At 73.4% G+C, this 56650-nt stretch carries 52 protein-coding genes and 1 riboswitch (2 of these 53 running past the window's edge); of the genes, 26 read left to right on the plus strand and 26 right to left on the minus strand.

Annotation, left to right across the window (positions count from 1 at the left end; all coding sequences use genetic code 11):
• The 5 genes from ACBJ59_RS30735 to ACBJ59_RS30755 form a co-directional block, all read left to right on the plus strand.
• A protein-coding gene (locus ACBJ59_RS30735) for an ABC transporter substrate-binding protein (RefSeq protein WP_375113693.1) crosses the window boundary here: on the plus strand, positions 1 to 194 show its 3' end. 1120 nt of this gene lie to the left of the window's left edge; the window shows 194 of its 1314 coding nt (coding positions 1121–1314); its start codon lies off the left edge, out of view; it ends in the stop codon at positions 192 to 194.
• Positions 191 to 1126: a carbohydrate ABC transporter permease gene (locus ACBJ59_RS30740; protein WP_375113694.1), complete on the plus strand. Its 936-nt coding sequence runs from the start codon at positions 191 to 193 to the stop codon at positions 1124 to 1126. Before ACBJ59_RS30735 ends, ACBJ59_RS30740 begins: the two co-directional genes overlap by 4 nt.
• Positions 1123 to 1950, plus strand: a complete 828-nt coding sequence (locus tag ACBJ59_RS30745; RefSeq protein WP_375113695.1) for a carbohydrate ABC transporter permease — start codon at positions 1123 to 1125, stop codon at positions 1948 to 1950. The genes ACBJ59_RS30740 and ACBJ59_RS30745 overlap by 4 nt, the downstream gene beginning before the upstream one ends.
• 8 nt (positions 1951 to 1958) lie before the next feature.
• Positions 1959 to 4523: a family 78 glycoside hydrolase catalytic domain gene (locus tag ACBJ59_RS30750; protein ID WP_375113696.1), complete on the plus strand. Its 2565-nt coding sequence runs from the start codon at positions 1959 to 1961 to the stop codon at positions 4521 to 4523.
• A gap of 202 nt (positions 4524 to 4725) precedes the next feature.
• The gene (locus ACBJ59_RS30755; protein ID WP_375113697.1) at positions 4726 to 8061 is read left to right on the plus strand and encodes a glycoside hydrolase N-terminal domain-containing protein; all 3336 of its coding nucleotides are present in this window, start codon (positions 4726 to 4728) and stop codon (positions 8059 to 8061) included.
• An 88-nt stretch (positions 8062 to 8149) separates the two neighbouring features.
• Here the strand turns inward: ACBJ59_RS30755 and ACBJ59_RS30760 are convergent, their stop codons facing one another.
• A complete protein-coding gene (locus ACBJ59_RS30760; RefSeq protein WP_375113698.1) occupies positions 8150 to 11854 on the minus strand; it encodes a hypothetical protein in 3705 nt (1234 codons plus the stop codon).
• 278 nt (positions 11855 to 12132) lie between these two features.
• Here ACBJ59_RS30760 and ACBJ59_RS30765 point away from each other — a divergent pair, with 278 nt between their 5' ends.
• A complete protein-coding gene (locus ACBJ59_RS30765; protein ID WP_375113699.1) occupies positions 12133 to 13101 on the plus strand; it encodes a helix-turn-helix domain-containing protein in 969 nt (322 codons plus the stop codon).
• Between the two features lie 141 nt (positions 13102 to 13242).
• The gene (locus ACBJ59_RS30770) at positions 13243 to 14241 is read left to right on the plus strand and encodes an SDR family NAD(P)-dependent oxidoreductase (RefSeq protein WP_375113700.1); all 999 of its coding nucleotides are present in this window, start codon (positions 13243 to 13245) and stop codon (positions 14239 to 14241) included.
• Between the two features lie 46 nt (positions 14242 to 14287).
• Here ACBJ59_RS30770 and ACBJ59_RS30775 read toward each other — a convergent pair whose 3' ends face one another.
• The 12 genes from ACBJ59_RS30775 to ACBJ59_RS30830 form a co-directional block, all read right to left on the minus strand.
• The gene (locus ACBJ59_RS30775; protein WP_375113701.1) at positions 14288 to 14911 is read right to left on the minus strand and encodes a VOC family protein; all 624 of its coding nucleotides are present in this window, start codon (positions 14909 to 14911) and stop codon (positions 14288 to 14290) included.
• Complete coding sequence (locus ACBJ59_RS30780) at positions 14908 to 15477, minus strand: alkylhydroperoxidase domain protein (RefSeq protein WP_375113702.1); 570 nt, start codon at positions 15475 to 15477, stop codon at positions 14908 to 14910. Before ACBJ59_RS30780 ends, ACBJ59_RS30775 begins: the two co-directional genes overlap by 4 nt.
• Positions 15474 to 16064 (minus strand): CMD domain protein, encoded by a 591-nt coding sequence (locus ACBJ59_RS30785; protein ID WP_375113703.1) that lies wholly within the window; start codon positions 16062 to 16064, stop codon positions 15474 to 15476. Before ACBJ59_RS30785 ends, ACBJ59_RS30780 begins: the two co-directional genes overlap by 4 nt.
• Complete coding sequence (locus ACBJ59_RS30790) at positions 16061 to 17065, minus strand: putative FMN-dependent luciferase-like monooxygenase (RefSeq protein WP_375113704.1); 1005 nt, start codon at positions 17063 to 17065, stop codon at positions 16061 to 16063. The genes ACBJ59_RS30785 and ACBJ59_RS30790 overlap by 4 nt, the downstream gene beginning before the upstream one ends.
• On the minus strand, positions 16983 to 18608 hold the full coding sequence (locus tag ACBJ59_RS30795; RefSeq protein WP_375113705.1) for a dipeptide ABC transporter ATP-binding protein: 1626 nt from the start codon (positions 18606 to 18608) through the stop codon (positions 16983 to 16985). The genes ACBJ59_RS30790 and ACBJ59_RS30795 overlap by 83 nt, the downstream gene beginning before the upstream one ends.
• Positions 18605 to 19393, minus strand: a complete 789-nt coding sequence (locus tag ACBJ59_RS30800; RefSeq protein ID WP_375113706.1) for an ABC transporter permease — start codon at positions 19391 to 19393, stop codon at positions 18605 to 18607. Before ACBJ59_RS30800 ends, ACBJ59_RS30795 begins: the two co-directional genes overlap by 4 nt.
• On the minus strand, positions 19390 to 20319 hold the full coding sequence (locus ACBJ59_RS30805) for an ABC transporter permease (RefSeq protein ID WP_375113707.1): 930 nt from the start codon (positions 20317 to 20319) through the stop codon (positions 19390 to 19392). Before ACBJ59_RS30805 ends, ACBJ59_RS30800 begins: the two co-directional genes overlap by 4 nt.
• Positions 20316 to 21950 carry a TIGR04028 family ABC transporter substrate-binding protein gene (locus ACBJ59_RS30810; protein ID WP_375113708.1) on the minus strand — a complete coding sequence of 545 codons (1635 nt, stop codon included), beginning with the start codon at positions 21948 to 21950 and terminating at the stop codon, positions 20316 to 20318. The genes ACBJ59_RS30805 and ACBJ59_RS30810 overlap by 4 nt, the downstream gene beginning before the upstream one ends.
• Positions 21951 to 22054: 104 nt before the next feature.
• Positions 22055 to 22993, minus strand: a complete 939-nt coding sequence (locus tag ACBJ59_RS30815; protein WP_375113709.1) for a GDSL-type esterase/lipase family protein — start codon at positions 22991 to 22993, stop codon at positions 22055 to 22057.
• A 105-nt stretch (positions 22994 to 23098) separates the two neighbouring features.
• The gene (locus ACBJ59_RS30820) at positions 23099 to 23362 is read right to left on the minus strand and encodes a helix-turn-helix domain-containing protein (protein WP_375113710.1); all 264 of its coding nucleotides are present in this window, start codon (positions 23360 to 23362) and stop codon (positions 23099 to 23101) included.
• Complete coding sequence (locus ACBJ59_RS30825) at positions 23359 to 26208, minus strand: AAA family ATPase (protein WP_375113711.1); 2850 nt, start codon at positions 26206 to 26208, stop codon at positions 23359 to 23361. Before ACBJ59_RS30825 ends, ACBJ59_RS30820 begins: the two co-directional genes overlap by 4 nt.
• Before the next feature lie 318 nt (positions 26209 to 26526).
• Positions 26527 to 29217, minus strand: a complete 2691-nt coding sequence (locus tag ACBJ59_RS30830) for an AAA family ATPase (protein WP_375113712.1) — start codon at positions 29215 to 29217, stop codon at positions 26527 to 26529.
• A 273-nt stretch (positions 29218 to 29490) separates the two neighbouring features.
• On the opposite strand from ACBJ59_RS30830, the gene ACBJ59_RS30835 reads away from it, so the two are divergent.
• On the plus strand, positions 29491 to 31161 hold the full coding sequence (locus tag ACBJ59_RS30835; protein WP_375113713.1) for a sodium:solute symporter family protein: 1671 nt from the start codon (positions 29491 to 29493) through the stop codon (positions 31159 to 31161).
• A 37-nt stretch (positions 31162 to 31198) separates the two neighbouring features.
• Complete coding sequence (locus ACBJ59_RS30840) at positions 31199 to 31498, plus strand: hypothetical protein (RefSeq protein ID WP_375113714.1); 300 nt, start codon at positions 31199 to 31201, stop codon at positions 31496 to 31498.
• Between the two features lie 42 nt (positions 31499 to 31540).
• Here ACBJ59_RS30840 and ACBJ59_RS30845 read toward each other — a convergent pair whose 3' ends face one another.
• Positions 31541 to 32674, minus strand: a complete 1134-nt coding sequence (locus ACBJ59_RS30845) for a TIGR03364 family FAD-dependent oxidoreductase (protein ID WP_375113715.1) — start codon at positions 32672 to 32674, stop codon at positions 31541 to 31543.
• A gap of 156 nt (positions 32675 to 32830) precedes the next feature.
• On the opposite strand from ACBJ59_RS30845, the gene ACBJ59_RS30850 reads away from it, so the two are divergent.
• On the plus strand, positions 32831 to 33598 hold the full coding sequence (locus ACBJ59_RS30850; protein ID WP_375113716.1) for a GntR family transcriptional regulator: 768 nt from the start codon (positions 32831 to 32833) through the stop codon (positions 33596 to 33598).
• Complete coding sequence (locus ACBJ59_RS30855; RefSeq protein WP_375113717.1) at positions 33595 to 34290, plus strand: phosphonatase-like hydrolase; 696 nt, start codon at positions 33595 to 33597, stop codon at positions 34288 to 34290. The genes ACBJ59_RS30850 and ACBJ59_RS30855 overlap by 4 nt, the downstream gene beginning before the upstream one ends.
• 6 nt (positions 34291 to 34296) lie before the next feature.
• Here ACBJ59_RS30855 and ACBJ59_RS30860 read toward each other — a convergent pair whose 3' ends face one another.
• The 4 genes from ACBJ59_RS30860 to ACBJ59_RS30875 form a co-directional block, all read right to left on the minus strand.
• Entirely contained in the window at positions 34297 to 34833 is a 537-nt protein-coding gene (locus tag ACBJ59_RS30860; protein WP_375113718.1) for a hypothetical protein, read from the minus strand.
• A 70-nt stretch (positions 34834 to 34903) separates the two neighbouring features.
• On the minus strand, positions 34904 to 35635 hold the full coding sequence (locus ACBJ59_RS30865) for a LuxR C-terminal-related transcriptional regulator (protein WP_375113719.1): 732 nt from the start codon (positions 35633 to 35635) through the stop codon (positions 34904 to 34906).
• A complete protein-coding gene (locus tag ACBJ59_RS30870; protein WP_375113720.1) occupies positions 35632 to 36063 on the minus strand; it encodes a DUF5360 family protein in 432 nt (143 codons plus the stop codon). The genes ACBJ59_RS30865 and ACBJ59_RS30870 overlap by 4 nt, the downstream gene beginning before the upstream one ends.
• Positions 36047 to 36595, minus strand: coding sequence for a TetR/AcrR family transcriptional regulator (locus ACBJ59_RS30875; RefSeq protein ID WP_375113721.1), 549 nt, complete (start codon positions 36593 to 36595; stop codon positions 36047 to 36049). The genes ACBJ59_RS30870 and ACBJ59_RS30875 overlap by 17 nt, the downstream gene beginning before the upstream one ends.
• Positions 36596 to 36704: 109 nt before the next feature.
• Here ACBJ59_RS30875 and ACBJ59_RS30880 point away from each other — a divergent pair, with 109 nt between their 5' ends.
• The gene (locus tag ACBJ59_RS30880) at positions 36705 to 37688 is read left to right on the plus strand and encodes a BtrH N-terminal domain-containing protein (protein ID WP_375113722.1); all 984 of its coding nucleotides are present in this window, start codon (positions 36705 to 36707) and stop codon (positions 37686 to 37688) included.
• A gap of 16 nt (positions 37689 to 37704) precedes the next feature.
• Here the strand turns inward: ACBJ59_RS30880 and ACBJ59_RS30885 are convergent, their stop codons facing one another.
• Together ACBJ59_RS30885 and ACBJ59_RS30890 are read right to left on the minus strand one after the other, a co-directional pair.
• Positions 37705 to 38484, minus strand: coding sequence for a neutral zinc metallopeptidase (locus ACBJ59_RS30885; protein ID WP_375113723.1), 780 nt, complete (start codon positions 38482 to 38484; stop codon positions 37705 to 37707).
• A gap of 79 nt (positions 38485 to 38563) precedes the next feature.
• Complete coding sequence (locus tag ACBJ59_RS30890; RefSeq protein WP_364130701.1) at positions 38564 to 39646, minus strand: Gfo/Idh/MocA family oxidoreductase; 1083 nt, start codon at positions 39644 to 39646, stop codon at positions 38564 to 38566.
• Between the two features lie 216 nt (positions 39647 to 39862).
• Here ACBJ59_RS30890 and ACBJ59_RS30895 point away from each other — a divergent pair, with 216 nt between their 5' ends.
• The gene (locus ACBJ59_RS30895) at positions 39863 to 40321 is read left to right on the plus strand and encodes a hypothetical protein (protein ID WP_375113724.1); all 459 of its coding nucleotides are present in this window, start codon (positions 39863 to 39865) and stop codon (positions 40319 to 40321) included.
• A 9-nt stretch (positions 40322 to 40330) separates the two neighbouring features.
• Here the strand turns inward: ACBJ59_RS30895 and ACBJ59_RS30900 are convergent, their stop codons facing one another.
• Positions 40331 to 41365 (minus strand): PucR family transcriptional regulator, encoded by a 1035-nt coding sequence (locus ACBJ59_RS30900; protein ID WP_375113725.1) that lies wholly within the window; start codon positions 41363 to 41365, stop codon positions 40331 to 40333.
• A 116-nt stretch (positions 41366 to 41481) separates the two neighbouring features.
• Between ACBJ59_RS30900 and ACBJ59_RS30905 the strand changes: the two genes are divergently transcribed.
• Together ACBJ59_RS30905 and ACBJ59_RS30910 are read left to right on the plus strand one after the other, a co-directional pair.
• Positions 41482 to 42378, plus strand: a complete 897-nt coding sequence (locus ACBJ59_RS30905; protein ID WP_375113726.1) for an alpha/beta hydrolase — start codon at positions 41482 to 41484, stop codon at positions 42376 to 42378.
• A 12-nt stretch (positions 42379 to 42390) separates the two neighbouring features.
• Entirely contained in the window at positions 42391 to 42795 is a 405-nt protein-coding gene (locus ACBJ59_RS30910; RefSeq protein WP_375113727.1) for a cupin, read from the plus strand.
• 25 nt (positions 42796 to 42820) lie between these two features.
• Here ACBJ59_RS30910 and ACBJ59_RS30915 read toward each other — a convergent pair whose 3' ends face one another.
• Positions 42821 to 43327 carry a carboxymuconolactone decarboxylase family protein gene (locus ACBJ59_RS30915; RefSeq protein ID WP_375113728.1) on the minus strand — a complete coding sequence of 169 codons (507 nt, stop codon included), beginning with the start codon at positions 43325 to 43327 and terminating at the stop codon, positions 42821 to 42823.
• 149 nt (positions 43328 to 43476) lie between these two features.
• Here ACBJ59_RS30915 and sigJ point away from each other — a divergent pair, with 149 nt between their 5' ends.
• Both sigJ and ACBJ59_RS30925 read left to right on the plus strand, forming a co-directional pair.
• On the plus strand, positions 43477 to 44373 hold the full coding sequence (gene sigJ, locus ACBJ59_RS30920; RefSeq protein WP_375113729.1) for an RNA polymerase sigma factor SigJ: 897 nt from the start codon (positions 43477 to 43479) through the stop codon (positions 44371 to 44373).
• Between the two features lie 119 nt (positions 44374 to 44492).
• Positions 44493 to 44846, plus strand: a complete 354-nt coding sequence (locus tag ACBJ59_RS30925; RefSeq protein WP_375113730.1) for a hypothetical protein — start codon at positions 44493 to 44495, stop codon at positions 44844 to 44846.
• 51 nt (positions 44847 to 44897) lie between these two features.
• Here the strand turns inward: ACBJ59_RS30925 and ACBJ59_RS30930 are convergent, their stop codons facing one another.
• Positions 44898 to 45452: a TetR/AcrR family transcriptional regulator gene (locus ACBJ59_RS30930; protein ID WP_375113731.1), complete on the minus strand. Its 555-nt coding sequence runs from the start codon at positions 45450 to 45452 to the stop codon at positions 44898 to 44900.
• A gap of 95 nt (positions 45453 to 45547) precedes the next feature.
• Here ACBJ59_RS30930 and ACBJ59_RS30935 point away from each other — a divergent pair, with 95 nt between their 5' ends.
• Complete coding sequence (locus ACBJ59_RS30935; RefSeq protein WP_375113732.1) at positions 45548 to 46051, plus strand: hypothetical protein; 504 nt, start codon at positions 45548 to 45550, stop codon at positions 46049 to 46051.
• On the opposite strand, the gene ACBJ59_RS30940 is transcribed toward ACBJ59_RS30935, so the two are convergent.
• A complete protein-coding gene (locus ACBJ59_RS30940) occupies positions 45991 to 46647 on the minus strand; it encodes a TetR/AcrR family transcriptional regulator (RefSeq protein ID WP_375113733.1) in 657 nt (218 codons plus the stop codon). The genes ACBJ59_RS30935 and ACBJ59_RS30940 overlap by 61 nt on opposite strands.
• A gap of 95 nt (positions 46648 to 46742) precedes the next feature.
• Here ACBJ59_RS30940 and ACBJ59_RS30945 point away from each other — a divergent pair, with 95 nt between their 5' ends.
• Together ACBJ59_RS30945 and ACBJ59_RS30950 are read left to right on the plus strand one after the other, a co-directional pair.
• Entirely contained in the window at positions 46743 to 47234 is a 492-nt protein-coding gene (locus tag ACBJ59_RS30945; RefSeq protein WP_375113734.1) for a nitroreductase/quinone reductase family protein, read from the plus strand.
• A gap of 180 nt (positions 47235 to 47414) precedes the next feature.
• The gene (locus ACBJ59_RS30950) at positions 47415 to 48140 is read left to right on the plus strand and encodes a hypothetical protein (RefSeq protein ID WP_375113735.1); all 726 of its coding nucleotides are present in this window, start codon (positions 47415 to 47417) and stop codon (positions 48138 to 48140) included.
• Between the two features lie 18 nt (positions 48141 to 48158).
• On the opposite strand, the gene ACBJ59_RS30955 is transcribed toward ACBJ59_RS30950, so the two are convergent.
• Positions 48159 to 48512 (minus strand): STAS domain-containing protein, encoded by a 354-nt coding sequence (locus tag ACBJ59_RS30955; RefSeq protein WP_375113736.1) that lies wholly within the window; start codon positions 48510 to 48512, stop codon positions 48159 to 48161.
• Between the two features lie 188 nt (positions 48513 to 48700).
• Positions 48701 to 48830, plus strand: a riboswitch (cobalamin riboswitch).
• 34 nt (positions 48831 to 48864) lie between these two features.
• Between ACBJ59_RS30955 and ACBJ59_RS30960 the strand changes: the two genes are divergently transcribed.
• From ACBJ59_RS30960 to ACBJ59_RS30985, 6 genes are read left to right on the plus strand one after another with little or no spacing between them, the layout of a single operon-like run.
• Positions 48865 to 49056 carry a CbtB-domain containing protein gene (locus ACBJ59_RS30960; RefSeq protein ID WP_364130656.1) on the plus strand — a complete coding sequence of 64 codons (192 nt, stop codon included), beginning with the start codon at positions 48865 to 48867 and terminating at the stop codon, positions 49054 to 49056.
• Between the two features lie 21 nt (positions 49057 to 49077).
• Positions 49078 to 49872: a CbtA family protein gene (locus ACBJ59_RS30965; RefSeq protein ID WP_375113737.1), complete on the plus strand. Its 795-nt coding sequence runs from the start codon at positions 49078 to 49080 to the stop codon at positions 49870 to 49872.
• Between the two features lie 9 nt (positions 49873 to 49881).
• Entirely contained in the window at positions 49882 to 50571 is a 690-nt protein-coding gene (locus tag ACBJ59_RS30970) for a histidine phosphatase family protein (RefSeq protein WP_375113738.1), read from the plus strand.
• Complete coding sequence (locus tag ACBJ59_RS30975; protein WP_375113739.1) at positions 50523 to 52688, plus strand: VWA domain-containing protein; 2166 nt, start codon at positions 50523 to 50525, stop codon at positions 52686 to 52688. The genes ACBJ59_RS30970 and ACBJ59_RS30975 overlap by 49 nt, the downstream gene beginning before the upstream one ends.
• 3 nt (positions 52689 to 52691) lie before the next feature.
• Positions 52692 to 53294, plus strand: a complete 603-nt coding sequence (gene cobO / locus ACBJ59_RS30980) for a cob(I)yrinic acid a,c-diamide adenosyltransferase (protein ID WP_364130644.1) — start codon at positions 52692 to 52694, stop codon at positions 53292 to 53294.
• An 8-nt stretch (positions 53295 to 53302) separates the two neighbouring features.
• Positions 53303 to 54616, plus strand: coding sequence for a cobyrinate a,c-diamide synthase (locus tag ACBJ59_RS30985; RefSeq protein WP_375113866.1), 1314 nt, complete (start codon positions 53303 to 53305; stop codon positions 54614 to 54616).
• On the opposite strand, the gene cobN is transcribed toward ACBJ59_RS30985, so the two are convergent.
• Positions 54571 to 56650: the 3' portion of a cobaltochelatase subunit CobN gene (gene cobN / locus ACBJ59_RS30990; protein ID WP_375113740.1), read on the minus strand. Its footprint extends 1601 nt past the window's final position; only the last 2080 of its 3681 coding nucleotides appear in the window; the start codon falls outside the window, past its right edge — the gene reads right to left on this strand; its stop codon occupies positions 54571 to 54573. The two genes, ACBJ59_RS30985 and cobN, sit on opposite strands and share 46 nt — an antisense overlap.

Below are 56650 nucleotides of genomic sequence, written 5' to 3' on the forward strand. Positions count from 1 at the left end.
AGGACCTGCAGGCCTACGTGGACAGCGGCACCACCGCCCCCGCGCTGGAGTTCGTCTCCCCGGTCAAGGGCCCGTCCCTTGAGCAGATCACCGTCGCCGTCGGCTCGGGACTGACGCCGCCCGCAGAGGGGGCCGCCCAGTACGACAAGGACGTGGAGAAGCAGGCCAAGCAGCTGGGGCTCGCAGGGTGGTGACGAAGCAGGACACCGGGCCCCGCACGGGGCCCGGCCCGGCTGCCGCGCCGGGTCACGCCCGCGCCTCCCGCCGCCGGCGCAACGCGGCCTACCCCTACTGGCTGTACCTGCCGGCCGCCGTCGTCTACCTGGTCATCTTCCTGGTGCCGACGGCCATGGCCTTCTACTTCGCGCTCACCCGCTGGACGTTGTTCGACAGCACCTTCGTCGGTCTGGAGAACTTCCGCGACTTCCTGGCCGAGCAGAACCTGCGCATCGGCTTCGTCAACACGCTCGTCTACGCGGTCGTCACCAGCGGCCTGAAGGTCGTGCTCGGCCTGCTGCTCGGCGTGCTGCTCACCTCCCGGCTGCGGCTGCGCGGCTTCCTGCGCTCGGTGGTGTTCTTCCCCGTGCTGGTCTCGACGGTGGCGGTCGGCATCACCTTCAGCATGCTGCTCAAGCCGGACACCGGCCTGGTCAACCAGGCCCTCGGGCTGGTCGGCATCGACGGGCGCGACTGGCTGGGCGACGCTTCGACCGCGCTGCTGTCGGTGGCGCTGGTGGACGTGTGGAAGGGCGTGGGCCTGGCCACCGTCATCTACATCGCCGGCATCATGTCGATCCCGTCGGAGTATTACCAGGCCGTCGCCGTGGACGGGGGCAGCGCCTGGCACCGGTTCCGGCACGTGACGCTGCCGCTGTCGTGGCCGGCCACGTACTCGGTGATCATCCTGTCGTTCATCGGCGGGCTGCGCTCGTTCGACCTGATCTGGACGATGACCCGCGGCGGGCCCGGCTTCACCAGCGACACCATCGCCTCGATCATCTACAAGCAGTACCAGGCGGGCTTCTTCGGCCTGTCCACCGCCGGGAACGTGCTGCTGTTCCTCATCGTCACGGCCATCGCCGTGCCGCTCAACTACTTCCTCGGCAGGAGGCAGGTCACCGCATGAGAGCACTCCGCAGGCTCAGCGCGGAAGCGGTCGCCCTGGTCCTGGCCACCGTGATCTTCCTGGTCCCGTTCGCGCTCATGCTGCTGACCGCCGTCAAGGACCAGACCCAGGCCACCGACCTCGACTTCGCCTGGCCCACGAACTGGCCGATCGTCGAGAACTTCATGGCCGTGATCGAGGCCCGCGACTACGTGCTGCTGCGCGCCTATGTCAACAGCACCATCATCACCGTCGCCTCCGTGGCGCTGATCGTCGTCTTCGCCGCGATGGCCGCGTTCGTGCTGCAGCGCCGTCCCGGCAAGGTCGCCAAGCTGGCCGACTTCCTCGTGCTGTCCGGGCTGATCATCCCGCCCGCGGTGGTGCCGACCATCTGGCTGCTGCAGGCGCTCGGGCTGTTCAAGACGCTGCCGGGGCTGATCCTGGCCGAGGTGGCCTTCAACCTGTCGTTCGCGATGCTGCTGTTCCGGGCGTTCATCGCCGCCATCCCCCGCGAATTGGACGAGGCCGCCCAGATCGACGGCTGTGGCGGGCTGCGGCTGTTCTTCCGGGTGATCTTCCCGCTGCTGCGGCCGGTGACCATCACGGTCATCCTCACCAGCTCGGTGCAGATCTTCAACGACTTCGTCAACCCGCTCTACCTGCTGCCCGGTGACGAGAACGCCACCGTGCAGGTCACCCTCTACAACTTCCAGAGCCAGTACAACACCCAGTGGAACCTGCTGTTCATGGACATCGTCCTGATCACGATCCCGCCCCTGGTGCTGTTCATCTTCTTCAACCGCAAGATCGTCGCCGGGATGACCGCCGGCGCCATCAAGGGCTAAGGAGCGCCTTGCTTAACGTCAGCACGCCCACCTTCGAACACCATCGCGAGCCCCTCGGCATCGGCGAACCCGCACCCCGCCTGTCCTGGACCGTCACCGCCGACACCCCCGGCTGGCGGCAGCAGGCGTACGAGATCGAGCTCGGCGACGGCACCACGACCGGCCGCGTCGACTCGGCGGAGTCGGTGCTCGTGCCCTGGCCGGGCGCGCCGCTCGGGTCGCGCGAGCGGCGCGGCGCGCGGGTGCGCGTGCACGGCGCCGACGGCTCGGTCAGCGACTGGAGCCCCTGGTCCTACGTGGAGGCCGGCCTGCTGGACCCGGCCGACTGGCAGGCGGCCGCCGCCGCGCCGCCGCTGGAGCTGCTCGGCGTGCCCGACGGCCCGGCGCTGCTGCTGCGCCGCGACTTCAGCGCCCGCGCCGCCGTCGAGCGGGCCCGCCTGTACGTCACCGCGCACGGCCTGTACGAGATCGAGCTCAACGGCCGGGTGGTCGGCGACGACGTGCTCGCCCCCGGCTGGAGCAGCTACGCCCACCGACTGCGCTACCGCACCCACGACGTCACCGAGCTGCTGCGCGAGGGCGGCAACACCCTCGGCGCCACCCTGGCCGACGGCTGGTACCGCGGCCGCATCGGCTTCCTCGGCGGCAAGACCGACCTCTACGGCGACCGCACCGCGCTCATCGCCCAGCTGGAGATCACCTACGCCGACGGCAGCACCGACGTCGTGACCACCGACGGCGACGGGTGGCGCTGCGCGCCCGGCCCGGTCACCGCCACCAGCCTGTACGACGGCGAGAGGCACGACGCCCGGCTGCTCCCGTCCGGCTGGTCCGAGCCCGGCTTCGACGACTCCTCCTGGCTGCCCGCCGACGCGCTCCCCCACGACGCCGCCCGGCTCGTCGCGCCCACCGGCCCGCCGGTGCGCCGCACCAGGACGCTGAGCCCGGTCGAGGTCCTGACCGGCCCGGACGGGGAGACGATCCTCGACTTCGGCCAGAACATCGCCGGCCGCCTGCGCATCCGCGTGCAGGGCCCCGCCGGGCACACCATCACGCTGCGGCACGCCGAGGTCCTGGAGAACGGCGCGCTCGCCATCCGGCCCCTGCGTCAGGCGGCCGCGCTCGACACCTACACGCTGCGCGGCGACGCCGAGCCCGAGGAGTGGGAGCCGCGCTTCACCACCCACGGCTTCCGCTACGCCCAGATCGACGGCTGGCCCGGCGAGCTGGACCCGGCCTCCGACGTCGTGGCCGTGGTCTGCCACACCGACATGCGGCCCATCGGCGACTTCGAGTGCTCCGACCCGCTGCTCAACCGGCTGCACGACAACGTCCGCTGGAGCATGCGCGGCAACTACGTCGACCTGCCCACCGACTGCCCCCAGCGCGACGAACGCCTCGGCTGGACCGGCGACATCCAGGTCTTCGCCCCGGCCGCCGCCTTCCTCTACGACTGCGCGGGACCGCTGACGTCCTGGCTCGCCGACCTGGCCGCCGAACAGGCCGAGGTGGGCACCGTGCCGCACTACGTACCGTGGGTGCCGCTGGCCTTCGACGTCTCGCCCACCGCCGCCTGGGGCGACGCCGCCGTACTCGTCCCCTGGGTGCTCTACCAGCGCACCGGCGACCTCGGCCTGCTCCGCACCCAGTACGCCAGCATGACCGCCTGGGTGGACCAGGTCACCTCCCTCACCGGCGCCGACCACCTGTGGGACGAGGGCTTCCAGTTCGGCGACTGGCTGGACCCCGCCGCGCCCCCGGACAACCCCGGCAAGGCGCGTACCGACCACGCCCTCGTCGCCACCGCCTACCACGCCTGGACCGCCCGCGTCGTGGCCGACACGGCGGCGCTGCTCGGCCACTCCGGCGACGCCACCCGCTACGCCGAACTGGCCTCCGAGGTGCGGGCGGCCTTCCGCCGCGAGTTCGTCACCCCGTCCGGACGGCTGGCCTGCGACACCCAGACCGCCTACGCCCTCGCCCTCTGCCTGGACCTGCTCGACGGCCCCGGCCAGCGCGAGCGAGCCGGCCGCCGCCTGGTCGAGCTGGTCGCCGCCGACGACCACCGCATCGGCACCGGCTTCGTCGGCACCCCGCTCATCTGCGACGCCCTCTGCTCCGTCGGCGCCTACGACACCGCCTACCAGCTCCTGACCCAGCGCAACTGCCCGTCCTGGCTGTACCCGGTGACCATGGGCGCCACCACCATCTGGGAACGCTGGGACAGCATGCTCCCCGACGGCACGGTCAACCCCGGCGAGATGACCTCCTTCAACCACTACGCCCTCGGCGCCGTAGCCGACTTCCTGCACCGCACCGTCGCCGGCCTCGCCCCGGACGAGCCCGGCTACCGCCGGCTGCGCATCGCCCCCCGCCCCGGCGGCGGCCTCACCCACGCCTCGGCCCGCCTCGACACCCCCTACGGGCCGGCGGCGGTCTCCTGGAACACGGACGGCACGACACTCACCGTCACCGCCACCGTGCCGCCGGGCACCTCGGCGCTGGTGGACCTGCCGCAGGCCGAGCCGCGGGAGGTGGGCGCGGGAACCCACGAGTTCACCACCCGCCTGTAAGAAGAAGCGATCCCGTCCGGCCGCCCCCGGGCCGGACGGGGATCTCATGGACAAGGACATCCGATCAATTCCCCTTCTGACGCCCTCGCGAAGGGGATCATGACGGGCACCCAGGTCTCCGAAGACATCGGATGCCCCCTCTTGTTACGTCCGGGTTTCGGTGCTATCTCCTTGGATCAACACTCCTGTGATCGGAGGAATCGTGCCTCACCCCCCACGGCGGCGCTTCGGCCCCGGCCTGATCGCCGCGCTCATGCTCGCCACCGGGCTGTCCGCCCCCGCGTCCGCGGCTCCCGCCGCCGCCGAGACACCCGATGACTTGACGCTCTGGTACGACAAGCCCGCCACCGACTGGGAGACCCAGGCGCTGCCCATCGGCAACGGCCCCCTGGGCGCGATGGTGTTCGGTGGCGTGGCGTCGGAGCGGCTCCAGTTCAACGAGAAGACCTTGTGGACCGGTGGCCCGGGGTCGCCGGGCTACGACTTCGGCAACTGGAGGACGCCGCGCCCGGGGGCCATCGAGGAGGTGCGGCAGCGGATCGACCGCGACGGCAGGATGACGCCGGAGGCGGTGGCGGCCAAGCTGGGGCAGCCCAAGACCGGTTTCGGCGCGTACCAGACGTTCGGCGACCTGTTCCTGGACTTCCCGGACGCGCCCCAGAGCCCCACCGGCTACCGGCGCGAGCTGAGCCTGCGCGAGGCCGTCGCCCGGGTCGGCTACACCGCCGGCGACGTCCGCCACACGCGCGAGTTCTTCGCGAGCAACCCCGGCAACGTGATCGTCGGCCGGCTCTCCGCCGACCAGGGCGGGAAGGTGTCGTTCACGCTGCGGCACACCTCGCCGCGCGACGACAAGACGGTCACCGCCTCCGGCGGGCGGCTCACCATCCGCGGGCAGCTCGGCGACAACAGGATGCGCTTCGAGGCGCAGGTGCAGGTGGTCGCCCAGGGCGGCACCAGGACCGACGACGGAGACAGGATCACCGTCACCGGCGCCGACAGCGCCGTGCTCGTGCTGTCGGCCGGCACCGACTACGCCGGCACCTACCCCGCCTACCGGGGCGAGGACCCGCACGCCAAGGTCACCGCCGCCGTCGACACGGCCGCCGCGAAGGGCTACGACGAGCTGCGGCGGGCGCACGTCGCCGACTACCGCGAGCTGTTCGACCGGGTCGAGCTGGACCTCGGCCAGCGGGCGCCGCAGGTCCCCACCGACCAGCTGCGCAGGAACTACGCCGGCGGCGCCGCGGCCGACGACCGGGCGCTCGAGGCCCTGTTCTTCGCCTACGGCCGCTACCTGCTCATCTCCTCCTCCCGCGAGAACGACGTGCTCCCGGCCAACCTGCAGGGCGTGTGGAACCACTCCACCAGCCCGCCCTGGTCGGCCGACTACCACGTCAACATCAACCTGCAGATGAACTACTGGCTCGCCGAGCAGACCAACCTGCACGAGACGACCACCCCGTACGACCGCTACATCTCCGCGCTGGTGGCGCCCGGCCGCAAGACCGCCCAGGACATGTACGGCGCCCGCGGCTGGGTGGTCAACAACGAGACCAACCCGTTCGGCTTCACCGGCGTGCACGACTGGGCCAGCTCCTTCTGGTTCCCCGAGGCCGCCGCCTGGACCACCCAGCACCTGTACGACACCTACCGCTTCACCGGCGACACCGCCTACCTGCGCGACACCGCGTACCCGGTGATCAAGGGCGCGGCCGAGTTCTGGCTGGACTTCCTGCACACCGATCCCCGCGACGGCCGGCTCGTCGTCTCCCCCAGCTACTCCCCCGAGCACGGCGACTTCTCCGCCGGCGCGTCGATGTCCCAGCAGATCGTCCGCGAGGTGCTCGGCAACGCCCTGGCCGCGGCCGGGAAGCTGAACGTGGACGCCGGTTTCCAGGCCGAGGTGCGCGCGGCCCTGGCCAGGCTCGACCCCGGCCTGCGGATCGGCTCCTGGGGCCAGCTCCAGGAGTGGAAGGGCGACTGGGACTCCCCGACCGACACCCACCGGCACGTCTCCCACCTGTACGCCCTGCACCCCGGCAACCAGATCGCCCCGGGCAGCCCGGAGGCGGAGGCGGCGAAGATCTCGCTCACCGCGCGCGGCGACGGCGGCACCGGCTGGTCCAAGGCCTGGAAGATCAACTTCTGGGCGCGGCTGCTGGACGGCGACCACGCCCACAAGATGCTCGCCGAACAGCTCAAGTCCTCCACCCTGGACAACCTGTGGGACACCCACCCGCCGTTCCAGATCGACGGCAACTTCGGCGCCACCTCCGGCATCGCCGAGATGCTCGTGCAGAGCCAGCACGACGTGGTGCACGTGCTGCCCGCCCTGCCGTCCGCGTGGCGCGACGGATCGGTGACCGGGCTGCGCGCCCGAGGCGACGTCACCGTGGACGCCACCTGGAAGAACGGCGCCCCCGACACCGTCACCGTGCGCCCCGGCAGGACCGGCCCGATCAAGGTCAGGTCGACGTTCCTCGCCGGCCGCTACCGGGTCCACGACGAGCAGGGGCACGAGGTCGGGCCGCATCGCGACGGCGACACGCTGAGCTGGAACGCCCGGGCCGGCAAGACGTACACCATCCAGAACGAGGCCGCCGTCGCCCTGAACGTGCCCGCCGGGGCCGTGCCGGGGACGCCGTTCCAGGCGGAGGTCGCGGTCACCGCCACCCGGCGCCGCTCGGTGCCCGCCTCCGACGTGACGCTCACCGTGCCCCGGGGCTGGACCGTCGAGCCGGCCACCCGCCACCTCGCGGCCGTCGCGCCCGGCCTGACCCGCACCGCCTCCTTCACCGTCACCCCGGGACCGTCCGACGGCACCCGCCGGGCCGCGCTCGCCGCCGCGGTGACCGGCGACTCGTGGAAGGGCGCGGCCGGCGCCGTGCTCACCCTGGACCCGTGCGCCCCGCCGGCCCCGGGCTCGGTCCTGGTCGCCTGGGACCCGAAGGAGGGCGGCACGGTCACCGACGCCTCCGGCAACGGCCGCGACGCCACCGTCACGGGCGGCGCCCCCGCCTACGACACCACCGCCCCGACCGGCAGCGGCCTCGTCCTGGACGGCAACACCTACCTCGACACCGCCCCCACCACGCTCGGGTTCGTCCAGGAGGCCACCTTCGCCGCCGAGGTCAAGATCGGCGGTAGCGGCTACCGCCGGCTGTTCGACTCCCAGCCGTCCGGCGACCCCGGCACCGACGGCGTCCTCATCGACCTCACCCCCGGCAACACGCTGCGCCTCATCGGCGCCGGCACGAACGTGACCGTCAACACCACCCTGCCCACCGGCCGCTGGATCGACCTGGTCGTCACCCTCGACCGCACCGGCGCCATCACCGTCTACGTGGACGGCGAACGCAAGGCGACCGGCCAGGCCACCTCCGACGGCATCACCGGCTGCACCTCCCGCCCGCTGCGCTTCGGCGCCGACCAGGGCGGCGGCCAGCGGCTGACCGGCGCCGTGGACCGCGCCGCCATCCTCGCCCGCGCCCTCACCGCCGAGGAGGTGAAGAACTGGCGCGAGCTGTCCTTCTGATCACGACCGAGGAGGGGCGGGACCCGCGGTCCCGCCCGTCAGGCGCTGTGCGTGCGCCGCAGGCGGTCGCTCAACGGTGGCGGGAGGGTCAGCCGGCGGGGGCGGTCGGGGCGGCCAGGCGGGTGTCGGACTCGGTGAGGATGCGTTCGATCGGGGCGCAGGCGTCGCAGGTCCACAGCCGTACGGTGCCGTCCCCGTGGGCGGTGGCCAGCCGTACGGCGCCGTCCCCGTGCGCGGCGGGCGGGCGGAAGGCGACGGCTTCGACGGTGGCGGCGAACCCGGTGACGGTCAGGGGCGTGCCCGGGCGGCCGTCGTGCCAGAGGCGCAGGGTGTCGTCGTGTCCGCTCGTCGCCACCCAGCGGCCGTCCGGGGCGAAGGCCGCCTGCCAGACCGCGCCCTGGTGCCCGCGCAGTTCGAGCGGGGTGCCGCGGGCGGCGACGTCCCAGACGCGGACGGTGGCGTCGCTGCCCACACTGGCCAGGCGGCGGCTGTCCGCGCTGAAGGTCACCGCCCACACCATGCCCTCGTGCCCGCGCAGCTCCGCCGGGGCGCCGTAGGTGGCGGTGGCGTACAGGCGGACCAGGCCGTCGAGGCCGGAGGTGGCCACGTACCGGCCGTCGGGGCTCCAGGCGACGTAGCGCAGCATCTCGGAGCTGACCTTGATCACGCGCGGCGGGCCCGTGCCGTCGACGGGCCAGATGCGCAGGGTTCCGTCGTTGCTGATGCTGGCCACGTGCCGACCGTCGGGGGCGAACGCCACGGCGCCGACCGGCTGGTCGTGCCCGCGCAGCACGCGGGGCCGGGCCGCGCCGGTGGTGTCCCAGATCCGTACGGTGGTGTCGCCGCTCCCGCTGGCCAGCAGCCGCCCGCCCGGACCGAAGGCCAGGCCGTACACCTGGCCGGTGTGGCCGCGCAGCACTGTCGGGCGAACCCTGCCCGAGACGTCCCAGAGACGCACGGCGTGGTCGGCGCCGCCGCTCGCCAGCTTCGTCCCGTCGGGCGACAGGGCCAGGTTCCACACCTCACCGCGGTGGCCGCGCAGGATGGCGGGCTCGCCCATGCCGGCGGCGTCCCAGACGCGGACGGTGCCGTCGTCGCCGACGCTGACCAGGTGGCGCCCGTCCGCGCTGAACTCGGCGTTCCAGACGACCCGGTCGTGGCCGCGCAGCACCAGCGGGTCGCCGCCGCCGGCCGTGCCGAAGACGCGGATCGAGCCGTCGTCACCGGCGGCGGCCAGGCGGTGCCCGTCGCGGCTGAACGCCACTCCCTCGACGCTGCCCTCGTGGCCCCGGAGCACGACGGGCTCGGCGTCGCGGTCGTCCATCGCCCAGATGCGGGCGGTGCCGTCGATGCCGGCGCTGGCCAGCCTGGTCCCGTCGGGGGTGAAGGCCATGCGTTTGATCATGGACGCGTGCCCCTTCAGCACGACCGGGTGGGCGCGGTCCTCCAGGTCCCAGACGCGGATCAGCTGGTCCGCGCCGCCGGTGGCCACGTGCCGCCCGTCGGGGTCGAAGGCCACACCGCCGGCCACGCCCCGGTGGGCCTTGACGACCACGGGGTCGGCGCGGCCGGTCAGGTCCCATAGCCGCAGGGTGCCGTCGTCGCCGATGGAGGCCAGGCGCCGGCCGTCGGGGCCGAAGGCGGCGCCCCACACGGGGCCCTTGTGCCCGCGCAGCACGAGCGGGGCCGCGCGGCCCGCCAGGTCCCACACCCGTACGGTGCCGTCGAGGCCGGTGGTCGCCAGGCGGCGGCCGTCGGGGCTGAACACCGGGCTCCACGCCTCCCCCTCGTGCCCGCGCAGCACGGCCGGCGGCCGCTCGGACAGGCCGCCAGGCCCCCAGTCCCACACGCGGGCGAGGCCGTCGGCGGTCGTGACGGCGAGCCGGTCGCCACCGGGCGCGAAGGCCACGCCGAGGGTGCGCCCGAAGCCCGGCCGGGTGACGATCAGCCGGTCGTCGATCAGCGCCTGCCGCAGCGCCGTCTCCGCCTCCACCGTGGGCCACACCGAGTGGGCCTGCCTGGCCAGGCGTAACCCGCGCTCGGGGTTGAGCGCCAGCTCGGCCTGGGCCTCGGCGGCGAGCTGGCGGGACACGGCGACGTCCCGATGGTCGGCGGCCTGCCTGGCCTGCGTCATGGCGACGGCGGCCAGGGCGCTGACCACGAGCACCACGACGAGCAACCCGCTCGTCAGCAGCCGCGCCCGCCTGCGGCGCCGCCCGCGGGCGGCCGATTCGCCGCGGTGAGAGGCGTCGAGGAAGGCACGCTCGAGGGCGTTGAACCGATCGCCCGAGCGGCCGTCCCAGGCGCTCAGGCGCGCCCCGCGGTAGAGGAACGCGTCGTCGCGGCCGTGCTGGTCCCACTCGGCGGCGGCCTCGGTCAGGCGACGGTGCGCCAGGAGCAGCCCGCGGTCCTCCTCCAGCCAGCCGCGCAGCCGCGGCCAGCCACGGATCAGCGCCTCGTGGGCGATCGTCACGGTGTCCTCGTCCACCGTGACCAGGCGGGCCGCGACCAGCTCGGCCAGGATGCGCGCCGTGCTCTCGCCCTCCGCCAGCTCGGTGCGCGCGGCGCGGCGGCGGGTGTCCTCGGTCCCCTGGCCGGGCACGATCAGGCGCGACAGCAGGTGCCGTACGAGCTCGCGCTCGCCCGGCGGGAGGGAGGTGTACACCCGCTCCGCGGTCTGGGCCACGGCGCCGTGCACCCCGCCGGTCGCCCGGTACGCCGCGACCGTCAGCGTGCCGCCGCGCCGCCGCCGCCAGGTCTCCAGCAGCGCGTGCGAGATCAGCGACAGCGCCCCCGGCTGGCCCCGCGACTCGTCCACGACGAGCTCCACCAGCTCGCGTTCCACCTTCAGCCCGGCGCGCTCGGCCGGGACCCTGACGACCTGGCGCATCCCGTCCTCGTCCATCGGGCCGATGAGCACCTGGGCGTCCCGCAGCGCGGCCACCAGATCGGCGTAGGCGGCGCAGTGGCCGTAGAAGTCGGCGCGCATGGCGATGACGACGCGGGCGGCGGGCTCGGTGGCGGCGGCGAGGAGGGCGGCGACGAACGGGGCCCGCTCGTCCTCGTCCTCGCACAGGGTGAAGACCTCCTCGAACTGGTCGACGACCACCAGCATGCGACCGCCCCCGCCACCCCTGGCGAGCACCTGGGCGATCGCGGTGCGCACGGACGACGGGTCGGCGCGCAGCGCGTCGTACACGGACGTGGCGGCCACGTCCGCGGCGTTGGCCAGGTGAACGGCCAGCTCCCGCAGCGGCAGCTCCCCCGGTGTCAGGAACGCGACCGGCCAGGCCCTGCCGTCCGGCCCGTGGTCGGCCCGCAGCGCCGGCAGCAGGCCGGCGCGGAGCAACGACGACTTCCCGACGCCCGAAGGCCCGAACACCGCCAGGAACGACGTGCGGCGCAACGTGTCGCACAGCTCCCGCACCGTGCTCTCGCGCCCGACGAACAGCTTCGCGTCGTCCGCCTCATACGTCCGCAGCCCCAGGTACGGCGCCCCCTCCGGCCCGTCCTGCTCGACCGGCTCCTTGAGCTGCTCCTCCAGCGCCCGCCAGCGCTCCTCCCATTCCGCGCGGTCACCTCCGCAGGCCTCCACATAGGCCAGCGTGACCGCGAGGCTGGGCAGAACGGCACCGCCCGCCGCCTCGGCGAGGGCCGTGACAGAGAAATGCGCGCGCTTCGCGAGCTCGCGATAACTGGGTTTTCCCGCCTCGATCCGCAACTTCCTGAGCTCTGTGGCGAATCGGTGCAGCGGGTCCTTCTCCGGGTTCAGGTCGCGCTCAGGCCGCCCCATGCGGGACACCCTATCCCCGGGTCACGGCCCGGGGATCTGCGCCCGCGAAGTTGTTTGTTCAGGAAATCCGGCGCCGCTGAACAACCGGGTGCGGTGCTAAAACCGATGGGGCGAGCTCCGGGCCCTTTCGCGTGACACGACCCCTCCGACTCGATCACCGGAGAAATCATGACGTCGCATGTCTCTGCTCATCGCTCGCGGCGAACGGGCCGGCACCATCACCGATGCCCTGGACGGATTCGCCGGATCGCCGCGCCGAATCCGCGCGGGGGCGACGGATGACGGCGATCCGGGTGGTGTTCGACGCGGACGAGCACCCGGACGAGGGCGAGCGCTTCTCCCGCTTCCAGGACGCGATGGCGAAGCTGCCGGTGCCGGTGGGCGTCTCCGGTGAGCCGCGGACCGACTTCTGGGCGCGCGTCCGGGTGGGCGACCTCGGGGCGGTGACCGTGACGTCGCTGGCGACGCGGACCGGCACGCCGTACCGGATCGAGCGCACGCCGGCCCACATCCGCCGCGGCGACCCGGGGGCGTACCAGCTGATCCTGCACAGGAGCGGGCGGCCGCGGGCGGGCACGCCCGCGGTGCCCGGCCCCTCGCACCTGGCGCTGTACGACACGTCGCAGCCGTTCCGGCGGGAGCCGGGCGGCGGGCCCGCCGGCTGCGTGATGATGACCTTCTCCCGCGGGCTGCTGCCCGTCCCGGCCCAGGTGGTGCGGCCGGTGGTGGGGGTCCCGCTCGGCACGGCGGCGGGGGTCGGGGCGCTGGTGGCGGAAGGGGTCGGGCGGATCGGGGACGACCTCGACCGCAACCGGCCGGGGACCGCGCACCGGCTGTCGGGGCTGGTCGTGGACCTGCTGGCGACGCTGGTGGCGCACGAGCTGGCGGCGCGGCCGCCGGCCAGGTCGAAGGAGACCCTGCTGCTGCAGATCCAGTCGTTCATCCTCCGGCATCTCGGCGACCCCACGCTGTCACCGCGGAGCATCGCCGCGGCCAACCACATCTCCATCCGTTCCCTGCACCGGCTCTTCAGCGGCCACGGGCACAGCGTCTGCGACTGGATCCGCGACCAGCGGCTGGAGCGGTGCCGCCGGGACCTGGGCGACCCTCTGCTGGCCGGGCATCCGGTGCACGCCATCGCGGCCCGCTGGGGCCTGGACAATCCCGCGCACTTCAGCCAGTTGTTCCGGTCGACGTACAAGGTGAATCCCACCGCCTATCGCACCCGCGCATTGCGGCCGTCATAACGCGCTCGCGATCTCCGTGGCCGTGCGCGCCGGGCCACGAAGGCGGCGAACCCCGGCACGGCCGGCCCCCCTCGCGCTGCCCCCAGGTCGCTACATACAATGAATTACTACATCGACTGCATCGACTTGGAAGGGGCTGGCATGGGGAGTCTGGACGGGCGCGTCGTCCTCATCACCGGAGCGGGGCGCGGCATCGGGCGGGAGGAGGCGCTGTTCTTCGCCGCCGAGGGCGCCCAGGTCGTCGTCAACGACCCCGGCGTCGCCATCGACGGCACGGGCGGTGACGCCGGCGTGGCCGCGGAGGTCGTCGAGGAGATCACCGCGCGCGGCGGGCAGGCGGTCGCCAACACCGACAGCGTCGCCGACTGGGACGGGGCCCGCCGCATGGTGGAAACGGCCCTGGAGTCCTTCGGCGACCTGCACGCGGTGGTCAACAACGCCACCATCGAACGTAACCAGGGCCTGGCCGACCTGCCGGAGGAGGACTTCGACGCCGTCCTGGCCGTCAAGCTGAAGGGCACGTTCGCGGTCACGCGCTGGGCGGCCCGCCACTGGCGCGAGCGGCACCGGGCCGGGATCCGCATCGACCGGGCCGTGGTCAACACCTCCTCCGGCTCCGGGCTGCTCAACCCGCTGCCCACGCAGGCCTCCTACGCGGCGGGCAACGCCGGGGTCGCGGCGCTCACCACCGTGGCCGCCCTCGAGCTCGGCCGCTACGGCGTACGCGTCAACTGCGTCTCGCCCTCGATGGCCCGCACCCGCCTCACCCGGACGGTCCCCGGCATGGGCCAGGAGCCGCCGGCGGGCCGGTTCGACCCGCTGGACCCGGCCGCCTGCGCGCCCGTCGCCGCCTACCTGGCCGGCCCGGCCTGCCCGCTCACCGGCCAGGTGCTGTCGGTGCGGGGCGGGACCGTCGCGGTCAACCAGGGCTGGTCCCTCGGCGGGCACATCCACCGGGACGGGCTGTGGAGTGTCGAGGAGCTGGCCGAGCAGGTGCGGGAACTGCCGGTGGACGACCCGTACGACAAGCTCGCCCAGGCCCTGACCGGCGCCCTCGGCACCGTCGGGCGCGACCGGCTCCAGGAGATGATCGACGCCCTGCTGGACCAGGCGGCCCCGTCCGGCACGGCCACCGCCTGACCCGCCCGGCACGCCGGCCGCGGCTCCGGTGACCCTGCGCTTCCGGTCAGCGCAGGGTCACCGGACCGAGGGGGGTGTCGATGACGGCGCGCAGCGCAGGCTCGGGGCCTGGTGAGACGTCGAGCCGCAGGTCGAGTGCGGCCAGGTCGCGCCGCAGCGCGTCCGGCTCGGGGTGTACGGCGGAGAAGGAGATCAGGCTCACCAGGGGCAGGTCGGCGGAGGCGGCGGGGTGGGGGGTGCCGCCCCAGTCGATGAGGAACGGCACCGGCCGCACCGCCGCCGGGTCCTCGCGCCGGGTGAGCCGCCACTCCAGCAGCGCCCCCGCCGGGGTACGCCGGGACAGCGGCCGCACGTCGCCCGGGTCGTGGCCTCGCTCGCGCGCCTGACGTACCGACTTGTCGATGTCGTCGGGGCGCACGGCCCAGGCCGCGAGCCGCGGCGCGGTCAGGTTCTCCAGGCCGAACGCCCGCGGCCGCGCGGACGCCTCCGGGTCGGGGCCGATGATCTCCAGGTAGGCGGTGGGCCCGAAGCGGACGAGGTGGTTGGCGGTGCCCCCGGGATGGCTGCCGCCGGGCACGGGGCGGACCCCGGTGCGCTCGGTGAACGCGGCGACCCCGGCGGCGAGGTCGGGCACCGCGTAGACGAGGTGGTCGAGCTGTGGCCCGGTCACTCGTCCGCCTCCCGGGTGGGCTCGCCGAGCGACAGCATGAGGCGGTTGGCCCAGTTGAAGAACGCGGCGGCGTGGATGGCGTCGCTGACGGCCAGGTCGTCCAGCCCGGCGGCGCGCAGCGCGGCGATGTGCTCGGGCCGCAGCTCGGCCGGGGTCGCGGCGAGCGCCACCGAGGCGTCGATGACCGCCCGCCACGTGCCCTCCTGCGCCGCGTCCACGCCCTCGTCCAGCAGGCGTTGGACGTCGGCGGGCCGCTTGGCGTGATGGGCGGCGAAGCGCGCGTGCACGGAGGCGCAGAACACGCACCCGTTGCGGCGCGAGGTCGCGGTCGCGGCCAGCTCGCGCTCGGCGCGGGGCAGCCCGCCGTCGGCGTTGTGGAAGATGTCGAGGTCGGTCTGCGTGCGGGCGTGCAGGACGTCCGGGTCGCGGGCCAGCAGCCGGAAGTACGGGGACGCGGCGCGCGCCTTGTCGACCAGCGCCTCCCGGTGCTCGTCGGTGAGTTCGTCGGGGGTCAGCGGCGCGAGCCAGGGCTGCCAGCCGAGCTGGTCCTGGGTGAATCCGGTCATGAGGCAGAGCCCTCCCGCAGCAGCCGCAGCCCGGCCACCACGCGTATCTGGAAGGTGAGGAAGGCGACGAGCTGCGACAGCGTCACGATGCCGGTGGCGCTCCAGCCCGCCCGGGCCAGCGCGTCCAGGGAGCGCGCGCTCGACTCGCGCGGCCGGAACACCAGCAGGTGGGCGTGCTCGAACGCGGCGGCGAGCCGGACGCCCAGGTCCGCGGGGTTCCGCGGCCGGTAGCGCAGGCCCTCGTCGCTCTCCCTCGCCAGCGGGCCGTCCCCGGGGTAGACGCCGTACGGGCCGGTGGTGGTGCCCGCCTCGACCTCGGCCTGCACCGCCTTGAGCAGGCCGGGTGCGAGCTCGGCCAGCCGGTCGGCGTAGAAGGAGGCGGTCCGGGCGTCCAGGTGCAGCCCGGCCACGAAGGCCGCGATCGCGTCCCGCTCGACGAGCGTCACCTCGCGGTCGTCGTCGGGGGTGAAGAGCGCGTCGAAGCCGCGCTGGGCGTGCTCGCGGGCGCCGGGCCGGCGGGCGCGCAGCCGGTCGAGCGGGGAGCCGGGTGATATCCCGGCGAGGTGGTCGATGACATCGTTGATCATTTCGTGCTCAATTCTGTGGAGGGGAGCCAGCCGAGCGCGGGGGCTACCTCGGTCGCCAGCAGCTCGATCGAGCGGAGGATGAGCGGGTGCGGCGGGTCCACCGAGTGCACCTGGAAGACCAGGTCGGTGACCCGTTCGAGGGTCGGGTCGGCCCGCAGGCTCTCCACGACGTCGTCGGGGGTGCCGAGGTGCACGTCGAAGGCGGCGATGCGGCCGTCGAGATCGCTGCCGGGCAGCTCGAACGGCAGCCTGCCGCGGCCGAGGCCCCGCTCGGCGCAGCGCAGCGCCTCGGCCCGGCTGTCGGCCACGAACGCGGTCCGCGAGGCCACGACGCGCGGCGCGACACCGGGCGGCAGGCTCTCGTAGTAGGCGTCCACGATCGGCCGCTGGAGGTCGGCCAGGGTCGCCTGCGGGTGCTCGGCGGGCCGCGGCTGGGTGCGCGACAGCATCAGCCCGTTGCCGGCCCGGCCCGCGCGGGCGCCACCGGAGGCCGAGAACGTGGCCTCCCAGACGGCGCCGGCCAGCCTGGGCGCGGGCGGGTAGAGCCGGTTGCCGCCCCCGAGGTCCTCCCCCGACCAGGCCCGCAGCAGTACCGCCAGGTGCCGGGCGTACAGGTCGGCGCGGCCGGTGCTGTCGTGGCCGAACGGCGGGAACGACGACGGCGTCCCACCGCTGCCCACGCCCACCTCCAGCCGGCCACCGGCCAGCAGGTCCAGCACGGCGGTGTCCTCGGCCACCCGCAGCGGCTGCTCCAGCGGCAGCGTGATGATGCCGGTGCCGAGCCGGATGCGGGTGGTCCGCGCGGCGACGTGGGCCAGGAACACCAGCGGCGCGGGCAGCCCGCCCTCCTCGCCGTCGAAGTGGTGCTGCGCCACCCACGCGCTGTCGAAACCGAGCGCCTCGGCGTGCTCGATCTGCTCAGCGGCGAGCCGGTAGCGCTCCCCCGGCGGCACGTCGTCGAGGAGCCGGGTGAAGAAGCCCAGCCTGATGGCAGGCCTCATCGCACCCGCTCCGGGATCGCGGCCAGCAGCTCGCGGGTGTAGTCGTGCCGCGGCTCGGTGAAGACCTGCCGGGTGGTTCCGGTTTCACGATGCGTCCTTCGCTCATGACGGAGACGGTGTGCGAGATCTGGCGTACGACGGCCAGGTCGTGCGAGATGAACAGGTACGTGAGCCCCAGGTCGCGCTGGAGCCGCTGGAGCAGGTCGAGGATCTGCGCCTGCACGGTGACGTCGAGGGCCGAGACCGCCTCGTCCAGCACGATCACCTCGGGATCGGCGGCCAGGGCGCGGGCGATGGCCACCCGCTGCCGCTGCCCGCCGGACAGCTCGCGGGGGCGGCGGGTGAGCACGTCGCCCGGCAGCGCCACCCGTTCTAGCAGGTCGGCGACCCGGGCGCGGCGGGCGGCCCGGTCGCCCGGCGCGAAGTTGCGCAGCGGCTCCCCCACGATCTCCCCGATGGACTGGCGCGGGTCGAGCGACCCGTACGGGTTCTGGTAGACGAGTTGCACGTGGCGGCGGAAGCGGCGGCCGTCCGGTGCCCCGGCGATGCTGACCGTTCCCGATGTGGGCGTGGCGAACCGCACCACCATCCGCGCGGTGGTGGTCTTGCCCGAGCCGGACTCGCCCACCAGCGCGTGGGTGGTGCCGCGCGCCACCTCGAAGGAGACCCCGTCGACGGCCCGGAAGGGGCGCCGCCCGACGCGGAACTCCTTGACCAGGTCGCGCACCACGATCGCCGGTTCGGCGGCGGGCGGGTCCAGGAACGGGCGCGCGGACAGCGCGGGCGCGTCGTTCAGCAGCCGCCTGGTGTAGCCGGCCTCGGGGGCGGCCAGCACGGTGGCGGTCGGCCCCTGCTCCACGATGCGGCCGTCCTTCATCACCACCAGGCGGTCCGACCGGCTCGCGGCCACGCCGAGGTCGTGGGTGACCAGCAGCAGGGCGGTGCCGTACTCGGCGCGCAGGTCGTCGACGAGGTCCAGGATGCGCCGCTGCACGGTGACGTCGAGGGCGCTGGTGGGCTCGTCGGCGATGACGAGCTGGGGGCGCAGCGCGATCGCGATGGCGATGAGCACGCGCTGGCGCATGCCGCCCGACAGCTCGTGCGGGTACTGGCGGGCCCGGGTCTCGGGGTCGGGCAGGCCGACGCGGGCCAGCAGGTCGAGCACGCGGTGGCGGATCGAGCGGCGGTCGCCGCGGCCATGGATGCGCAGCACCTCGCCGATCTGGGCGCCGACGGTCTTGACCGGGTCCAGGGAGTTCGCGGGGTCCTGCGGCACCAGGCCGATCCGGGTGCCGCGGACGGACCGCAGGCGGCGCGCGGACCAGCCGGCCAGGTCGGCCTCCCCGAACAGGATCCGGCCCGCGTCCAGGGTGGCGTTGCCGGGCAGCAGGCCGATGATCGCGTGTGCGGTGGTGGATTTCCCGGAGCCGGACTCCCCCACCACGGCCACGGCCTCGCCCGGCTCGATCGCGAAGGACACGCCGTCCACCGCGCGCCGGCCGTCGTAGGAGACCGCCAGGTCGCGGACGTCCAGCAGGCTCATGCCCGCTCCTTTCCGATCGAGCGGCTGATGCGGCCGGCGGCCAGCACCACGGCGACCACCACCGCGCCGGGCAGCGTGGTCAGCCACCACGACGTGGCCAGGTAGTTGCGCCCCTCGGAGATCAGCAGACCCCACTCCGGGGTGGGCGGTTCGGCGCCGTAGCCGAGGAAGCCGAGCGTCGAGATGGCCAGGATGGCCGCGCCGAACTGCAGGGCGGCCAGCGCGATGACGGGGCCGAGCGAGTTCGGCAGCACGTGCCGCCACAACACCGCGGGGAACCTGCCGCCGCTGCCGAAGGCGGCCTCCACGTAGTCGGTACGGCGGACGCGTACCACCTCGGCGCGGGACAGCCGGGCGAACGCGGCCACGGAGCCGATGCCGACGGCGATGGCCACGTTCACCGTGCCCGGACCGAGCAGGATGATCACGGTCAGGGCCAGGAGCAGGCCGGGCACCGACAGCAGCACGTCCACGACGCGCATCACCACCGCGTCGGCCACGCCACCGGCCGCCCCGGCCAGCAGTCCGAGCAGCGTGCCCAGCACGAGCCCCACCGCCACCGCCACGAGCGCGCCCGTCAGCGAGTGCACCGAGCCGTGCACCACCCGCGCGAACAGGTCGCGCCCCACGGCGTCCGTGCCGAACAGGTGCTGCCCGCTCGGCGCCCGCAGCTTCTCGGCCGGTACGCCGGCGATCGGGTCGTAGCCGGTGAACACGCCGGGCACCACCGCCCAGAGCAGTACGAGCCCGATCACCAGCCAGGCGAGAACCAGCCCCTTCCTCACGACGCCGCCCTCAGCCTCGGGTCGAGGATCGGGAACAGCACGTCCACGACCAGGTTGACCAGCACGAACACGGCCGCGGCGAGCACGACGACGGCGAGCATCACCGGCGTGTCCTGCGCGTTCACGGCCTGCTCGGTGAGCCGGCCGAGGCCGGCCCGGCCGAAGACGGTCTCGGTCACGACCGAGCCCGCGATCAGCTCGCCGAGCATCAGGCCGGCCACGGTCAGCGTCGGCAGCACGGCGTTGCGGGCCACGTGCCGCCACAGGACCCACCACCGCGTCGCGCCCTTGGCCTCGACGACCGGCACGAACGGCTGCGCGTACACCTGGTCGATGCCGCGGGCGAGCACCTGGGCGATGGGCGCCGAGATCGGCACGGCCAGCGTCAGCACCGGCAGGACGAGCTGCTGCAGCTCGCTGCCGCCGATCACCGGCACCAGCCCGAGCCGGAACGAGAAGACCTGGATCAGCAGGATGCCCAGCCAGAACGCCGGAACCGAGATGAACAGCGACGGCACCGACAGCAGCGCGCCGCGCAACCACGAGTTCGCGCCGTAGCCCGCCGCGAACGCGATCACCACGGCGATCAGCACCGCGAGCGCGAACGCGGCCGAGGCCAGCCGGGCCGTCTCGGGCAGCGCCTCGGCCAGCCGCTCGACGACGGGGGTGCCGGTGTCGATCGAGTAGCCGAAGCCGCCGGTCAGGAAGCCGAGCAGGGTGCGGACGTAGTCGGCGAACGGCGAGTCGCCCGCGTAGTAGGCGCGGATCTCGGCGATCTGCTGCGGTGACAGGCCCAGCTCGGGGTTCTGGAACTTGATCAGGATGGAGTCGCCGGGCAGGAGTTGCAGGAGCACGTAGCTCGCCGTGAAGGCGGCCCACAGCACGAGCGCCGCCTGCCCGGCCCGCGACAGGAGGTATCGCGTCACTGCTGGGACTTCCAGGTCGAGTAGAACCACGGCCGGGCGACCGCCTCGAAGGCCACGCCCTTGACGTGCGGCGCGGCGCCGTACACCTGGGGCTCCTCGAACAGGGGAATGGCGTAGCCCTGCTCGATCACGTACCGCTGGATCTCGGCGACCTTGGCGTTGCGCTCGGCCACGTCGGGCTCGGCGGACTCCTCCTCCAGCAGCCGGTCCAGCCGGCCGTCGTCGGAGAGGATGACGTCGCGGTTCTCGCTGTGGAAGTGGCTCTTGATCACGTCCTGGTCGGCGCGGCCCACCATGCCGTGCTGGATGGCGGTCTTCTCGGCGTCCTTGATGTCCACGGCCTGGGTGCCGGCGTCGGCGGGGCGGATCTCCAGCTGCACGCCGAGCTTGGTCCACTGCTGGGCGACGAGTTCGAGGGTCTGCTTCGACAGCGGTTGCGGGCCGGAGACGAACACGCCGAGCCGCAGCCGCCTGCCGTCCTTGGCGCGGATCCCGTCGGCGCCGCGCGTCCAGCCCGCCTGGTCGAGCAGCGCGTTGGCCTGGCCGGGGTCGTAGGCGAGCTCCTTGGACAGATCCACGTAGCCCTGGGCGAGGTGGCTGAGCACGGAGGTGGCGACCGGGTAGCTCTCGGTGAAGAGGGTCTCGACGACCTCCTTGGCGTCGGTGCCCAGCCGCAGCGCCCGGCGGACGTCGGGGTCCTTGAGCAGGCTGTTGCCCGGCCGCAGGTAGAGGCCGTTGTTCACGCCCCTGGTGGGCTCGGCGTAGATCTGGAAGCCGGCGTCCTTGACGGTCTTCTCGTCGTACGCCTGGACGTAGCGCACCATGTCGGCCTGGCCGGAGGTGAGCGCGCCGACGCGCACGTTGTCCTCGGGCGTCACGATGATCTTGATCTCGTCGAGGTACGCGCGGCCCTGGTGCTTCGACGACGGCGGCGCCCAGTTGTAGTCCTTCCGGGCGACCAGGTCGACCTCCTTGTCGAGGATCTGGTTCTTCAGCGTGAAGGGGCCGGAGCCGACGATGTTCTCGAGCCGGCACTGCTGCTCGTACGGGAGGGAGACGGTCTTCTTCGACACCAGGCCGGCGCCGATGACCGACGTGCCCTGCAGGAAGCCGGACGAGGGCTTGTCGAAGTGGAACTTCACCGTCCTGGCGTCGACGACCTCGCTGCGCTCGTAGTTGTTGACGAACTCCGCGACGGGCAGCTTGAGCTTCGGGTCGCCCAGGCCGTACACGTCGAAGTTGGCCGCCACGGCGGAGGCGTCGAGCGGGCTGCCGTCGCTGAAGGTGACGCCGTCGCGCAGGTGGAAGGTGTATTCGGTGGCGTCGGCGCTGACCTCCCACTTGGTGGCGATCCACGGCTCGATCTCGAGCGTCTCCGGGTTCTGCCAGGTCAGCTTGTCGGTGATCTGGTTGAGGATGCCGCCGTTGGGATAGAACCCGGCCGCGGGCAGGTAGAGGCAGGTCGGCGGCTGATGCTCCAGGTAGGTCAGCGTGCCGCCGTACACGGGCTCGCCACTGCCCGGCGCGGATCCGGCAGCGCCCCCGCCCCCGCCGCCCCCGCCGCCACAGGCGCCGAGGAGGCCCACGAGGGTGAGCGTGACGGCGATCGACAGCGGTCTGGATGGAGACATGGGGGTACTGCCCTTCATGAACGATGTTGACCCTAAAGCCACTATAACCTACTTGAATAGTAGAGAATAGCGAAAGGGTGTGGCGCGCGGCCGGTCGTCGAAGGTCAGCGGGCGAGGGCGGCGAGGTGGTCGTGGAGGGCCCGGTGCCCGTCGGGGGTGGGGTGCAGGCCGTCGGCGAGCAGGCCGGGCCGGTCGTGCAGCGGCGCCCACATGTCGAGGAAGTCGACGTGGTTCGCGACGCACCAGGTCCGCAGGCTCTCGCGCAGGGCGAGGGCCCCGGTGTGGGTGAAGCGCAGGCCGCCGAGGTCGCCGGTCCTGGACTCGTCGACCCACGTCGGGCCCAGGACGACGAGCCGCGCGCCGTGGCTCAGGGCGGTCGCGGCCAGCGCGGCGAGACCGTCGCCGAGGCGCTCCAGCCAGCCGACGTGCGCCGGTTCGGCGGCGGGTTTCAGGGCCGAGTCGCCGATCCCGGCGGCGACGATCAGGGTGTCGGGACGGCGGGCGGCCAGGAGCGCGGGCGTCTGCTCGCTGACGTCGATCAGGGTGCTGCCGGGGACGGCCACGTTGAAGACGCGGTGCCCGGCCTCGTCGGCGGCGATGTGCGCGGCCGCCAGGCGGGCCGCCCACCCGCCCTCCGGGTCACAGCGGCCGTAGGCGATGCCGTCGCCCGCGATCACGATGCGGGCGGCCGGGCGCAGCGGTCTCGCGTCCAGGTACGCCCACGCCGCCTCCCCGGAGGCCAGGAGCACCCGCCGGCGGGCGTAGTCGTCGACCTCGTACGCGTCGGCCGCGGCGAGCTCATGGTCGGTGAGGTGCAGGACCGCGCCCTCGACCGCGGCACCCCGTTCCCGGGCCAGGGTCAGATGCACGTCGATGCCGCTGGTGGCGATCACGGACGGGTCGGTGATCGGCAGCGGCCTGGTCGTGTGGCCGGTCAGCGACGCCGGGGACACGGGCACGGCCTGACCGAAGAGGGCGGTCTGCACCCGCTCGTCCAGCAACGTGCCGAAGGAGAACAGGGTGTGCGGGCGCGGCTGGCTCACCTCGGTCCTTTCTCCGCGGGTCTCCCCGGATCTCCTGGGACGGATGTGATCACCTTATCCGCCGGACCCGCCGCGGGACCGTAGCGACCTGCGCCCGAGCTCCGGTCAGTTCGCCGGCAGCGGTTCGATCAGGTCCTCCATCGTGCAGTCCAGGATGTCCAGCAGCGCCATCAGCGTGCGGAGGCTGAGCCGCTCCGGCTTCTCCGCCACCAGCCGGTAGACCTGGCTCAGCGACAGGTCGATGCCGCGCTCGGCCAGCAGCGGACGCAGGTCGGTGGTGGAGAACATGCCCCGGGCGGCCATGACCTCCCTCAGCCGCCACCGGTAGTCGAGCCCGCAGGCCGTCCTGTGCCCGTGGTGGCCGGTCACGGGATGCGTTCCAGCTGGCTGCGCGAGGTGATGCCCATCTTGGCGAAGACCTTTCGGAGGTGGTATTCGACGGTGCGGGGGCTGACGTACAGGCGGCCGGCGATCTCCTTGTTCGTCAGGCCCTGCTGGGCCAGCCTCGCGATCCGCGTCTCTTGCGGCGTGAGCTGCCCGGAGGTCTCGACCGTACGCTTGCGGGCGGTCTCGCCGGTCGCCAGCAGCTCGCGCTCCGCCCGGTCGGCGAACCCTTCCATGCCCATGGCCACGAACAGCTCGCTCGCCGTGCGCAACTGCTCGCGCGCGTCGAGCCGGCGCCGCTCGCGGCGCAGCCACTCGCCGTAGAGCAGGTGGGCGCGGGCGAGGTCGACGCGCATGCGGGTCCGCCGCAGCCGGTCGATCGCCTCGCGGTAGCGGGTGTCGGCCTCCTCGCCCTGGCCGAGCAGCGCGCGCGACCGGGCCTGGACCCCGAGCGCCCAGTCGGTCCCGCTCGCCCGGGTGGTCGCGACGAGCTGGTCGAGCGCCCGGGAGGCGAGCTCGCGGTCGCCGCTGTAGACCGCCGCCTCGACCAGCTCGGCCGGCGCCCAGTGTGCCGCTGCGCCCGGGCAGGGCTGGTACGCGGTGGCGCGCTCCGCGGCCGCCCGGGCCTGCTCGTACTGGCCGAGGCCGTTGTGCAGCACGGCCGTCAGCCAATGGGCGACCGACGCCGTGGAGCCCTCGCCGCGGGCCGTCGCCTCGTTCGTCAGGGCGTCGGCCAGCTGCTCGGCCTCGGCCTGCCGTCCCCGCCACGCCGCCAGGGCGAGGGCGCCGCCCGCCGGCGCCTGGAACCCGAAGCCGATCCGCACCCCGGTCGCGGCGACGAGGGTCTGGATCTCCTCGTTCACCGACTCCGCCTCGTCCAGCTCGCCGGCGAAGTTGAGCAGCATGAGCCGCGTGCTCAACGCCAGGGGCAGCAGGGCGAGGGCGCCGGTGTCGCGGAGGAGGCCGACGTAGCGATCCGCCAGCTCGCGACCCGACCTGTCGTCCCACAGGGCCATGGCGAGGGTGTGGGCGGCCCACAGCCGGCGGAAGTCCTCCGTGGCGGAGGTCTCCTCGCTCAGGAAGGCGGCCAGGGCCCGCCGCATGGCCGGCGCCGCGACCTGCGGTTCCTCCGTGAAGTGCCTGGCCAGGGCGTCGAGGAGGAGGTCGGCGACCCGGGGCGGGCCGATGGCGGGCGGTGCCGTACGGGCGGCCGCCGCGACCTCCCCGAGGCTGCGGCCCTCGTCCGGGAGGATGCCGATCGCCGCGGACAGCGCCTGCAGATACGTGTCCCGGGCCAGCGCGGTGTCCAGGGGCTCGAATCGCCTGGCGGCGCTGATCAGCATCGGGGCGGCGGAGCTGCCGTGGTTCGAGGTGCTGGCGATCTCGGCGCGCAGCAGCTCCGCGTGGGCGAGTCGCAGCTCGTCCAGCGGACCGGCCTGGGCCGAGGCCAGCAGCGCCAGGGCGGGCTCGGGCGCGCCGGCCAGGTGCTTGGCGCGGGCGGCGGCCAGCGCGCGCTCCGCCCGGCGCCGGGGGTCGGGCGTGAGGGCGGCCGCCCGCTCCAGGAAGGCGCCGACGGCCGCCAGGCCACCGCGTGCCTGCGCGCGGCCGGCCGAGCGTTCGAGCTCCGCGGCGACCTCCTCGTCCGGCTGCGCGGTGGCGTGCGCGCGGTGCCAGGCGCGCCGGTCCGGATCGGCTTCGACGTCGGTCGCCTCCGCCAGCGCCAGGTGCGCCTTCCGGCGTTCCTCCGGCAGGGCCGTCCGGTACACCGCCGAGCGTGCCAGCGGGTGCCGGAAACGTACCCGGACGCCGAGGACGATCATGTCGTTCGCGGCGCCGACCAGCGCCATGCCGAGGCCGAGCCGCGCGGCCGCCCGCCACAGCAGCGCCGCGTCACCGAGCGGGTCGGCGGCCGCCAGCAGCAGCAGTTGCCGGGTGCGCGCGGGCATGCGTTCCAGCTGCCGCCGGAAGCTGTCCTCGATGCGGCCCGAGAGCGACCGGGTGGCCGGCGGGCCGAACCCGCCCGCCAGCTCCGGGCGGGTGTACTCCCTCAGCAGCTGCAGCAGCGCCAGCGGGTTGCCCCGGGCCTCGGCGACCAGCCGGTCGCGTACCTGCGCGTCCAGCGGGCCGGGGACCACCGAGCGCAGCAGCGCCCGGGCGTCGCCGGCGGACAGGCCCGCGACGTCCAGCGACGGCAGGCCGGACAGCTCGTCCGCCTCTTCGGTGTCGCGCACCGCGAACACGCAGGCCACCGACTCCGCGAACAACCGGCGGGCGACGAAGGCGAGCACCTGCGCCGATGCCTGGTCCAGCCACTGGGCATCGTCGATCACGCACACCAGCGGGCGTTCCTCGGCCGCCGCCGCGAGCAGGCTCAGCACGGCCAGGCCGAGGAGCAACCGGTCCGGCGCCGGCCCGGCGCGCAGCCCGAACGCCGTGCCGAGCGCCTCGCGCTGCGGCCCCGGCAGGCCGTCCAGATGGCCCAGCATCGGCGCGCAGAGCGAGTGCAGCGCCGCGAACGCGAGCTCCATCTCCGACTGCACCCCCGCGGCGCTCACCACGCGGCAGCCGGCGGCCCGCTCGGTCAGGTGCTCCAGCAGCGCCGACTTGCCCACCCCGGCCTCGCCGCGCACGACCAGCGCCCGGCTCTCCCCGGCCCGCACCGCGGCGAGCAGCCCGTCGAGCGCCTCGCACTCGGCCTGCCGGCCCAGCAGCCCGGCCTTCGCACCGGGGCGGTGGAAGCCGGCGGGCGACCAGCCGCCGCCCACGACCGCGACTCCCCCACCGCGTCCGACCACGCCTTCCAGAACGTCAAGGCTTGATTTGCCGAGCACCCGGGATCCACCTCCCACCACATCACTCATCCGCCTCTTGATTCAAAACCGTACGAGTGGCCGGTGGGGGACTGCGTACGTAGGACTACGTAATGCCCGCGCCAGACCCCGGAGCCTGGTCGCGGTTCCCCCTGGGGACCCTACGGATGCGAACGGCACCCTGGGGGGCCGACGCTGGCGGCGATGGAACTCGGGATCCCCGCATCCACGAGCCATCGCGATGCCCATCCGCGCGGGGCGAGGGGGCCGCGCGGCGGGGCGCCGGGACCGGCCGCGCGGGCGAGGGAGCCGCGTGGCCGGGCCCGCCGGTCGGTGTCGTCAGAGCGGCCGGTCGGCCATCATGGCGGCGAGCTCGCTGCGCGACTTGACGCCGACCTTCGGGTAGATCCGATACAGGTGGGTGGTGACCGTGCGCGGCGACAGGAACAGCCGCTCGGCGATCTCCCGGTTGCTCAGCCCGTCGGCCGCGAGCCGCGCGATCTGCTGCTCCTGCGGCGTCAGGGCGTCGATGGCGTCGATCGGCTTGCGCCGGGACTCGCCCGTGGCCCGCAGCTCGGCCCGCGCCCGCTCCGCCCACGGCGCCGCCCCGAGCGCGTCGAACGTGGCGGCGGCGGCGCGCAGCAGCGGCCGCGACTCCGCCGCCTGGCGCTGCCGGCGCAGCCATCCGCCGTACGTGAGCTGCAGGCGGGCCCGCTCGAACGGCCAGTCACGCAGGTCCCCGGCGGCGAGCGCGGCCTCGTACGCCGCGCCGTCGTCGGCCAGCACCGCCCCGGCGTAACGGAGCCCCGTGACGAGGACGGGCGAGCGGCTCCGCTCGGCGATCGGGGTCAGCTCGGTCACCACGTCGCGGATCTCGTCGAGCGCGCCGCAGTGCGCCGCCGCCTCGGTCAGGTGCCCGACGAGGGTGAAGCGCAGGTAGGGGTGGTAGGCGACGTCGCCCGGGTCGAACACCCGGCGCAGCTGCCCGTACGCCTCCTCGAACCGCCCGGCGGCGAGCGCGTTGATGCCGCGGATGCGTTGCGTCAGCGACAGCATCGCGTGCATGCCGGCCGAGAACATCGTCTTCTCCGCGGCATCCGCGATCTCGGTGGCGACCTCGTCGTTGCCGCGCAGCGCCTCGGCCATGCCCAGCTGCAGGCGGGCCTGCAGCTCCCAGACCGACGCCCGGGTCTCGGTGGCCAGCGCCGCGCACTCCGTCGCGGCGGACACGGCGGCCCGCGCGTCGCCGGCCGCGGCCGCGTTGTAGGCCAGGCTCGTCAGGGCCTGCGTCAGCATGCCGATGCGGCCCTGCGTCCGCAGCGATTCCGCGCTCGCCGCCAGGAACGTGTTCGACAGCGGGTACGCGCCCAGCGCCGACGCCGCGAACCCGAGGTCGTAGCGCTCCCGAGGGGTCAGGTCCAGCCGGTACTGCAACGCCGTCAACCCGTCGAGGCAGGACGTGCCCCGCTCGACGGGGGCGACCTGGGCCAGCGCGCAGAGCACCCGGATGTCGCCCGCCGGGGCCTCGATCAGCTCCGCGACCTCCACGAACCTGAGCCTGGTGCGGTCGTCGGGGTTGGACCAGTAGAACCGCAGGCAGATGCTGCTCAGCGCCTCAAGGCTGAGCTCGATCTCGCCGGCGCTCCGGATGGTGTCGATGAGCTCGACGTAGACGCCCAGCCGCGCGCTGCCGGTCCAGCCGGTGCCGAGATACGCCTCGCGGTACCAGGACAGCCGCGCCAGGTCCGCCGGGCGCAGCCGGGCCTCGTCCACCAGCTCCAGCAGGCGGCGTACCGTCGCGGCGTCGCCCTGCTCGTCCGCCGTCGTGGCCGCCCACAGCAGCCGGCTGCCGCGCTCGTACGGGTCCTCGCTGAGCTGCGCCGCCCGCTCCATCGCGGTCAGCGCGATCGAGGCGGCCTGCGCGTAGCGGGCCCGGGTGGCCACGGCGGCCAGGTCCGCGGCGAGGGCCTCGTCGGGACCGGCCGCGGCGGCGGCGCGGTGCCGCACCTGGCGGTTCTCGGTGGCGACGACCGCCGCGAGGCAGGCGTGCGCCCGCCGCCGCTGGGCGGCACTCGCCGACTGCCGCAGGGCCGAGCGCAGCAGCGGGTGCCGGAACCGCACCCGGTACTGATCGTCCACGCCGACCAGCCGGCTGACCACGGCCGGCTCCATGTCGTCGGCCGTGACCGGCCGGTCCTCGAACCGGGACGCCGCCGCGAGCACCTCGTCGAGGTCGTCGCCGTCGTCCAGCGCCGCCACGAGCAGCAGCGCGCGCGTCGCCGCGGGCAGCTCGCCGACCAGCCCGGCGAACGTGCGCTCCACCCGGGCGCTCAGCGGGAGCCGCGACGGGAGCAGCGCGGCGCCGCCGGAACGGGCGGCCAGCCCGCCGAGCTCGATCAGCCCGAGCGGGTTGCCGGACGACACGGCGAGCACGCGCTCGCGCAGGGCGGGCGTGAGCCCGGGTGCGACCTGGTCGAGCAGGCTTCCGGCCTGGTCCGGCTCCAGCGGTTCGAGCCGCAGCTCCGGCAGCGCGGCGGCGGCGAGGAGCCGGTCGACGTCCTCGCCGTCGCGGGCCGTCACCACGAGCGCGACCGGGTCGGACTCCAGCCGCCGGGCGACGAAGGCCAGCACCTCCCAGCTCACCCGGTCGAGCCAGTGGCCGTCCTCCACGGCCAGCAGGACCGGCTGGTCGAGCCGGCCGAGCAGGTCGAGCACCTCGACGCCGACCCGGAACGGCGACTCGTCCGCGGCCCCACCCAGCTCCGGGCCCAGCTCCTCACCCAGCTCCGGGCCCAGCCGGCGGAACAGATGCCGGACCCCGGCGTACGGCAGCTGCACCTCGGCCTGCACGCCCGCGGTGGTCAGCACCCGCATCCCGAGCGCCTGGGCCGCCGCGCAGGCTTCGCCCCACAGCGCCGACTTGCCGATCCCGGCCTCTCCCCGTACGACGAGGGCGCCACCACGGCCCCGCGTGGCCTCACTCAGCAGGACGCCCACAGCCTGGATCTGGGCCTCCCGCCCGACGATCACCTGAGGCTCCCGCCCGACGCGCGCCGGGCAGGTCTTCGCGGCCGCTCCGCCCCTCTGGCCACGCCCACCCCTTCCGTCTGACGCGAGAATCATTCATCAGATGCAAGGACCGGCGCAACACGAGCAGGTCACGCCGCACCCCCGGTCCGCCCGGGGTTCTCAGGCCAGGGGTCCGTCCCCCCGGGACCTACGGATGCGAGTGCCCGCGGACCGCAAGACGCTGTCAGGCATGCCCGCACGCACTAGCCCCGCCCCGGGGGAGAGGGGATTCCCATGGACGATCCGCTGAGGATCGGCGCCAACGTTGTCGACTATGTGCTGGTCCTGGCCTATTTCACAGTGGTGCTGCTGGTCGGGCTGGCCGCACGGCGCAGAGTTTCCGGCAGCCTTGACTTCTTCCTGTCGGGGCGGTCGCTGCCCGCCTGGATCACCGGGCTGGCCTTCATCTCGGCCAACCTCGGCGCCGTCGAGATCATCGGGATGTCGGCCAACGGCGCCGAGTACGGCATGCCGACCGTGCACTACTACTGGATCGGCGCCATCCCGGCCATGCTCTTCCTCGGCGTGGTGATGATGCCCTTCTACTACGGGTCGAAGGTGCGCAGCGTCCCGGAGTTCATGCGCCGCCGCTTCGGCACCGGCGCGCACCTGGTGAACGCGATCAGCTTCGCCCTCGCCCAGATCCTCATCGCGGGGATCAACCTGTTCCTGCTGGCCACCGTGGTCAACAGCCTCCTGGGCTGGCCGCTGTGGATCGCCCTCATCCTCGCCGCCGCGATCGTGCTCAGCTACATCACCCTCGGCGGCCTGTCGGCGGCCATCTACAACGAGGTCCTGCAGTTCTTCGTCATCCTCGCCGCGCTGCTGCCGCTCACCCTCATCGGGCTGCACCGCGTCGGCGGCGTCGGCGGGCTGATCGACAAGGTGACCGCCTCGGTCGGCGGTGCCGAGCAGCTGCGGTCGTGGCCGGGCGGCGAGCTGTCCGGGTTCGCCAACCCGGTCCTGTCCGTCATCGGCATCGTCTTCGGCCTGGGCTTCGTGCTCTCCTTCGGCTACTGGACCACGAACTTCGTCGAGGTCCAGCGGGCGCTGGCGACCAGCTCGATGTCCGCGGCGCGCAGCACGCCGATCGTCGCGTCGTTCCCGAAGATGTTCATCCCGTTCATCGTGGTGATCCCCGGGATGATCGCGGGGGTGCTGGTGCCCGAGGTGATGCGGCTCAAGGCCGGCGACCAGGCCGCCGGGGTCACCTACAACGACTCGATCCTGCTGCTCATCCGCGACGTGCTGCCCAACGGGCTGCTCGGCGTCGCCCTGGCGGGGCTGCTCGCCGCGTTCATGGCCGGCATGGCGGCCAACATCTCCGCCTTCAACACCGTCTTCAGCTACGACCTGTGGCAGCAGTACGTGCGCAAGGACCGGCCCGACGACTACTACGTGAAGGTCGGCCGGTGGGCCACGGTCGGCGCGACGGTCCTGGCCATCGGCACCGCGTTCATCGCGGCCGGCTACGGCAACCTGATGAACTACCTGCAGACCCTGTTCGGCTTCTTCAACGCCCCGCTGTTCGCCACCTTCATCCTCGGCATCCTCTGGAAGCGGATGACCGCGACCGCGGGGTGGGTGGGGCTGGTGTCCGGGACCCTGGGCGCGATCGCCGTCTGGCTGGCCAACGAGCTCGGCGCCATGGACCTGCCCGGGCAGGGGGCGGCGTTCCTCTCCGCGGGCGTGGCGTTCGTCGTGGACATCACGGTCAGCGTCCTGGTCACCCTGGTGACCTCCCCGAAGCCGGCGAGCGAGCTCAGCGGGCTCGTCCTGTCGGAGACGCCCAAGGCGCTGCGCACCGACCCGGCCGCGAGCCGGCTGCCCTGGTACCGCGCGCCGACGAAGCTGGCGGGCATCTCCCTGGTGCTCGTCACCGTCCTCAATGTGATCTTCCGATGATCGTCCCGCTGATCCACGACCTGCTGAGGAGTCGGACATGAGCAAGGTGGAGCCCGCTACGGGCCGCGACGGCGGGGCGCCGGACAGCGCCGGACCGCGCAGGGCCGGCGCCTTCGACGTTCGCGTCGTCATCGCCTGGCTGATCGGTTTCTACGGCATCGTCCTGATCGTCCTGGGTCTCGTCGTGGACACGGCAGAGGACCGGGCCAAGACCGGCGACGTGAACGCCAACCTGTGGGCCGGCATCGCCATGGCGGTGGTGGCGATCGCCTTCGTGGTGTGGGCGCGCCTGCGTCCCGTGGTCATCGACCCGCCTCCGGAACCGGCGGATCCCTAGGCGTCGTGCGAGCGCGGGGTTCTTCCCGGTGCCGGGGCGCGGTCAGGCGAGGAGGTCGTCGAGGACCTCGGGGGCCAGGCCCAGGGCGGTGGTCATGCCGATGCCCGAGGTCACCGACACCACCCGTACGCCGGGCATGGGGGTGGCGACCAGGAAGGGGGCCGGGGCGGAGGCGTACACGCCGCGCCAGCGCTCGCGCACCGTCAGCGGGCCGGCGCCCAGCAGGCGAGCGGTCTCCTCCAGGACCCGGCGGTCGAGCTCCTCGGCCTGGAACGGGTCGAACGTGCCCGCGTAGGCGTGGGTGTCGCCGATGATCAGGTCGCCGTCCGGGCGCTGGGTGAACATGAGGTTCAGCCCGATGCCGACCAGCCCCGGGTGCTCGGACTCCATCCGCGCGCGCAGGGCCGGCCCGGTGGGGCAGGCCGTGAAGCCGTCGTAGCGCAGGAGCGAGAAGCCGGACAGCACGGCGGGATCGACGCGGCGGCCGTGCGGGTCGGCCACCCGCAGCATGTGCAGGGCGCAGCTGCGCAGGCCGGACCGTTCGGCCAGGTCGGGGAAGTGCCGGTGCACGTGGTGGCCGACGGCCACGACCACCCGGCCGGCCCTGACCCGGCCGCGGCCGGTGACCACCGCGTCCGGCTCCACGACGTGGGCGGAGGTGGCCCAGTGGAAGCGCACCCCGCGGCGGGCCAGCCAGCCGGCGATGGCGTGCACGGCCTGGCGCGGGTCGACGCGTACGTCCATGGGCAGCCAGGCGCCGCCGACCACGCCGGGGCCCACCGGCACCCGCTCGGCCACCCCCCGGGCGTCGAGCAGGACGGCCTGGCCGTCGCGGGCGGCGCTGAACTCCGCCAGCACCGCGTACTCGTCGTCGGCCCTGGCCACGACCACGGTGCCGCCCTCGTTGAGCCAGAGCCCCGCCTCCCGCGCCAGGCTCAGCCAGGCGGTCCTGGCGGCCGTCGCGTAGCGCAGGGCGTCGCCGTCCTGGGCGGTGAAGCAGCCGTGCCCGAAGTTGCGGACCGAGGCCCCGACGGCCCGCTCGTCGCGCTCGACGACGGCGACGGACAGCCCGCGGCGCACCGCGTCGACCGCGTGGGCGAGCCCGACGATGCCGGCACCGACGACGACGAGATCGGCCGAGCCGAAGGATCCGCCCGACGGCTGATGGCTTGTCATGACAAGTAAGGTGTCCGGTCCGCCACCGAGGTGTCAACAGGCGCCGGAGACATGTCACCCCTTGTTTTCTCGGTCGCCATCTCCGCAGGTGGATATGCTGTTCTGCGGTCGGGGCCACTGCCGCGACGTGCTCGACCTCCTGTATGGTCAAGTCGCATGGACGGGCATCTCCACGAACGGGTCGCAGCGGATCTGCGCCGTCGCATCAGCTCCGGCGACCTGCCGGTGGGCGCCGCCGTCCCCTCCGAGTCGCAGTTGTGCGAGCAGTGGGGAGCCTCGCGCGGGCCGATCCGCCAGGCACTGGCCACGCTCCGCGCCGAGGGGCTGATCGGCGGCGGGCGCGGCAAACCGCCGGTGGTGCGCAGCCACACGATGCCGCAGCCGTTCGAGACGTTCCTGTCGTTCTCGCGGTGGGCCGAGCGGACGGGTCACACGCCGGGCCAGCGCACGGTGGAGATCGCGCGGCGCCCGGCCACCGCCGAGGCGGCCGACGCGCTGAGCGTGGACGAAGGCGCCCCGGTCGTCCAGCTGCTGCGCCTGCGGCTGCTGGAGGGCGTGCCCGCGATGGTGGAACGCACCACGTTCGTCTGGTCCGTGGGCCGGTTGCTCTTCGACTTCGACTGCGACCAGGGGTCGGTCTTCGCGTACCTGAGCGGTCGCGGCGTCGACCTGAGCACGGCCCGCCACGTGATCGACGCGATCGTCGCCGACGAGACCGACGCCGCCCTCCTGGCCGTCTCCCCCGGCTCGGCCCTGCTGCGCGAACGCCGCCGCACCTCCTCCGCCGACGGCGTCCCGGTCGAGTATTCCGACGACCGCTACCGCCCCGACCTCGTCTCCTTCACGATCGACAACTCCCAGCAGGCCCACCCGGCCCTGCTGCGCGGCTGCCCCGACGACCTCCTCCAAGGAGCGCAACCATGATCGAACTGGCGGTTCTCGACATCGCCGGCACCACCGTCGAAGAGCACGGCGCCGTCTATGTCGCCCTTGAGCAGGCCGTCCGCGCGGCGGGCGGCACGCCGGCCGCCGCCGACATCCACGACTGGATGGGCGCCGACAAGCGGGCGGCCATCACCGCGCTGCTCACCGGCGGGACGGGCCGGGCTCCCGCCCCCCAGACCGTGGAGGGCGCCTTCGCCGACTTCCGCGAGCGCCTGCGCGCCGCCTACGCCGAGACGCCGCCGGCCCCGCTGCCCGGGGTGCCGGAGGCGATCGCCACGCTGCGCGCCGCGGGCGTCAAGGTGGCGCTCACCACCGGGTTCGACCGCGAGGTGACCGACGCGCTGCTGGGCTCGATCGGCTGGGACGACGGTTTCCTCGACGCGGTGGTGTGCGTGGACGACGTCCCGGTGGGCCGGCCGGCCCCGTACATGATCTTCCGGGCGATGGAGGCGACCGGCGTGCACGACGTCGGGCGGGTCCTCACGGCCGGCGACACCGTCCGCGACCTGCGCGCCGGCACCAACGCGGGCGCGGCGATCGTGGCGGGCGTGCTCACCGGGAGCCAGGACGCGGCCGCGCTCGGCGCCGTCCGGCACACCCACCTGCTGCCCGGCGTGGCCGCCATCCCCGCGCTGCTCTCCCTCCCGCCGGCCACGCGGGCCGAGGGCTAGGTACGGCTAGGCCGTACGAGCCGTCACGGCACGCCAGCCGAAGGTGACGGCGCCGGCCAGCAGCGCCACCCCCGACAGCACGCCGCTGACCAGCGGCACCCAGGCGACCGCGGCCGTCGACGCCAGCGCCAGGCCGCCGGCGCCCAGCAGGGTGAGGACCACGCCGGGCACGGCGATGCCCCGGTCCTTCCAGACCGGCGCCAGCGCGATGAAGTGCACGCCCACCACCAGCGCCACCCACGCCACGTTGGCCTGCTCGGGGCTGCCCCAGGCGGCCAGCACCCGGAGGCCGCCGAAGAGCAGGATCGCCTCGGCGGCGACGACGACCAGGTAGCCGCGGCCGTACATGCTCCGCCGCTCCCCCGCCCCGGGCCGCTCCCGCCGGACGGTGGCGACCCACATGCCGGCGACGGCGACGGCCGCCAGGCAGGCGGCCGCCCGCAGGATGTTCGCGGTCACGGCGTTCAGCGGGCTCTGCGCGTTGACGACGACGAAGACCGCGCCGAAGATCGCGCCCACCAGTAACCCAGTCATTCGTTGCATGGCGTTCATTGAACTCCGTGCCGGATCCCGGCCGCATGGGGGCTGGGGCGAGTAGGCGGTCGGTCTGGCACTACCTCGCCGTGCCCCGCAGGTAGGCGAGCACCGCCAGCACCCGCCGGTTGTCATCAGGGGTCTCGCGCAGCTCCAGCTTGGCGAACACGCCGGCCACGTGCTTGCCGACGGCCGCCTCGGTGATCGACAGGGCCCGCGCGACGGCGCTGTTGGAGCGCCCCTCCGCGATCAGGGCGAGCACCTCGCGCTCGCGCGCGCTCAGCCGGTGCGTCGGCTCGTCGATCTCCCTGGCCCTGTCCCAGGTCCGCTCGAACAGGTCGATGAGGGCGGTGAGGAGGCTCTGCTGCCTGATCACCAGGGTGCCCGGCGCGTACGCGAAGGGGGTCATCCGGAGGAACGCCACGGCGCGATCGAAGATGAGCACCTGCTGGATCGGCTCCTCGACGACCCGGTGCCGGTCGCCGGAGGCGTGCAGCTGCCTGATCCGGGCCACCTTGCCGGGGTCGTCCAGCACGCTCGCATGGATGATCGTCCGCATGGTCATGCCGCGCTCCAGGGCGTCGAGCACCCTGCGCCTGCTCCGCTGCTCCTGGGAGCCCTTCTCCATCGAGCTCAGCGGCTGCATGGCGCGCAGCTCGCCGGCCGCGGGCACGACCTGCGCGATCTGCTGCCGTACGAGCGCGTCGTCGTCCACCCGCTCGACGTCGACGGGGATCCCCCGCAGTTCGCCGACCACCTCCTCCAGGCGATGGACGAGCCGGGCCAGCGACACGCCGTCGTCCGCGCTCACCGACCGGCCACCTCCCCGGCCCCACCGGACGTCCGCGGCAGAATCCGGCTCGTGGCCAGGCAGGCGACGGCCGGGATCGGGAAGAGCACGAGGTAGAGGTTCGGGATCCACCAGGCCAGGGAGAAGTCGCCGCGCAGGGTCCAGAACGCGATCGCCATGAGTCCCGAGGCCATGGTCAGCACCAGGGAGATCAGCATGAGGGGCAGGCCGTCGCCTTGCCGCCGGCGCCCCAGCCACAGGCTCGTCAGGCCGGTGACGCCGGCCGGCAGGTCGATCCAGAGGAAGGACCAGTTCCAGTCGGCCATGAGCGGGTTGTCGTAGTCGGCGAACGCCCACTCCGGCGGGATCAGCCCCAGGCCCGTGACGCCGAAGTAGACGAGGAAGCCCAGATCGGTGACGAGCATCAGGGCTTTAGTGGTGCGCAGCACGGTCGATCAGCTCCAGGAGGTAGCGGCGGGTGCGCTCGTGCAGCTCGGGCTCGGGCTCGCCCAGGCCGAGCAGCCGGGCGGCCCACCAGCCGTCCACGGCCAGCCGTACGGCGGTGGCGGCGGCGGGGTCGATGCCGTCGTCGGCCAGCCGGGCCTGCCAGGCGGAATATCGCTCCCGCAGGGGCCGCAGCCCGGCCGGGTCGATCAGCACCCCGGCCAGCAGCGCCACGGTGACCGTGTCGGCCGGGGCCCGCGCGACGTGCCGTTCGGGGATCGTGGCCTCGATGTAGGCGCGCAGGTAGTCGCCCGGGCGGTGACCGGCCTGTGCGAGGGCGGCGTCGAAGGTGGCCGTGAGGCGCTCGACCATGGCGGCGACCAGCGCCTGCTTGGTCGGGAAGTGATAGAACAGGCCGCCCTTGGAGACCCCGGCCCGCCTGGCGACGGCTTCGAGGGTGAGCGAGTCGGCCCCCTCGGTCAGGAGCACCTCGGCTGCGGCGTCGAGCAGGCGTTCCTTGGAACTGGTTCTGGGCACCCTGAAACTATACCGGCCAACCGGTATAGTTTCGCCTTGTAACTGGACTCTCCCCCCATGGCAGACTCCATGCTCGTCCCACGGCTCGCACCTGGAGGAGAGCAACCGCATGACGATCGTGAAGGGCGTCGAGGCCCGCGACACGCAACACTGCGAGACGACGGCGCTCGGGGTGCTGCTGCGGCACGAGGGGCTCGATCTGTCCGAGCCCATGCTGTTCGGGCTCGGCTCGGGCCTGTCCTTCGTCTACTGGGACAGCAAGGCCATGGCGGTCCCCTTCCTCGGCGGCCGGGTCAGGCCGTTCGAGCTCACCGGGAACCTGGCCGCCAGGCTGGGGCTGACCCTGCGGACCGAGGAGACCACCTCACCGCGCAGGGCGTGGGCGAACGTGGCCGCCCAGATCGACGCCGGCCGGCCCGTCGGGCTCCAGCTCGACAGCTACCACCTGGACTACTTCCGGTCGAAGGTGCACTTCGGCGGGCACGTCGTCGCGATGTACGGCTACGACGAGCACGATGCCTACCTGGTGGACACCGGGCCGCAGGGCGGGGCGGTGCGCACCAGCCGGGCCGGCCTGGCCGAGGCGCGGGCGGCGCGCGGCCCGATGACCGCCAGGAGCCGCTCCTTCACCATCGCGCTGCCGGCGCACCCCGTCCCCTGGCAGGAGCGGCTCGTCCCCGCGATCACGGCGTGCGCCGCGGCCTTCCTCGCCGCCCCCATCGCCAACCTGGGCCATCGCGGCATCGAGAAGGCCGCCCGCCAGGTGCCCACCTGGCTGTCCCGCGCGGAGCAGCCGCAGCGGGACCTGCCGCAGACCGCCCTGCTCATGGAGCGGGCGGGCACCGGGGGTGCCCTGTTCCGGGCCCTCTATCGCGACTTTCTCGGCGAGTGCGCCGGGCTGATCGACGACGGCGGCCTCCGTACCGGCCACCGGCTGTACGGGGAGGCCGCCGTCATGTGGACGGACGTGGCCGCCCTGATCGCGAAGGCCGGCGAGACCGGCGACGCCGCGCACCTCGACCAGGCCGGCGCCATCCTCCACGACCTCGCGCGCATCGAGAGCGAGGCCATGCACGTGCTCCGCCGGCTGTAGCCCGCGCGGCAGCCGATCAGTCCACCTCGGCCGCCGGGGCGGTCCACGTGTTGCAGTGGCCCGGCCTGCCGCCCCGGAACCCGCCGTTCAGCCAGGCGGCGCCGTGCTGACCCCGCCCGTGGGTCCGCTCGTCGCCCGCGTCGCCTCTCCGGGCGAAATCCGCCAGCACCAGCTGCCAGTCCTCGGCGGACACCGGGAGCGAGTCACGGACGGCGGCGAACCAGACGCCCGCGAAGCAGTCGGCCTGGAGCTCGTAGCGGCGGCTGAAGGCGAGCGTCGCACCCTCGTCGGAGGTGGAGACCTCCCGCTCCGCGGCGGCGTCGCCGATGCCCGCGTTGTCCTGTACGTGGTGCCCGTACTCATGGGCGAGGATCGCGGTCAGGACCATCGCGTTCTCCTCCTCGTCCACCCCGAGGTAGATGCCGTTGTTGACGGGGCAGTAGAAGGCGGCGGCGTCCGGCTCCGGGTAGTCGCCGCAGGCGCCGCGGCCGGGTTCGGACCAGAAGACCCGGGTGGGCAGCCCGGAGGAAAGCCCGCTGGCCGCCTGGAGTGCCTGCCATGACCGGTCCATGCAGTCGGCCATGGCGTGCAGGAAGGCCGGCCGAGCCGTGTCCGGGGCGCGGCATTCGCCCGTCAGCGGGGACGCCGCGTAGATCGGGTTCCGCTCCAGGCTCCCGGTGACGACGTCGGCGCCCGGCAGCGGGGTCGAGCTGAGGGCCGGGGCAGGCGGTCGCTGCGCGGCCAGCTGGCCCAGGACCAGTCCCAGCGTCGCGGCCAGGGCGATGAACCCGATCACCCCGGCGGCGAACGCCCCTAAGCCTGAGCGAACCGGTCGCGAGCCCGGCCGCGGCGGCCAACTTCCCACCAGCCGGAGTCTAGATGCTCGATCCCGCCCAGGCCTCCTTGCCGGTGGTGACCGGGGCACCGGTCCTCGCCGACTCCCCGATGGCGAGGCTGATCAGGTGGTCCTGGCACGCCTCGGCGAGCGGGTAGGGAGGCGGGCCCTCCTGGCGGGCCCAGGCACCCGTGCGGTCGAGGATGTCCGCGACCGCGATGTCGTCGTCGGACCGGGCCGCTCCCTCGAACGGGTTGCGGTAGACCACGCGCCCGTCGAAGCTGATGTGCTTGAGGTCGCGCAGCTCCAGGTTGAGGTCGATGCCGGTGTCGCGCCGGATCAGCCGCGACTCCACCGGCGTCGAGGGGTCGACCAGCCGCACCACCCGGTCGTCCACCAGCTCGCCGATCGAGCCGCGCACCACGATGCGGCGCATGCGCAGGGGGTTCCACCACTGGTTGTCGGTGAAGTCGTACAGGCCCATCCGGCCGCCGAAGTCGAGGGTGGCGATGGTCGTGGTCAGGCGTCGCGGCGTGTCGTCACCGGTCCACCCGCCGAACCCCAGCGGGTCGGCGAGCGGCGCCTCGAACGCCGAGGCGCGTACCTCGGCGGCGTCGAACCCGATGCCCAGCAGACCGCGGATCATCGACACCGCGTGGTACAGGTGGGTCGAGGAGACCTGGACCGAGGTCGGTTCGCCGATCACGCCCTGCCGGACGAGCGCCAGCCGGGCCGCGTGTCCGGGCATCAGCAGATACTGCTCGGCCACCTGGACCAGGCCGCTGCCGCCCACGTCCCGCCACAGTGACCGCAGCCCGTCGAGGTCGGGCGCGGGCGGCGTCTCGGCCAGGACCGGCATCCGATGCCCGACCGCCGCGCGGATCGCGTCCGGCATCGCGGCCCACGGGACCGCCGCGGCGAGGTAGTCGGGCCGCTCGTGCCGGAGCAGGTCGTCGATCGAGGGGAAGGCCGGTACGCCCCACTCGGCGGTCACCTCGCCGGCCCGCTCCGCGCTGCGCGTCACGACGCCGCTGACCCGCAGCCGGTCCGGCATCGCCGCGGCCAGCCGCAGGAAGAACCGGGTCCGCCGCCCGCTGCCGATCGCGCCGAACGTCGTGGTCATGAAGGGACCTCCTCGGGGACGGGAGCGATCTCGCAACAGCGTATACGGCCTGCCGAAAAGCCCCGCCGTCGGCGTCGGCGTCGACGGCGGCGTCGACGGCGGCGAAGAGGATCTCGCGGCTTCCCGATCGCCGGGCTGTAACCGCGGGCACTGGCAGGCGGACGGACGCTCACCACGATGGGTGCCGGATCTTCTCACACAACGAAAGGTGATGTCGTGCGTCTGCTCACCGGGTTGACGATGAGTGCTGTCCTCGCCGCCGGACTCCTGGCCGCCCCACCCGCCATGGCCGCCCAGACGGCGGTGAGCTTCGCCGCGGACTCGGGCGACTCGTGCCGCCGCGGGGTCACGGAGGGCACGATCGAACGGTACGACGGTCCGGTCGTCCGGCCGCTCGTCAAAATCGAAGGCTCGCTGTACGACGAGGCCCGCCCGACTGTCTGCTTCCCCGACAACCTGCACTCCACGGCCACCTTCCGCGGTTACCGCGGCACCGAGCTCGTGGACTCCGAGACGTACAAGGCGGACAACGAGCAGGTCAAGCTCTCCTTCGGGCTGTCCGACCCGACGGGGGTGCGGAGCATCGACCGGGTGGTCGTGCAGGTGTGCCGGTTCAGCAACTCGCCGATCGGGATCAGCTACTGCGGCGCGGCGCAGGAATACAAGATCCCCTAGAGGGTCTCGTCAGTCGTCGAGCAGCCGCCACGCGGTGAGGGCGATCCTGGCCCGGGTCAGGCCGGTGGGCTCGGTCAGGTCGATGCCCAGGCTCCTGCCGATCTGTTCGAGGCGGCGGGCGATGCTGCTGTGGTGCAGGTGGAGGAGGTCGGCGGCCTGCCGCAGGGAGCCGGTGGCGCAGTAGGCGTCCAGGGTCTCCAGGTCTTCGGGGGTGCCGGCCAGCCGGCCGATCGCGATCACGTCGGCGTTGCCCCGGGCGGCGTCCTGGGGGATCTCGGCCAGCAGCGCCAGGGCGCCCAGGTCGCCGTGGTGGACGACCGGCCGGCGGGCGGTGGTGAAGCGGAGGGCGGTGCGGGCCTGCTGCCAGGACCGGTCGGGGCTCTCGGCGCCGCCGACGCCCGCGCGGACGCCGGCCGGGATCCCGGCCGGATCCAGGGTGGTGGCCAGGATGACGCCCGCGTCGGCGAGCGGCGCCGCCTTGACCGGGCGGGCCGGGCAGACCAGGGCGCCGACCTGGTCGAGCGGCAGCCGCGAGTGTACGGCGACGACGCGGATCGGCAGGTCGGCGGCGAAACCCAGGAGCCGGAGCGCCCGGGCCCTGGCCGCCTCGTCGATGTTGGCGCTGATCGCCAGCTCGACGAGGGCCGGGTCGGCCATGGTGGTGCGGGCGGGGCCGTACCTCTCGACGACCCCCGCGGCGGCGATGGCGAGCCGGTCCAGCAGCACCTCGTCGAGGGGGCTGGGCCGGCCGGGGCGCTCCAGCCACACCGTGCCGATCTCCTCGTCGTCGAGGGTGATCGGCGCCGTGCTGGACGGGGGCGACGGCGGGGTGGTCGCCTCCTTGCCGTCGGGCGCCATGCGGATCACCCGCCCCGTGCCGTGCAGCCGGACCCCGGCCACGCACTCGGCCAGGCCGGCCGAGGCCCGCGCGAGCGCCGGGAGGTCCACCCGCCGGCGCATCAGCGTGTCGTAGAACGCGACGACGCGGATCGCGCCTTCGACGTGCGAGTCCAGTTGCGACAGCCGTTGGGCGAGTGCCTCCATGCCAGGAGGATAGGTCCTCCCTGTCCAGAAGATTGCGCCGATCTACGCGCGATCCGGGCGAAATGCCCGACAGATGGCGGATGGACTCCGGGGTGGCGACCGGCAGGATGGCCGGCATGGATCCCGAACTGGAGCCTTTCCTCCCGATGTTTCCCAAGGACGATCTGGCCGATCCGATCGCCTCGCGCAAGGTCTTCGCCGAGCGGGCCGCCATGCGGCCGGCACCGGATATCTCGGGCATGAAGGTCGAGGACCGTACGGTGCCCGCCGACCCGGACGTGCCGGTACGGATCTATCGCCCGCACCTGGCCCAGGGCGCCATCGTCTGGCTGCACGGCGGCGGGCTGGTCATGGGCAGTCTGGACACCGACCACCCGTGGGCCGCCCGGCTCGCGGACGACTCCGGCGCGGTGGTGATCTCCGTGGACTTCCGGCTGGCCCCCGAGCACCGGTTCCCGGCCGCCCTCGACGACGCCTACGCCGTACTGGAGTGGACGGCCGAGCACGCCGCCGAGCTCGGCGTCGATCCGGAGCGGATCGCGGTCGGCGGGCACAGCGCCGGCGGGGGGCTCGCGGCCGCGGTGGCGCTGCGGGCGCGCGAGGAGCAGGGGCCGGCGATCCGCTTCCAGCTGCTCAACCAGCCCGGGCTCGACGACCGGCTGGAGACCTGGTCGGCGCGGAACTTCACCGACACGCCCTGGCTGTACCGCGACAAGCTGGCCGCGATATGGCGGCACTACCTGGGCTCCGCGCCGGCCACGCCGTACGCCGCCCCGGCCCGCGCCGACGACCTGTCCGGCCTGCCGCCCGCCCACATCGCCACCGCCGAGTTCGACCCGCTCCGCGACGAGGGCATCGGCTACGCGCTGCGCCTGCTGCAGGCGGGCGTGCCGGTCGAGCTGCACCAGTGGCCCGGCACCTTCCACGGCTCGCAGGCCATCCCGACCGCCGAGGTGTCGCAGCGGCAGGTCGCCGAACTCGGCGCCGCGTTGCGCCGGGCCATGGCCGGCTGAGGTCGGCGCGGCATGACCGTCACCCCGATCGATCTCCTGGCGGCCTCCATCCACCTCCACCAGGGCGGCGAGATCCGCGCCGGGAAACGGACGACGGACCCCGACCAGGACGGCTGGCGCCTGACGGCCTTCCATGCGAAGACCGGCGCCGACGTCCACGCCGACCACTGGGAGGTCCATCCCGAGGCCGAGGAGATCGTGTCGTGCCTCGTCGGGAAGATCCGGCTCTTCCTCCGTCCGGAGCTGCCGGGGCAACAGGAGGAGGAGATCAGGCTGGCGGCCGGGACCGCGGTCATCGTGCCGCGCGGGCGCTGGCACCGCATCGAGCTGGACATCCCCAGCAACATCATGGCCGTCACGCTGCCGCGTGGCAGCCGCCTGGAGAGGCGCGCGGCGCAGGCGCCGGCCCGCCCGTAGGACGGGCCGGCGCCTGCCCCGGGTGTCACTTGCTGTAGTTCTTCCCGATCGGCCTGCCGGGGATCGGCTTGGCGATGAGGGCGACGGGGATGAAGAAGCAGATCTGGCCGATCGCGATGGTGAGCGTCCAGAGTGCCTTGTCGTCGTAGTGCGCGGACGCCCTGGCGTACAGCTCGTCGGGGACGCGTTCCCCGGACGGGTTCGGGGTGAGGACGGCCTCGACGAGCTCCAGCGCGATCCGTTCGGCGCCGGTGAAGTAGGGAGCGTCCCGCCAGGAGGCCACGGCGGTGATGCGCTCCTCCGTCTCACCCGACTTGCGAAGGATGTCGCTCTGCCGGACGGTGTGGTAAGTGCTGCCGACGATCTGCCCGGCGCGGAGCTGCACCAGGCCGACGGTGGTGCGCGGGATCGCACCGTTCATGGTGGCCTTGGTCATGGCTCCGGCGATCGTCCCTACCTCGGGAAAGAACTCGGCCGGGTCGGGCAGACGCGACTGGAGGTTGTCCTGCTCGGCCGTCGTGGGTGTGGACATCGGAGAACTTCCTTCTTGAGTGCTGGATGATGTTCAGCAAGTACGACGACCCGGCGGCCGAAACTGTGAGGTGGCGCGCCCGCCTCACAGTCCGGCCCGGTGTCTCGTCGATCCGGTGAGGCAATCGCACCGAGGGAACCGAGGACACCATGACCACCCACGCGATCATGAGCGAGCGGCGTCACCTGATCAATCTCGCCTACCGCCTGCTCGGTTCGCTGGCCGATGCCGAGGACGTCGTGCAGGAGACGTACGCCCGCTGGTACGCCATGTCCGAGGGGCAGCGGGAGGCCATCGAGAACCCCCCTGCCTGGCTGACGACGGTCGCCAGCCGCATCTGCCTCGACCTACTCGGCTCGGCCCGGGCCCGGCGGGAGAGCTATGTGGGCGAGTGGATCCCGGAGCCGGTGCCCGGCCGTACGGACTGGGTCAGCGCGCGGCCCGGCACGGATCCGGCCGACCGCGTCACCCTCGACGAGTCGCTCAACATGGCCTTCCTCGTCGTGCTCGAATCGATGACCCCGGCCGAGCGGGTCGCGTTCATCCTGCACGACGTCTTCCGCTACTCCTTCACCGAGGTGGCCGAGATCGTCGGCCGCACGTCGGCGGCCTGCCGCCAGCTGGCCACCTCGGCCCGCCGCCGCATCCGCGAGTCCCAGGCGTCCCCGACCCCCACGGCCCGGCGCGCCGGCATCGTCAGGGACTTCAAGCTGGCCTGGGAGGCCAAGGACATCGACGCCCTCATCGGCCTCCTCGACCCCGACGCCAAGGTGATCGCCGACGGCGGCGGCCTGGCCAACACCGTGATCCGGCCGGTGGAGGGCGCGGAGCAGATCGTGCGTTACGCCCTGACCCTCGCCGGCCTGGCGCCCGCCATGACGATCCAGGAGCAGACCGTCAACGGCCAGCCCGGTCTGGTGGGCGTGGTGGACGGCGTCACCGTGGCGGTGATGGCGTTCGACGTCGCGGACGACCGGATCACGCGCATCTGGGCAGTGCGCAACCCCGAGAAGCTCCGGCCCTGGGCGGCGGTACCGCAGCAGTAGATCGGCCTCACCTCACATTCCCGGCGGTTGTGTCGTCGGACTCCTGCGACACCGGCCAGGACGCTTCCCGCGTCCCGGCCGTCGTCCGCCCCTGCCCCACCGTCGTCAAGGAGTCAGCCGTGTTCCTGCGTGTCGCGATCATCCTGCAGACCCTCGCCCTCCTCGCCGCGCCGATCACCGCCGGACTGCTGCTGACCTCGCCCAGCGAACGGGTGCTGCACAGCATCTCGGCGTACGGGGTGTTCACCGCGGCGCTGCTGCACCTGATCGTCGCGATCCTGCTGTGGCGGCCGGGCGGCGGCTCCCCCAGGACCGCCCTGTACGCGGCCGGGTTCTTCGGGCTCACGCTCGCGCAGATAGCGCTCGGCATCGCAGCCGCGACGCCCCTGCACTTCCCCCTGGGGGTGCTGCTGTTCGGCGTGAGCGTCCTTCAACTCAGCCGGCTCCCGGCCGTCCGCCGGCAGCCGTCCTGAACCGACCCCGGGGGTCTGTCCGAGTCCCGCGGGTCTTTGCGAGGCCCGCCGCTATGCGAGGCCCGCGGGCAACAGGGCGCGGATCGCGGTGTGGACGGCTTCGAGGTCGACCGCCTCGGGAGCGATCCGCCACTGGGCGTGTACGCCGATGATCGTCCCCACCAGCGCGACCGTGAACGCCTCCGGGGTGACGCCCGGGGGCAGCGCCTCGGCCGGGATCCGGGCGCGTACCCCCTGGCGAAGCGCCGCGTGGAGGCGCGCGTAGTGCTCGCGGATCGGCGAGCCCACCTCGACGGCCTCGGCGAGCAGCGTGATGAACAGGCGGGTGGCCGGCACCTGGATGAAGTCGACGACCTGCCCGAGCGGATCATCGGCGGGCGCGCCGAACCGGGCCAGCACCGCCTGGAGCTGGTCGTCGATCACCGCCTCCAGCAGGCCGAGCTTGTTTCCGAAATGCCACGGGATGGAGCCGCGGCTGATGCCGGCCTTGTCGGCGATGTCGACGAAGCTCGTCTGCCGGTATCCCTTCTCGGCGAAGAGCTCGGCGGCAGCCGCCACCAGCAGCCGGCGGCTCTCCTGAGTCCTCTCGTCACGTCGCGTGGCCATGCGGCCCATCTAACAGGTATGCCCGACGACAGATCAAATGCTGATCGGTATAGCCTGTGTTAGCCAACATATAAATACGCCGAGAAGGAGCTCTCATGAGGCTGCCGAAGAGCGCGCACACCAGGGACGTCGCCATGAGCTCGGGCCAGCGGATGCTCCGCTGGGCAAGCGGGATCATGCTCGTGCTCGGAGCGGGGCACCTGTCCTTACTGGCCCTCCTCACCTGGGAAAACGTCTCCGGGTGGGTGGACAGGGGACTGTGGGCGGCCGTCCCGCTCCTGGACGGGGATGCCGTTCAGACGGTGGCGTCCCTGCAGAACAAGGTCACCTTCTGGGCCGGGCCGGGCAGCTTCTCCGTGCCCCTGATTCTCCTGGGCTGCCTGACCTGGCACCTCGCCGGGCGCGGGGTCCCCGTGCCCGCCGGGATCGGGTGGGCACTCGCGGCGTGGTGCGCGCTGGGCGGCGTCCTTCTCGTGCCCTCCCCGTACGTCGCCGGGGTCGTCGCCGGCGGGCTCGTCATCCTGGCGGCGCGGCCGGGTCAGGCCTTCGGTGCCATGGCCGCCACCGCGGACAGCAGGAGATCGATGCCGAAGGAGTAGTAGGCGTCGAGGTCGGGCGGGTCGGACAGGGTGGCGGCGAAGGCGGCCAGGTGGGGGTAGCGGCCGGGAGGCAGGCGTTCCAGGTCGAGGCGCTGCTGCCGCCTGAGCTCCGCGCTCGCCTCCTCGTCGCCGTCCACGCCACCGGGCTGGCAGGACACCGTCGCCGTCGCGCCCAGCAGCAGGTAGGAGGCCACCTGGTCGGCCTGCCGCGGCGTGAACCCGGCCTCGGCGAGCAGCCCGATCACGGTGTCGGTGGCCCGCAGGTATCCCTCGGCCGCGCTCTTGTCGATCACCGGCAGGAGGGCGGACAGGTAGGGGTGCGCGCGCGTCTGTTCCACCAGCGCGGTGACGACCGCGCGGAGGCGCTCAGCCCAGGGCCGGTCCGGCGCCAGGCCGGCGACGAGCGGCGCGAGCAGGTGGTCGGCGAGCGCGGACAGCAGCTCGTCCTTGTTCTTGACGTGCCAGTACAGCGCCGTGGGCGCGACGCCGAGCTCAGCGGCGAGCCGGCGGATGGTGACCGCCTGGAGCCCGTCGGTGTCGGCGATCTTCATCGCCCGATCGACGACGGCCTGGCGGGTCAGTTTCTCCGAAGCCACCTGACCACTGTACGCACGTTCTCCTGTGCAATGTTCATGTACAGCGTTCCTGTACAGTGTTCATGAACGCTGTACAGTACAAGGAGACGCCACGCATGAGTGCTGAATCGACACGTACGCACCGCTTCGACCGCTGGCTGTACCGCGGCGGCCGGCCCAACCGGCTGGCCCGGGCGATCAACCGCGTCTGGGCCACCGTCTTCGCGACCGGGGTGCTGCAACCGGAGCGGATGGTGACCCTGCGGGTGCCGGGCCGGCGTACCGGGCGGGTCATCTCCTTCCCGCTGGTCGTCGCGGACCACGAGGGCGAGCGCTACCTGGTGGCGATGCTCGGCCAGGAGACCAACTGGGTGCGCAATGTCCGCGCGGCCGGCGGGCTGGCGGTGCTGCGGCACGGCCGGCAGGAGACCGTACGTCTGGACGAGGTGGACGCCGGGGACCGTGCGCCCGTCCTCCGCCGCTACCTGGCCGTCTCGCCGGGCGGCCGCACCCACATCCCGGTGGACCGGCGGGCGCCGCTGGCTGAGTTCGAGCGGATCGCCGCGCGGTATCCGGTCTTCCGCATCACCCCGGTCGAGACACGGTGACCGCGTCCCCTGGCCGGTCGCCCCCGTGAGCCGCCGGGGTCACGAACCCGGCGCGGGCCGATGCCGGGATCATCACGTTCCCCGCCCGAGACCACGCTTCCCTGCCCTGATCAGCCGCCGAATGTCACCTTCCGAACACGGCAGGCGGCCCCGGCCGGAGTGGTGAGGTAGTCAGAGATCATGCTCCTCCTCCGGTTGTCCAGCGCCCTGTGCATCGCCGCGATGCTCGCCCTCACCGCCTGCAGCGAGGATCCCGCGGCCCGCGCCGCCCGTACCCACGCCGAACAGATCGCCGAGCGGCTCGGCCGCGGCCTGTCCTGGAACTCGGAGGACATCGGCCACGCGCTCTCCCGCGACGCGGACGTCGACGTGTACTCCGTGACCGGCACCAGGTACAGCGTCAGCGACCAGGGACGCGTCCTGCTGCGGATCCGCGCCACGAGCCCGGTGGATCGGGACGGTGAGCCGCTCGGCAGGACGAGCTCCCCGAGTCCCGCCGCGGTGGCCGTCGTGTGCTTCGAGATCTCGGTCTCCTACTCCGACACGGGCGTGGCCGAGGTCGACTGCCCGGCGGGCGAGCCGCGCTCCTTCCGCGCCCCGGCGGAGATCCCCCGCACCGCGTACGAGTGGCTGAAGACGCGCCTGCCCGCAACCCCCGACCTGGCGGCCGCCCGCGAGGTCGTCGACCGGCTGGACCTGGACGACCGCATCGGCAAGGACGTGGCCGAGGTCGACGGGGTGATCGGCATCGCGTTGCGGGAGCGGCCGGGGGTGTGCCTGTTCGCCCGCGTCCGGCCGGGGGACGTACAGGTCTGGTGGCCCTCCCGCGTCCAGGCGATGCCCGGGGAGAGCAGTTGCAGCGCAGCCGAGGCCGCTCACGGCCACGCCCAGCGCCCGCCCCACTGACCGGCGCGGGCCGGCGGGTCAGCCGGTCGGCGGCGGGAACACGCGGTCGAGGCCGGTGATCTCCAGCAGCCGTACGACACTCCGCGAGCTCCTCGTCACCCGCAGGCTCCCCCGCCCCGCCACCGCCTGGTTACGCGCGGCGACCAGCACGGCCAGGCCGCGGGCGTCGATGAAACCCACCTGGCCCAGGTCGAGCAGGAGATGGGTGCCCCGCTGGGCGAGCACGCGGGCCACGCACGCGCGGAAGACCGACTCCGAGGCCAGGTCGAGCTCTCCGGACGCCCTGATCACCACCTGGTCGTCCGTCCGGGTCACCTGAAGGACCAGGCCAGCCTCCCCTCCCGGCAGGTGAGGGTCCATCGGGGACGACATGAGGGGGAACCTAAGACCGGCCCATCACGCCGCGCTAGGGCCAAAGGTCCCGAATTTAACCCTCCCACTCCCGGCGTCTCGTCAAGAAAGGCCCGCCCGCCTGAACTCCCCGGACTCACTCCGGGGACCCCGGCGCTCAGGCCCCCTCACCCACCAGCCCATCGGCCGGGACGTATTGACGCGAACAGGAGGAACAGATACGTTCCGGTAGATTTCACGGTTGTCCAAGGGAAATCCGGTGAGATGCCGGTGCGGACGCGCCACTGTATCCGGGACGTAGATCCCGGGAGCCAGGTCGCTTGGCAGCCGTGACCTCGAAGGCGGGACGCGTCATCCCTGAGGAGGCTTTTGCATGAGTGATCTGACCACTCCCACCACCACCATCCCCTTTCCACGCCTGCGCGCCTGGCTGCCGGCCGTGGCACTGCTGCTGCTCGTCGCGTACCTGGTCCTGATGGACAACGGCGCCGTGTCCCAGACGGGCGCGTTCCTGCACGAGCTGATGCACGACGGGCGGCACCTGCTCGGCGTGCCGTGCCACTGAGGCCCCGGCATGGTACGGAACTTGCTGGTCAGAGGTCTGCTCGTAGGCCTGCTGGCCGGATCGGTCGCGGGCGGCTTCGCCTTCGTCTTCGGGGAACCGCGCGTGGACAGCGCGATCGCCCTGGAGGAGGCGGCCGCGGCCCAGACCCGGGCCGCTCCGGCAGAGGCGCACGAGGGTCACGATCACGGCGAAGGGGCCGAGGTCAGCAGGCCCGTGCAGAAGGCGGGGCTCTTCCTGGCCACCGGGCTCTACGGGCTGGCCGTGGGCGGCGTGTTCGCCCTCGTGTTCGCGGGCCTGCGGGGCCGGGTCGGGTCGCGCTCGGACGGGCGGCTGGCCCTGGCCTCCGCCGGTACGGCCTTCGTCGCCGTCATCCTCGTCCCTTTCGTGAAATATCCAGCCAACCCGCCCGCTGTCGGTGACCCGGCGACGATCGGCAACCGCACTCTGCTGTACGTGGTGATGGTCCTCGTCGGGCTGGCCGCGGTGGCGGTCGCGGTGGCCACGGCCCGCCGGGCGAGCTCCGCGGATCCGTGGGTCCGGTGGGTCTCGGCGGTGGGCTCCTTCCTGGTTCCGGTGGTGGCGGCGTGGGTGCTGCTGCCACCGGTGCACGAGGTGCCCGCCGGGTTCCCCGCCACGCTGCTGTGGGAGTTCAGGCTCGCCTCGCTCGGCACGCAACTCGTCTTCTGGGCGGCGTTCGGCGTGCTGTTCGGGTGGGTGAGCGACAGAGCGGCCCGAGCGGTTCAGGCCGACCCGGCTCGTACGGCCGGTGCAACTCGTACCGGCGGCGCTGCCGGTGCCGCCGTCGAGCCGGGCTGAGCTCGGTTGTTGTTCGTCCGGCACGCGACGACGCCGGGGATGCGGGCTGCCCGTTTCCCCGGCGCCACGGACACCGACCACACCAACGCCGACCCGGCCGGCCTCGCCAGAGCCGCCTCCTTGGCCGCCATGGCGGGCTGGACCGCACCGGGAGTCATGGCGGGCGCGGCTGTCTGGGTCTCGCCCGTGCGGGCCGCGTGGCAGACCGCCGCCGCGATGGGGCTGGAGGCGCGCGTGGCTCCGGCCCTCAGGGAAGCCGACTGCGGCCGGTGGGGCGGGCTGACGTATGAACAGGTCGCGCGGGAGGAGCCGGAGGCGCTGGCCAGATGGCTGGCGGATCCGCACGCGGCCCCGCACGGCGGCGAGAGCCTGGCCGCTCTCGCCGAACGGGTCGGGGACTGGCTGGAAGCGGTACGCCAGAATCCCACCCACCCCGAGGCGGTCACCGGCCGGGCGCAACCCGCCGGCGCCGTACGCCCTGAGGTGGTCGTCATCTGTGATGTCGGTGTGATCCGGGCGGCGCTCGGGCATGCGCTGGGGCTGGATCCGCTCAGCACCGCCCGTTTCGACATCGCGCCGCTGTCCTTCACCGAGCTGACCGTCACGCGAACTGGCCGGCGGGTCGCTCATGTCAACCGGAAGGTTCTGTCTTGGTCAACACCTACCCGTTCAGCGCGGTCGTCGGGCTCGACGACCTGAAGCTGGCGCTGGTGCTCAACGCGGTCTCACCCCGGGTGGGCGGCGTGCTCGTACGCGGTGAGAAGGGCACTGCCAAGTCCACGATCGTACGCGCGCTCGCGGCCCAGCTGCCCGCCGTGGACGTGGTGGCCGGTTGCCGCTTTGCCTGCGACCCGGCGGCGCCCGACCCCGGATGCCCGGACGGTCCGCATGAGAGCGGTGTCGATGGCGTGAGCCGTCCGGCCGCGCTGGTGGAGTTGCCTGTCGGTGCGTCCGAGGATCGCCTGGCGGGATCGCTCGACGTGGAGCGGGCGCTGACGGAGGGCGTGAAGGCGTTCGAGCCGGGGCTGCTGGCCGCCGCGCACCGCGGCGTCCTGTACGTCGACGAGGTGAACCTGCTGCACGACCACCTCGTGGACCTGCTGCTCGACGCGGCCGCCCTTGGGACCTGCTACGTCGAGCGCGAGTCCGTCTCGGTCCGGCACGCCGCCCGGTTCCTGCTGGTGGGCACCATGAACCCGGAGGAGGGAGAGCTGCGGCCGCAGCTCCTCGACAGGTTCGGGCTGACGGTCGAGGTCAGGGCGTCGCGCGATCCCGGGGAGCGGGCCGAGGTGGTGCGGAGGCGGCTGGCCTTCGACGCGGACCCGGCGGCGTTCGCGGCGCGGTGGGCGCGGGAGGAGTCGGAGCTGGCGGGGCGGATCGTCACGGCCCGGGAGCGGGTGGCGGGCGTACGGCTGCCCGACGCGCGGCTGCGGCAGATCGCCACGGTTTGCGCGGCCTTCGAGGTGGACGGGCTGCGAGCCGACCTGGTCACGGCGAGCGCGGCGATCGCCCATGCGGCCTGGCAGGGGCGGGCGGTGGTGAGCGTGGCAGACGTACGCGCGGCGGCCCGGCTGTCGTTGCCGCACCGGAGACGGCGGGATCCGTTCGACGCGCCGGGGCTGGATGAGGCGCTGCTCGATGAGCTGCTGGAGCGCACCTCGGAGGATGACGATCCGGACGGGAGCGACAGTCCGGACGGCCCAGATGGTCGTGGTGGCCCGGACGATCGTGGCGGCCCAGATGATCGTGGCGGCCCAGATGATCGTGGCGGCCCAGATGATCGTGGCGGCCCAGATGATCGTGGCGGCTCGGACGATCGTGGCGGTGCCGACGATCGTGGCCGGACGGACGATCGTGGCAAAGCGGACGATCGTGGTGGGGCGGGCGGTGGTCCTTCTGGCGAGGGGGCGGATGCGGGTGGGGACGACGGGTCTCCGGGTGAGGGCCAGGACGGTGGGGGCGCCGATCGGGTGGACGGGCGGGTGGACGGGGTGATGGCGCCGTACCGGGTGCCGTTGCTGGAGGTGCCGGGGCTCGGGGAGGGGGCGTCCGGGCGGCGGTCGCGCTCGCGGACCCCGCGCGGCCGGGCCACCGGGTCGCGCCGCCCCTCCGGGCCGGTGCGCGATCTGCACGTGACCGCGACGCTGCTGGCGGCCGCCCCGCACCAGAGGGAACGCGGGCGCGGCGGGCCGGGGCTGGTGCTGCGCGGCGACGACCTGCGTGAGGTGATGCGTGAGGGCAGGGAGGGCAACCTCGTGCTGTTCGTGGTGGACGCGAGCGGCTCGATGGCGGCGCGCAGGCGGATGGCGGTGGTCAAGACGGCCGTGCTCAGCCTGCTGCTCGACGCCTACCAGCGGCGCGACAAGGTGGGGCTGGTGACGTTCCGGGGCGCGGGTGCCGAGGTGGCGCTGCCGCCCACGTCGTCGGTGGAGGCGGGTGCGGCGCGGTTGCGTTCGCTGCCCACCGGCGGGCGTACTCCGCTGGCGGCCGGGCTGGTGCGGGCGGCGGAGGTGCTGCGGGTGGAGCGGCTGCGGGATCCGGCCAGGCGGCCGCTGCTGGTGGTGGTGACCGATGGGCGCGTCACGGCGGGCGGGGACGTGGACCGGGCGGCCGGGCTGCTGGCGGGTACGGCGTCGGTGGTCGTCGACTGCGAGAGCGGGCCGGTACGGCTCGGCCTGGCCGGGCGGCTGGCGTCCCGGCTGCGGGCCCGGCTCGTTCCGCTCGATGACCTCGCCGATCTCGGGTCGGTCGTCCGCGATCACAGGCGGGCGGCAGCTGACCATAGAGGCGATCGTGGTTACCGGAAGGTGGTCTGAGTCATGCCGCAGGGGAAGCCGGCCGTCGTGCCGGACGACGGCCTCACCACCCGGCAGCGCCGTACCAGGCCGCTGCTGATCGTCCACACCGGCCCGGGCAAGGGCAAGTCGACGGCCGCCTTCGGGATGGCGTTGCGGGCCTGGAACCAGGGGTGGCCCGTCGGGGTGTTCCAGTTCGTGAAGTCGGCCAAGTGGCGCATCGGCGAGGAGCGGGCGCTCAAGGTGCTCGGCGACACGGGCGAGGGCGGCACGGTGACCTGGCACAAGATGGGCGAGGGCTGGTCCTGGATCCAGCGGCCCGGCACCGAGGAGGACCACGCGGCCGACGCCCGGGAGGGCTGGGAGCAGATCAAGCGTGACCTGGCGGCCCAGACGTACCGGTTCTACGTGCTGGACGAGTTCACGTACCCGCTGAAGTGGGGCTGGCTGGAGCTCGACGACGTGCTGGCGGCACTCACCGGGCGGCCGGGCAACCAGCACGTGGTGATCACCGGCAGGGACGCGCCGGAGCGGCTGATCGAGGTGGCCGACCTGGTGACGGAGATGGGCAAGGTACGCCATCCCATGGACGCCGGGCAGAAAGGGCAGAAGGGTATCGAGTGGTAGTTCCGCGACTGGTGATCGCGGCGCCGTCGTCGGGGAGCGGGAAGACGACGGTGGCCACGGGCCTGATGGCGGCGCTGCGGGGGCGGGGGCTGAAGGTCTCGCCGCACAAGGTGGGGCCCGACTACATCGACCCCGGATACCACGCGCTGGCCACCGGCCGTCCGGGACGGAACCTGGATCCGTGGCTGGTCGGTGAGGAGCGGGTGGGCCCGCTGTTCCGGCACGGCGCGGCGGGGTGCGACGTGGCGGTGGTCGAGGGCGTGATGGGCCTGTTCGACGGCAGGGGGGCCACGGACTTCGCCTCGACCGCGCACGTCGCGCGGCTGCTGGCGGCGCCCGTGGTGCTGGTCGTGGACGCGGCGCGGCAGAGCAGGTCGGTGGCGGCCGTGGTGCACGGGTTCGCCACGTTCGACCCCCGGGTGCGGGTGGGCGGGGTGGTGCTCAACCGGGTGGGCTCGGACCGGCACGAGGAGCTGTGCCGGGCCGCGCTGGAGGCGGCGGGCGTGCCGGTGCTGGGGGCGATCCGGCGTGACGACGGCGTGGCGACGCCGTCGCGGCATCTGGGGCTCGTCCCGGCGGCCGAGCGGGTGAGCGAGGCGGTGGCCTCGGTGGAGCGGCTGGCCGCGCTGGTGGCCCGGTCGTGCGACCTCGACGCGCTGTTGCGCCTGGCGAGGTCGGCTCCCCCGCTGGACGCCGCCCCATGGACGCCTCCGTACGCGGCCGTCCGCGAGCGGCCGGTGGTGGCGGTGGCGGGCGGGGCGGCGTTCACGTTCGGGTACGCCGAGCACGTCGAGCTGCTGCGGGCCGCAGGAGCGGAGGTGGCGGTGTTCGACCCGTTGCGTGACGAGAGGCTGCCCGACGGCGCCGCCGCGCTCGTGATCGGCGGCGGGTTCCCCGAGGTGTACGCCGCCGAACTGGCCGCCAACGCCCCGCTGCGCGAGCAGGTGGCGGCCTTCCCCGGCCCGATCGCCGCCGAGTGCGCGGGGCTGCTGTACCTGTGCGACGAGCTGGACGGGCAGCGCATGTGCGGACGGGTTCCCGGGCGGGCGCGGATGACGTCCCGGCTGACGCTCGGCTACCGGGACGCCGTCGCGCTGAGGCGCTCGCCGCTCACGAGGGCGGGCGAGCGCCTGCGGGGGCACGAGTTCCACCGCACGACCGTCGAGTACGCGGGCGAGCCGCTGTTCCGCTGGGACGGCGGCGCCGACGGGTACGGCGACGCCCGCGTGACCGCGTCCTACCTGCACCTGCACTGGGCCGGGGCGCCCGGCCTGGCTCAGCGGCTGGTGTCGTCCTCCAGGTCGCCTTCGGTCTTGAGGTAGACCTCCTGCAGGCCGCGCAGGATCTCCGGGTCCGGGTGCTGCCACATGCCGCGCTCGGCGGCCTCGAGGAGGCGTTCGGCGATGCCGTGCAGCGCCCACGGGTTCGAGCGGGCCATGAACTCCTGGTTCTCGGGGTCGAGCACGTACGCCTCGGTGAGCCTGTCGTACATCCAGTCCGCCATCACGCCGGTGGTGGCGTCGTAGCCGAACAGGTAGTCGACGGTCGCGGCCAGCTCGAACGCGCCCTTGTAGCCGTGCCGGCGCATGGCGGCCAGCCAGCGCGGGTTGACGACCCTGGCGCGGAAGATCCGGGCGGTCTCCTCCGAGAGCGTGCGGGTGCGTACGGCGTCGGGCCGGGTGCTGTCGCCCACGTACGCGGCCGGCGCCTTCCCCGTGAGCGCGCGGACGGTGGCGACCATGCCGCCGTGGTACTGGAAGTAGTCGTCGGAGTCGGCGATGTCGTGCTCGCGGGTGTCGACGTTCTTGGCGGCCACGGCGATCCGGCGGTAGGCGTCCTCCATCTGCGGGCGGGCGGCGACGCCGTCGAGGTCGCGGCCGTAGGCGAAGCCGCCCCACACCGCGTACACCTCGGCCAGGTCGGCGTCGTCGCGCCAGTTGCGGCTGTCGATGAGCGGCAGCAGCCCGGCACCGTACGCGCCGGGGGCCGAGCCGAAGATCCGCATCGTCGCCCGGCGCTCGTCGCCGCCGGTCCGGGTGACGTGGGCACGCACGTAGTTGTCCTCGTCCGGCTCGTCCAGGCCCGCGGCCAGCCGTACGGCGTCGTCGAGCATGCTCACCACGTGGGGGAAGGCGTCGCGGAAGAAGCCGCTGATGCGTACCGTCACGTCGATCCGGGGCCGGCCGAGCTCGGCGAGGGGGATCGGCTCCAGGCCGGTGACCCGGCGCGACGCCTCGTCCCACTCGGGGCGGATGCCGAGCAGGGCCAGCACCTCGGCCACGTCGTCGCCCGCCGTACGCATGGCGCTGGTGCCCCAGACGGACAGCCCCACCGAGCGCGGCCACCCGCCGGTGTCGGCCCGGTAGCGCTCCAGCAGGGAGTCGGCCATCGCCTGGCCGGTCTCCCAGGCCAGCCGGCTGGGCACCGCCCGCGGATCGACCGAGTAGAAGTTGCGGCCGGTCGGCAGCACGTTCACCAGGCCGCGCAGGGGCGAGCCGCTGGGCCCGGCCGGGACGTAGCCGCCGTCGAGGGCGTGCAGGACGTGGTCCAGCTCGTCGGTGGTGCGGGCCAGGCGCGGCACCATCTCGGTGGCGGCGAAGGTCAGCACGCGCGCGACCAGCTCCACCCGCTCCTCGTCGGCCGGAAGGGGGCCGTCGGCGACCCCATCGGCCGCGAGGACTCCCCGGGCGGCCTCGCCGGCCGGGATGACGGCGCGGGCGACCTCGCCGGCCGCGTCCGGTGCCCAGCCGCGCCGCTCCATCCCCTCCACCAGGGCGCGGGCCGTGGCTTCCGCCCGGTCCACGGCTCCCAGCCCGGCCGTGCCGTCCTCGGCCAGGCCGAGCGCCTCGCGCAGGCCCGGCAGCGTCTCCCGGCCGGACCACATCTGCCGGGCCCGCAACATCGCCAGCACCAGGTCCACCCGCACCTGCCCCTCCGGCGCCTGGCCGAGCACGTGCAGGCCGTCGCGGATCTGCGCGTCCTTCACCTCGCACAGCCAGCCGTCCACGTGCAGGATGAAGTCGTCGAACTCGCTGTCGTGCGGCCGGTCCGCCAGCCCCAGATCGTGGTCGAGCCGGGCGGCCTGGATCAGCGTCCAGATCTGCGCCCTGATCGCGGGCAGCTTGGCCGGGTCCATGGCGGCGATCGTGGCGTGCTCGTCGAGGAGCTGCTCCAGCCGGGCGATGTCCCCGTAGGTGTCGGCGCGGGCCATCGGCGGCACCAGGTGGTCCACCAGCACGGCGTGCGCGCGCCGCTTGGCCTGCGTCCCCTCCCCCGGGTCGTTGACGAGGAAGGGGTAGATCAGCGGCAGGTCGCCGATGGCCGCGTCGGTGCCGCACGCGGCGGACATCCCGGCC

The sequence above is a fragment of the Nonomuraea sp. MTCD27 genome, assembly GCF_041950495.1.
Classification (GTDB): domain Bacteria; phylum Actinomycetota; class Actinomycetes; order Streptosporangiales; family Streptosporangiaceae; genus Nonomuraea.

Bases quoted from the DNA above. Each gene is read 5' to 3' on its own strand.
- ACBJ59_RS30745 (WP_375113695.1), top strand. From the start codon at position 1,123: ATGAGAGCACTCCGCAGGCTCAGCGCGGAAGCGGTCGCCCTGGTCCTG.
- ACBJ59_RS30760 (WP_375113698.1), bottom strand. From the start codon at position 11,854: ATGGGGCGGCCTGAGCGCGACCTGAACCCGGAGAAGGACCCGCTGCAC.
- ACBJ59_RS30765 (WP_375113699.1), top strand. From the start codon at position 12,133: ATGACGGCGATCCGGGTGGTGTTCGACGCGGACGAGCACCCGGACGAG.
- ACBJ59_RS30770 (WP_375113700.1), top strand. From the start codon at position 13,243: ATGGGGAGTCTGGACGGGCGCGTCGTCCTCATCACCGGAGCGGGGCGC.
- ACBJ59_RS30780 (WP_375113702.1), bottom strand. From the start codon at position 15,477: ATGACCGGATTCACCCAGGACCAGCTCGGCTGGCAGCCCTGGCTCGCG.
- ACBJ59_RS30785 (WP_375113703.1), bottom strand. From the start codon at position 16,064: ATGATCAACGATGTCATCGACCACCTCGCCGGGATATCACCCGGCTCC.
- ACBJ59_RS30790 (WP_375113704.1), bottom strand. From the start codon at position 17,065: ATGAGGCCTGCCATCAGGCTGGGCTTCTTCACCCGGCTCCTCGACGAC.
- ACBJ59_RS30795 (WP_375113705.1), bottom strand. From the start codon at position 18,608: ATGAGCCTGCTGGACGTCCGCGACCTGGCGGTCTCCTACGACGGCCGG.
- ACBJ59_RS30810 (WP_375113708.1), bottom strand. From the start codon at position 21,950: ATGTCTCCATCCAGACCGCTGTCGATCGCCGTCACGCTCACCCTCGTG.
- ACBJ59_RS30835 (WP_375113713.1), top strand. From the start codon at position 29,491: ATGGACGATCCGCTGAGGATCGGCGCCAACGTTGTCGACTATGTGCTG.
- ACBJ59_RS30840 (WP_375113714.1), top strand. From the start codon at position 31,199: ATGAGCAAGGTGGAGCCCGCTACGGGCCGCGACGGCGGGGCGCCGGAC.
- ACBJ59_RS30845 (WP_375113715.1), bottom strand. From the start codon at position 32,674: ATGACAAGCCATCAGCCGTCGGGCGGATCCTTCGGCTCGGCCGATCTC.
- ACBJ59_RS30850 (WP_375113716.1), top strand. From the start codon at position 32,831: ATGGACGGGCATCTCCACGAACGGGTCGCAGCGGATCTGCGCCGTCGC.
- ACBJ59_RS30855 (WP_375113717.1), top strand. From the start codon at position 33,595: ATGATCGAACTGGCGGTTCTCGACATCGCCGGCACCACCGTCGAAGAG.
- ACBJ59_RS30860 (WP_375113718.1), bottom strand. From the start codon at position 34,833: ATGCAACGAATGACTGGGTTACTGGTGGGCGCGATCTTCGGCGCGGTC.
- ACBJ59_RS30880 (WP_375113722.1), top strand. From the start codon at position 36,705: ATGACGATCGTGAAGGGCGTCGAGGCCCGCGACACGCAACACTGCGAG.
- ACBJ59_RS30890 (WP_364130701.1), bottom strand. From the start codon at position 39,646: ATGACCACGACGTTCGGCGCGATCGGCAGCGGGCGGCGGACCCGGTTC.
- ACBJ59_RS30900 (WP_375113725.1), bottom strand. From the start codon at position 41,365: ATGGAGGCACTCGCCCAACGGCTGTCGCAACTGGACTCGCACGTCGAA.
- ACBJ59_RS30905 (WP_375113726.1), top strand. From the start codon at position 41,482: ATGGATCCCGAACTGGAGCCTTTCCTCCCGATGTTTCCCAAGGACGAT.
- ACBJ59_RS30910 (WP_375113727.1), top strand. From the start codon at position 42,391: ATGACCGTCACCCCGATCGATCTCCTGGCGGCCTCCATCCACCTCCAC.
- ACBJ59_RS30915 (WP_375113728.1), bottom strand. From the start codon at position 43,327: ATGTCCACACCCACGACGGCCGAGCAGGACAACCTCCAGTCGCGTCTG.
- sigJ (WP_375113729.1), top strand. From the start codon at position 43,477: ATGACCACCCACGCGATCATGAGCGAGCGGCGTCACCTGATCAATCTC.
- ACBJ59_RS30930 (WP_375113731.1), bottom strand. From the start codon at position 45,452: ATGGCCACGCGACGTGACGAGAGGACTCAGGAGAGCCGCCGGCTGCTG.
- ACBJ59_RS30935 (WP_375113732.1), top strand. From the start codon at position 45,548: ATGAGGCTGCCGAAGAGCGCGCACACCAGGGACGTCGCCATGAGCTCG.
- ACBJ59_RS30945 (WP_375113734.1), top strand. From the start codon at position 46,743: ATGAGTGCTGAATCGACACGTACGCACCGCTTCGACCGCTGGCTGTAC.
- ACBJ59_RS30950 (WP_375113735.1), top strand. From the start codon at position 47,415: ATGCTCCTCCTCCGGTTGTCCAGCGCCCTGTGCATCGCCGCGATGCTC.
- ACBJ59_RS30955 (WP_375113736.1), bottom strand. From the start codon at position 48,512: ATGTCGTCCCCGATGGACCCTCACCTGCCGGGAGGGGAGGCTGGCCTG.
- ACBJ59_RS30960 (WP_364130656.1), top strand. From the start codon at position 48,865: ATGAGTGATCTGACCACTCCCACCACCACCATCCCCTTTCCACGCCTG.
- cobO (WP_364130644.1), top strand. From the start codon at position 52,692: ATGCCGCAGGGGAAGCCGGCCGTCGTGCCGGACGACGGCCTCACCACC.